Here is a 57,188-nt window from a genome sequence, read left to right on the forward strand (position 1 = left end):
GTACCCGGTACCGATTACTTGATCATGTAGATCGTGGCGAAGAGGCCGATCCAGACGACATCGACGAAGTGCCAGTAGTAGGACACGACGATGGCGGCGGTCGCCTGCTCGTGGGTGAACCTCCTGGCCGCGTAGGTGCGGCCGAGGACCAGCAGGAAGGCGATCAGGCCGCCTGTCACATGCAGTCCGTGGAAGCCGGTGGTCAGGTAGAACACCGAGCCGTACGGGTCCGACGAGAGCGAGAGGCCCTCGTGCTTGACCAGCTCCGTGTACTCGAAGACCTGACCGCCGATGAAGATCGCACCCATGATGAAGGTGACGATGAACCACATCCGGAGCTTCTTCACATCACCGCGCTCGGCGGCGAAAACGCCGAGCTGGCAGGTGAGGGAGGAGAGCACCAGGATCGTGGTGTTCGTCGCCGAGAACGGGAAGTTCAGGCTCGACGCCATTTCCTTCCAGTGATCGGGACCCGTAACCGATCGCAGGGTGAAGTACATCGCGAAGAGGGCCGCGAAGAACATCAGCTCGGAACTCAGCCAGATGATGGTTCCGACGCTGGTGAGGTTCGGTCGATTGACCGGCGGGTGCGCGTGCCCGGTATCTACTGTCGTTGCTGTCGCCACGACCGACATTATGTCGGTCGCTTATCCCGCCCTCACCCCGGGGGGTGCCGTTCGGAGTGTCTGTGGGGTGTGTCCTGCCCGGATGGCCCATCGCGGGGGCGTCCGAAGCGGTGTTGACGGGGTGTCGGGAGGAGTAGCATCCGCGCGAGATGCCACTCGACCAAGCGGAGGAACCATGCAGCCGACCGCCACGGTGCTGGTCTACAGCGACAACGCGAACACCCGTGAGCAGGTCCGCCTGGCCACCGGCCGTCGGCCGGCCGGCGACGTCCCAGAAGTCCGCTTCATCGAGTGCGCGACGCTGCCCGCGGTCCTCGCCGAGCTCGAACGGGGCGGGATCGACGTCTGCGTCCTGGACGGCGAGGCCGTCCCGGCGGGCGGCATGGGCGTGTGCAGGCAGATCAAGGACGAGATCTTCCAGGCCCCGCCGGTGCTGCTGCTCATCGGGCGCCCCCAGGACGCCTGGCTGGCCACCTGGAGCCGCGCGGAGGCCGCGGTGACCTTGCCGGTCGACCCGGTGGAGTTCGCGGCCTCACTGGCCGCCCTGCTCCGCGACAAGGCGGCCCTGAGCGCCTGAGGGGGCGCAGCCGGACCAGACCGGGCCAGACTGACTCAGCCGGGCCCAGACCGGCCTAGGCGGACCCGGACCGGCTCAGACGGACTGGGGGCGCAGTCGCGCCACGTCCGCGGGCTTGTGGCCCTCCTTGGTGCCGCCGAGGAGGGCACTGCCCTCGACCCACTTCTTCCAGCTCACGTTCCAGTCGCCGAATCCGTTCCCGAACGGGTCCATGTCGGCGCCGTAACTGTTGACGACCTTCACGATGTCACCCTGACGGACGGTCTCGTAGAACCACGCGGCGTTGCCGGTGCTCATCCCGGTGCAGCCGTGGCTGGTGTTGGCGTAGCCCTGGGAGCCCACCGACCAGGGGGCGGCGTGCACGTATTCGCCGCTGTCGGTGACCCTCGTGGCGTAGTAGACCATCTTGTCGTAGAAGTCCGAGGCGCCGATGCTGGCGCTGGTCATGCGGACCGCGTACTCCTTGCCCAGGACGACCTTGATGCCGTTGCGGGTCGAGTAGCCGGGCTTGCCGGTGGTGACCGGCATGGAGTTGATCTCCTCGCCGTTGCGGTAGACGGTCATCCAGTGCGAGCCGGCGTCCGTCACGGCCACGATCTTGTCGCCGGTGGTGAACCGCAGGGGCTTGGTGTCGGTGCCCCAGAGCTTCTCGGTGACCTTGATGCCGTCGAGGTTGCTGTGGACGTCGACGGTGGCGTGGGTGGGCCAGTAGTCCTTGGGGCGGTAGTGCAGCGTCCGGCTGTCCACCCAGTGCCAGGCGCCCTCCGTGGCGGGCTGCGAGCGGACCTTCAGGGCGCGTTCGACGACGGCCCTGGCCTGCTCGCCCTTGACCTTGGCGCTGAGCTTGGCCGTGACGGGCTGGCCGACGCCGTACTTGCCCGCCTCGGGGCCGAAGGTGACCTTCAGCTGCTTCTTCTTGGCGGCCGTGTCCGTGCCGAAGCTGAGGACCTTGCGGCCGGGTGAGCCCTCGTCGTCCTCGGTGCTGACCCGCACCGTGTACTGGGCGCCCGCGGCGAGGGGCGCCGTGCTGTGCCACCGGGAGCCGTCGGCGGTGAGTTCGCCCGCCACGTAGCGGCCCATGGCGTCGGTGGCCGTCACGTCGGTGATGCGTCCGTCGTCGCCCTCGGCGGTGATTTCGAGCGGCTTGTCGGGGTCGGCCTTCTGGCTGCCCGCGGGGCCGTTGAACGCGATCTGACTCGCCGCGTCGTACGGCTTGGCCGAGAGCGGATGGCCGTCGCTGCCGCAGGCCGTGGCCCCCGCACCGAGGGCGACCACCAGCATCGTGCAGCTCAGTACCGTGCGGATTCGCGGTGAGTGTCTCATGAGCACACGTTATGAAGATTCGTCAGGACCGGCGCGCGGAGTGACCCGTACGAGTTCCCCCGAAAGGCCGAGTGGGCGCACGGCCGAGGGGCCCGGACGCTCCTGACGGAGTGTCCGGGCCCCTCGGGCCCTGCTGGTGCGGGAGAACTACTGGTTCTGGTTCTCGCCGCGGTAGTACTCGAAGACCCAGCCCCACAGTCCGATGAGGAGCATCGGGGCGGAGAAGTACAGCAGCCACCAGCCGAAGACGACGCCCATGAAGGCGAGCGCGCCACCGATGGCCAGGGAGAGCGGCTGCCAGCTGTGCGGGCTGAAGAAGCCCACCTCGCCGGCCTCGTCCGCGACGTCGGCCTCGGTGTTGTCCTGTGCGGAGGCGTCGACACGCCGGGCCGTGAAGGCCAGGTAGTAGCCGATCATGATGCACAGGCCGAAGGCCAGGAAGAGCGCGGTGGTACCGGCGGGCTCCTTCGACCACCAGCCATAGACGATCGCCATGGCCAGTACGAAGACGCTCAGCCAGATGAACATCTTGCCCTGGATCTTCACTTGCCGGCCTCCTTGCCGCCAGCGAGAGCCTTCTCGCCGTGACCGGCGTTCTCGAGCTGGTCGAGTGCGGCGATCTCCGGGTGGTGCAGGTCGAACGCCGGGGATTCACTACGAATACGCGGCAGCGTGAGGAAGTTGTGCCGCGGCGGCGGGCAGGACGTCGCCCACTCCAGCGAGCGGCCGTAGCCCCACGGGTCGTCGACCTCGATCTTCTTGCCGTACTTGGCCGTCTTCCAGATGTTGTAGAAGAACGGCAGGATCGACAGGCCGAGCAGGAACGAGGCGATCGTCGAGATCGTGTTCAAGGCGGTGAAGCCGTCCGCGTCCAGGTAGTCCGCGTACCGGCGCGGCATGCCCTCCGCGCCCAGCCAGTGCTGGACGAGGAACGTGCCGTGGAAGCCGATGAACAGCGTCCAGAACGTGATCTTGCCGAGCCGCTCGTCGAGCATCTTGCCGGTGAACTTCGGCCACCAGAAGTGGAATCCGGCGAACATCGCGAACACCACGGTGCCGAAGACGACGTAGTGGAAGTGCGCGACCACGAAGTACGAGTCCGACACATGGAAGTCCATCGGCGGCGAGGCCAGGATGACGCCCGTCAGACCACCGAAGGTGAAGGTGATCAGGAAGCCGATCGCCCAGAGCATCGGGGTCTCGAAGGACAAGGACCCCTTCCACATCGTTCCGATCCAGTTGAAGAACTTCACGCCTGTTGGCACGGCGATCAGGAACGTCATGAAGGAGAAGAACGGTAGGAGTACGCCGCCTGTGACGTACATGTGGTGCGCCCACACCGTCACCGAAAGACCGGCGATGGCGATGGTCGCGCCGATGAGACCCATGTAGCCGAACATCGGCTTGCGGGAGAAGACCGGGATGACTTCGGAAATGATTCCGAAGAATGGTAGAGCGATGATGTACACCTCTGGATGGCCGAAGAACCAGAAGAGGTGTTGCCATAGCAAGGCCCCGCCATTGGCCGCGTCAAAGATGTGGGCACCGAATTTGCGGTCCGCCTCCAGGGCGAACAGCGCGGCGGCCAGGACCGGGAAGGCGAGCAGCACGAGCACCGCGGTCAGCAGCACGTTCCACACGAAGATCGGCATGCGGAACATCGTCATGCCGGGGGCGCGCATGCAGATGATGGTGGTGATGAAGTTGACCGAGCCGAGGATCGTGCCGAAGCCGGAGAAGGCCAGACCCATGATCCACATGTCGGCGCCGATGCCCGGCGAGCGGACCGCGTCCGACAGCGGGCTGTAGGCGAACCAGCCGAAGTCGGCGGCGCCGTTCGGGGTGAGGAAGCCACCGACCGCGATCAGCGAGCCGAACAGGTACAGCCAGTAGGCGAACATGTTCAGACGCGGGAAGGCCACGTCGGGGGCGCCGATCTGGAGCGGCATGATCCAGTTCGCGAAGCCCGCGAACAGCGGCGTCGCGAACATCAGCAGCATGATCGTGCCGTGCATCGTGAACGCCTGGTTGAACTGCTCGTTCGACATGATCTGCGTACCCGGGCGGGCGAGCTCGGCGCGCATGAAGAGCGCCATCACTCCGCCGATGCAGAAGAACGCGAACGACGTGACCAGATAGAGCGTGCCGATCGTCTTGTGGTCAGTGGTGGTCAACCACTTGATGACGACGTTTCCCGGCTGCTTGCGCCTGACCGGCAGCTCGTCCTCGTACGAGTCGGCTGCTGCCGCGGCACCCTGGGGTTCGTTGAGGATGCTCACAGGTTGTTCGTCTCCCGGTTCTTCTCGTGGCCCGTCTGCTCGATGCCGGCCGGGATGTAACCGGTCTGGTTCTTCTTCGCGAGGTCTTCCAGGTGCTTCTGGTAGCGCTCGGGAGAGACGACCTTGACGTTGAAGAGCATCCGGGAGTGGTCGACGCCGCAGAGCTCGGCGCACTTGCCCATGAAGGTGCCCTCCTTGTTGGGAGTCACCTCGAAGGCGTTGGTGTGGCCCGGGATGACGTCCTGCTTCATGAGGAACGGAACCACCCAGAAGGAGTGGATGACGTCACGCGAAGTCAGCACGAAGCGGACCTTCTCGCCCTTGGGGAGCCAGAGGGTCGGGCCGGGGTTGCCGTTCTGCGGGTTCCGCTCGCCGGGCGTACCGACCTGGTAGACGCCGCCGGCGTTGGCCGGGAAGTCCTTGCGGAACCGGTCCGGAATGGCGTCCAGTTCCTTGGCGGTCCTGGCGTTGTCCTTGTTGGAGCCCTTCACGTTCTCGACGTAGTTGAAGCCCCAGCTCCACTGGAAGCCGACCACGTTGATGGTGTGGGCGGGCTTGTCGTCGAGCTTGAGGAGCTTGGACTCGTCGCGTGCCGTGAAGTAGAAGAGCACCGAGACGATGATGAGCGGGACCACCGTGTACAGCGCCTCGATGGGCATGTTGTAACGCGTCTGCGGAGGAACCTCCACCTTGGTGCGGCTGCGCCGGTGGAAGATGATGCTCCACACGATCAGGCCCCAGACCAGCACGCCCGTGGCGAGCGCAGCCGCCCACGAGCCCTGCCAGAGGGAGAGGATCCGCGGAGCCTCCTCCGTGACCGGGGTCGGCATACCAAGGCGGGGAAAGTCCTTGTATGTGCAACCGGTGGCGGTTACCAGGACCAGGCCCGCAGTCAATGCCTGCAGCAGCTTCCGCCGCATCGGGCGCCGCGGCGAGCGGTCGGAGCCGTTGGGACTCACGTAGCGCCTTCCCGAGAGTCTCGCCCGCGCTGTTGGCTGCGGCCTTCTCGGTGGTCGGTCGCCGCCCTGCGTCGGGCAGGGGTTTGGATGTTTATGCGGACCAAACCCTACTGGACGCTATTTGGGGTCGCGCGGGGAGGGTGCCTAACGCGCCGCGGGTCACTCTGAAGAGGTGGGATGCCCCTCCGTCGGCCGGTATCTGACGGAGGGTTGGGGCGCCCTCCGGCCCTTGGGGATCGTATGTTCGGCGGGTGCGGGTCCGCTCCCCATTGCTCGCGCCCGCGCGGCGGAGCCGCACCAGGTGACAGTCCCGCGCCCCTTGACCACGCCTCCCCTGGGCCGAACGTTAGTTTTGCCGTGTGTCCTACTTCGACGTTGCCTCCGCTGCTCCTCTTCATCCCGTTGCCCGGCAGGCGCTGACGGCCTCGCTGGATGAGGGGTGGGCCGATCCGGCGCGGCTGTACCGGGAGGGGCGGCGGGCCCGGATGCTGCTCGACGCGGCGCGGGAGGCCGCCGCCGAGGCCGTGGGGTGCCGGGCGGACGAGCTGGTGTTCACGCCTTCGGGGACGCGTGCGCTGTACGACGGCGTCGCGGGTGCCCTCGCCGGGCGGCGGCGGGTGGGGCGGCAGCTGGTGGTGTCCGCCGTCGAACATTCGGCCGTACTCCATTCGGCCGCGGCGCACGAGCAGGCCGGCGGGGCGGTGACCGAGGTCGGCGTGGACCGGGCGGGTGCGGTGACGGCGGGCGGGTACGAGGACGCGCTGCGCGCGGACACGGCCCTTGCGTGTCTGCAGTCCGCCAACCACGAGGTGGGGACCGAGCAGCCGGTGGCCGAGGTCGCCGAGGTCTGCCGGGCGGCCGGGGTGCCGCTGCTCGTGGACGCGGCGCAGTCGCTGCCGTGGGGCGCGGTGGACGGCGACTGGTCGCTGCTCGCCGCCAGCGCCCACAAGTGGGGCGGGCCCGCCGGGGTCGGGCTGCTCGTGGTGCGCAAGGGGGTGCGGTTCGCGCCGCGGGGACCGGTGGACGAGCGGGAGTCGGGGCGCTCCCCCGGCTTCGAGAACATCCCGGCGATCGTGGCGGCCGCGGCGGCGCTGCGGGCGGTGCGGGCCGAGGCGGCGGCGGAGGCGGTGCGGCTGCGGGAGTTGACGGAGCGGATCCGGGCGCGGGTGCCCGCTCTGGTGCCGGATGTGGAGGTCGTCGGTGATCCGGTGCGGCGGCTGCCCCACCTCGTCACCTTCTCCTGTCTCTATGTCGACGGGGAGACGCTGCTGCACGAGCTGGACCGGGCGGGGTTCTCGGTGTCGTCCGGCTCGTCCTGCACCAGCAGCACGCTGACGCCGAGCCATGTGCTCAAGGCGATGGGTGTGGTCAGCGAGGGCAACGTACGGGTGTCGCTGCCGCCCGGCACCGCGGCCGCCGAGGTCGAGCGGTTCCTGGAGGTGCTGCCCGGCGCCGTGGCCGGGGTGCGGGAGAAGCTGGGCGCGCCGGTCGCCGTCACCGCGACGGGCACGCTGGACGAGGTCACCGTCGACGCGCTGGGCGAGCGGTGCCCGCTGCCCGTGATCGAGCTGGCGAAGGCGCTCCCCCGGGTCCGGGTCGGCGGCACGGTCACCGTCCTGTCGGACGACGAGGTCGCGGCCGTGGACATTCCGGCGTGGTGCTGGACGCAGCGGCAGGAGTACGTGGGGGCGCGGGAGCGGCCCGACGGGGCGGCCGGGGTGGCGTACGAGGTGCGGCGGCTGGTGTAGCCGGGGCGGCGGGCCACGGGGCGCGGCCCGGGAGGGGGCCGCGGTGCGGCCGGGTGCGGGGCCGGTCGGCGCCCGCACCCGGCGGCACGGTTACGGCAGGTGGACCTTGACCTCGGCCGCGGCCTCGTCGCCGTACTGCTTGGTGAAGCGCTCCATGAACTGGACGCGGTGCAGCTCGTACTCCTGGGTGCCGGTCGTCTCGATCACCAGGGTGGCGAGCATGCAGCCGACCTGGGCGGCGCGCTCGTGCGAGACGCCCCAGGCCAGGCCGGAGAGGAACCCGGCGCGGAAGGCGTCGCCGACGCCCGTCGGGTCGGCCTTGGCCTTCTCCTCGGGCACGCCGACCTCGACCGGGTCCTTGCCGACGGCCTCGATGCGCACGCCGTTCGCGCCGAGGGTGGTCACGCGGTGGCCGACCTTGCCGAGGATCTCGGCGTCGGTCCAGCCGGTCTTGGACTCGATGAGCCCCTTCTCGTACTCGTTGGAGAAGAGGTAGGTCGCGCCCTCCAGGAGGGTGCGGATGTCGTCGCCGCTCATGCGGGCGATCTGCTGGGAGAAGTCCGCGGCGAAGGGGATGTCGCGGGTGCGGCACTCCTCCGTGTGGCGGAGCATCGCCTCCGGGTCGTCGGCGCCGATCAGGACCAGGTCCAGGCCGCCGACGCGGTCGGCGACCGTCTTGAGCTCGATGAGGCGGGCCTCGCTCATCGCGCCGGTGTAGAAGGAGCCGATCTGGTTGTGGTCGGCGTCCGTGGTGCACACGAAGCGGGCGGTGTGCAGGGTCTCGGAGATACGGACCGAGGCGGTGTCCACCCCGTGCCGGTCGAGCCAGGCGCGGTACTCGTCGAAGTCGGCGCCGGCGGCGCCGACGATGACGGGGCCGGTGCCGAGCTGGCCCATACCGAAGCAGATGTTCGCGGCGACGCCGCCGCGGCGGACGTCTAGGGCATCGACCAGGAAGGAGAGGGAGACCGTGTGCAGCTGATCCGCGACCAGCTGGTCGGCGAAGCGGCCGGGGAAGGTCATGAGGTGGTCGGTGGCGATGGAGCCGGTGACTGCGATTCGCACGGCTGAAAGCTCCTGCGGCGAGGCGAGGGGTTGACGGTTAACGCTATCCGGTCGAACACCCATCATTGAACTGGCCAAAAATACCCAATAGTAGGTCTTTCTTCTTCGACGTAGCGGTGCATACGGTTCCGGTATGGCCGTCATCGCGAAGAACAGCGCCCCGCAGCACTCCGCCGAAGCCCCGGAGGCGCCGCGCGCCGAGACCCTGGAAACGCTGCGTGGCGACTGTGCCCGCATGGCCCCGCATTGGGTGGTGCCCGCCGTGGCGGCCGCGCCGGTACCGCCGTCGCTGATCCACGGGGTCACGGTCCCGGCCGCGTCCGCCCGCGTCATCGACGGCATGTCGGAGTACGGGAACTGACACCGGAGCACGGGAGCTGACACCGGCCGCGCCGCCCGGCGCACGCTGAGGGAACCGCACGCTCCCCCGCCGCGTCCCACCGCTGTCCCCCTCGGAGGGGATGCGATGTACGCCGAAACCTCATGGGTGGGGTTTCTGCGACCAGGGACGGCTTGGCGTTCGAAGGAGCGATGCGGTGAGCAGCGAGCAGACGCAGGACGGACAACGGCGGCGGTCACCGCTGCTGGTCGCCTCGGTCGCGGCCGCGGTGCTGCTCGCGGGCGGCGGCGGGGCGTATCTGGCGACGGTGTCGTCCGACGACGGGGGCCGCGACGCGGCGACGGACGACGGCGGCGCGCCGCCCCCGCTCACCCTCGACGCGTACACGGGCGACCGCGACGGCCGGTCCAGCCAGGGCCCGGACGGGAGCACCGAAGGCATCGCGCCCGGCGAGCCCGACCCGAACGGCGCGACGTACCGGGCCGTGGGCGAGCTGCCCGACGGGCCGGACTCGGCGGCCGTGCGCCACGTGCGCGACGACGTCCCCCGGGACCGGGTGACTCGTCTCGCGAAGGCCCTGGGCGTCTCCGGCACCCCGGTGCTCCGCGACAGCGCCTGGTGGATCGGGCCGACGAACGACGGCGCGGGCCCCTCGCTGCGGGTGAGCAAGGCGGCGCCGGGCACCTGGACGTACACCCGGCACGCGACGCCGGGCGGCGACAACTGCCTGAAGGGCAAGCGGTGTCCGGGCACGGGGACGGGCCCCGATGCGGGTACGGGCACCGGTGCCGCCGAGCGCCGTCCGGCCGACGACTCCGGTGGCGCCGTCAGCGAGGCCGCCGCGAAGAAGGCCGCCACCCCCGTCCTGAAGGCCGTCGGCCTGGACGACGCCAAGCTCGACGCGCGCCAACTCATGGGCGCGGTACGGGTGGTGAACGCCGACCCCGAGGTGGGCGGCCTGCCGACGTACGGCTGGTCGACGGGTGTCCAGGTCGGCGCGGACGGCCAAGTGGTCGGCGGCAGCGGGCACTTGACCGAGCCGGAGCAGGGGGCGACATACCCCGTCGTGGGTGCGGGCAAGACGCTCGACCTGCTGAACAAGTCCGGTCGGGGCGACGGGCGCGGGGGCATCGGCGGCTGCGCGCGGCCGGTGCCGCACGGGGACGAGGGCAAGGCGCCGCAGGGGCGGGGTGCGGACGGCGTGGCGCCGGGCGAACCGGCCCCGGGCAAGGTGGCCCCGGGCAAGGTGGCCCCGGGTGAGCCCGCCCCCGGCAAGAACGTCCCGTGTCCGCCCGCCTCCAAGCCGCCGACGCCGCAGCCGATCGCGGTCGAGGACGCCGAGTTCGGGCTCGCGGCGCAGTTCGTGGACGGACGGACCGCGCTGGTGCCGTCGTGGCTGTTCCAGGTGAAGCCCGCGGGCGCGCCGGAGGCCTACACGGTGACGCACCCCGCGGTGGACCCGAAGTATCTGCGGGCGCCGGGTGAGTCCGGCACCGTCGGCCCGTCGCAGGGGCCGACCGTCCGGCCCGGCGATCCGGACACCCGTACCGAGGACGTGAAGGTCGAGGGCTACAGCACGGCGGGGCGGACCCTGACCCTGCACTTCACGGACGGCGTGTGCAGCACGTTCGCGGCCTCGGCGGACGAGCGCGACGGGCAGGTGGCCGTGAAGGTGACCTCGACCACGAAGAAGGGCACGGTGTGCGTCGCCATGGCGCAGTCCTACGTCCTGTCGGTGAAGCTGGACGCGCCGCTCGGCGACCGGAAGGTCGTGTCCGAGGGCGGCCGGGCGGTGCCGCGCGACGACGGCACGCGCGAGGGGACTCCGGCGCCCCGGACGTAGCGCCCGCGCCGGGCACGACGAAGGCGGCGGCTCCCGTTGGGGGGAGCCGCCGCCTTCGTACGCGTCGCCTGGTCGCCGCTCGCGCGGAGCGGGCGCGGACCGGCTTAGCTGAACGAGTCGCCGCAGGCGCAGGAGCCGGTGGCGTTCGGGTTGTCGATCGTGAAGCCCTGCTTCTCGATGGTGTCGACGAAGTCGATCGAGGCACCGCCCAGGTACGGCGCGCTCATGCGGTCGGTGACGACCTTCACGGTGCCGAACTCCTTGACGACGTCGCCGTCGAGCGAGCGCTCGTCGAAGAAGAGCTGGTACCGCAGGCCCGAGCAGCCACCGGGCTGAACGGCCACGCGCAGCGCCAGATCGTCCCGGCCTTCCTGGTCAAGGAGGGCCTTGACCTTGTCCGCGGCGGCGTCGGACAGGAGGATGCCGTCGCTCACGGTGGTGGTCTCGTCCGATACGGACATCTGCTTCTCTCCCGGGTTGTACGGAGACTGCTTGCCGACGGTTGCAACCGGCGGAGCCGCGTGTTCATTCCCATGCTCGCACACGGGCCTCCACGGGGGATGCGTCACATCGACACTATGGCCATCGTCAAACTGACGTGAAGCAGTTATGATAGATAGCGTCAATTCGACGAAAAGGATTCGTGGCGCCGGCCTCCGGCCCACTCCGAACGCGGCCCCGGCCGCGTTCGTCACAGAAGAAAGGGTGTGTGTCGTGACCACCGCCCAGCCCACCGTGGACCGCGCCGAGCTCGACGTACAGCCGACCCCGCTCGCCCTGCTGCTGCTCGGCCGCGAGGCCGACCCGCGCAGCGAGCGCGGCGTGGAGTGCCCCGGCGACCTGCCCTCGCCCTCGGACCCCGGCCTGGTGGAGCGCGCCCGCGCCGCCAAGGAGCGGCTCGGCGACAAGGTCTTCGTGCTCGGCCACCACTACCAGCGCGACGAGGTCATCCAGTTCGCCGACGTCACCGGCGACTCCTTCAAGCTGGCCCGGGACGCGGCCGCCCGCCCGGAGGCCGAGTACATCGTCTTCTGCGGTGTGCACTTCATGGCCGAGTCCGCGGACATCCTGACCGGCGACGACCAGAAGGTCGTGCTCCCGGACCTGGCCGCGGGCTGCTCGATGGCCGACATGGCGACGGCCGAGCAGGTCGCCGAGTGCTGGGACGTGCTGACCGAGGCCGGCATCGCCGAGCAGGTGATCCCCGTCTCCTACATGAACTCCTCCGCCGACATCAAGGCGTTCACGGGCAAGCACGGCGGCACGATCTGTACGTCGTCGAACGCGAAGCGGGCCCTGGAGTGGGCCTTCGAGCAGGTCGACGCCAGCACCGGCAAGGTCCTGTTCCTGCCCGACCAGCACCTCGGCCGCAACACCGCCGTGCGCGACATGGGCATGTCCCTGGAGGACTGCGTCGTCTACAACCCGCACAAGCCGAACGGCGGGCTGACCGCCGAGCAGCTGCGGAACGCGAAGATGATCCTGTGGCGCGGGCACTGCTCGGTGCACGGGCGCTTCTCGCTGGAGTCGGTCGAGGACGTACGGGCCCGCATCCCCGGCGTGAACGTGCTCGTCCACCCCGAGTGCAAGCACGAGGTCGTGGCCGCGGCGGACTACGTGGGCTCGACCGAGCACATCATCCAGACCCTGGAGGCGGCCCCGGCCGGCTCGAAGTGGGCGATAGGCACCGAGCTGAACCTCGTCCGGCGCCTGGCGAACCGCTTCGCCGCCGAGGAGGCCGGGGGCAAGGAGATCGTGTTCCTCGACAAGACGGTCTGCTTCTGCTCGACCATGAACCGCATCGACCTGCCGCACCTGGTGTGGACCCTGGAGTCCCTCGCCGACGGCAAGCTCGTCAACCGCATCGAAGTCGACCGCGAGACCGAGCAGTTCGCGAAGCTCGCCCTGGAGCGGATGCTGGCGCTGCCGTAGCCCGCAGCCAGGGGCCGCGTCCGTTCCACGGCCCCTTTCAGCTCCGCCCAGAAGAAGCTGTCTAGTTCCACCCGGTAAGGGGCGTCCGCAATTGCGGACGCCCCTTACCGCGTTCTATCGTTCACCGCGTCCAGCGGCCGCTCCAGCGCCTCCCGCGCTCGGTGAGCGCCCCGCCCGGCGTGCGGCGTTCCCGATCAGGGCCCCTGCCCGATCCGCCCGCGAAGCCGGACTCACCCTCGTGGCACCCGGCCGTCGTCCGGGCCCTTCCCGCGCTCCAGCAGCCCGCCACCGGCGCGGCCGTAGCGCACCCTCTCCCCTCCCTTCGCACGACGGCGACCGCCACGGCCGCCGCGCCCCTGCCCCTACCTGCCGAAGGGTTCCTTCGCCATGCCCTCGCTCACCGCGGCGCTCGCGCTGCTGTCCTTCGTCGGTCCGCTGTCGACCGACATGTATCTGCCCGCCTTTCCGCGCATGGCCGAGGAGTTCGGCACGGACGCGTCCGGGGTGCAGCTCACGCTCACCGCGTTCCTGGTCGGGATGACGGTCGGGCATCTGGTGTTCGGGGCGCTCTCCGACCGGTACGGGCGGCGCGGGCCGCTGCTCGTGGGGGCCTTCGGGTGCGCGCTGGGCACCGCCCTGTGCGCGGTGGCGCCGTCCCTGGGGTGTCTGGTGGCGCTGCGGTTCGTGACCGGGTTCAGCGGGGCCGCCGGGGTCGTGATCAGCCGGGCCGTGGTGACCGATGTGGTCCAAGGGGCCGCGGCGGCGCGGATGTTCGGGATCCTGATGACCCTCGCCGGCATGGCTCCGGTCCTCGCGCCGCTCGCGGGCGGCGCCGTGATCGGGGTCGGCGGCTGGCGCGGGGTGTTCTGGGTGCTCGCCGGGGTCGCCCTGGTGGTGGCGCTCGGCGTGCTGGTGGCGGTGCCGGAGAGCCTGCCCGGGGAGCGACGCCGGGCGGGCGGCGCGGGGCGGCTCGCCGCCTCGGTGCGCGCGGTCGTGGGCGACCGGGCGTACGTCGGGTACACCCTCGCCTTCACCTTCGGCTTCGGGATGCTCTTCTGCTACGTCGCCGGGTCGCCGTTCCTGCTCCAGAACGCCCTCGGGCTGAGCGTCGGCGTCTCATCGGTGGCGTTCTCCGGCGGGGCCGTGGTGGCGACGCTGTCCAGCGCGGTGGGGGCCCGTCTGGTCGGGCGGGTCACCCCCGAAGTCCTGCTGCGCACCGGGCTTCTGGCCATGCTCGCCGGTACGGGCACGCTGCTCACCGTGAGCGTGGCCGGGGTGCTCGGCACGGGGGTCTGCCTGGCGCTGATGGCGGTGGTGTGCGGCGGGTTCGGGCTCGTGGTCGCGAACGCGGCGGCGCTGGCGATCGCCCGGGTGCCGGGGGCGTCCGGCACCGGTTCCGCGCTCCTCGGCACGGCCCAGAGCGCGCTCGGCGCGGTGGTGGCGCCGCTGGTCGGCCTCGGCGGCGAGCACACGGCGGTGCCGCTGTTCGTGGGGATGACGGTGTGCAGCGGGCTTGCGGTGGCGGCGCTGCGGCTGACCCGGGGGGCGGCGGTGGCGCGGGCGCGCGAGGGCGCGGAAGCGGGCGGGTGACGTGCCTGGCCGCGGCACGCACCCCGAGGTCGCACCGGCCCCGGTCAGTCGCCCCGCGGCCGCACGAGCCCCGACTCATAGGCGATGACGACGAGTTGGGCGCGGTCGCGGGCGCCGAGCTTGGCCATCGCACGGTTCACATGGGTCTTCACCGTGAGCGGACTGACCTCCAGGCGTTCGGCGATCTCGTCGTTCGAGTGGCCGCCCGCTACCTGCACCAGGACCTCCCGCTCCCGTCCGGTGAGCGCGTCCAGGCGCTCGCTGCGGGCGGGCGCGTCGCCGTCGGGACCGTCGCCCTGCGCGAGGAACCGAGCGATGAGGCCCTTCGTCGCCGCGGGCGAGAGCAGCGCCTCGCCCGCCGCCGCGATCCGGATGGCGCCGAGCAGTTCGTCCGGCTCCGCGCCCTTGCCCAGGAAGCCCGAGGCCCCCGCCCGCAGCGACTGCACGACGTACTCGTCGACCTCGAAGGTGGTCAGCATCACCACACGTACGTGGGACATCGCCGGGTCGTCGCTGATCATCCGGGTCGCGGCCAGGCCGTCGGTGCCGGGCATCCGGATGTCCATCAGGACGACGTCGGCCGACTGGGCCTTCGCGAGCCGCACCGCCTGCGCGCCGTCGGAGGCCTCGCCGACGACCTCCATGTCGGGCTCGGAGTCGACGAGGACCTTGAACGCGCTGCGCAACAGCGCCTGGTCATCGGCGAGCAGCACCCGGATCGTCACGCGGTAGTCCCTCCCTTGACCGGGGTCTGACCCCGGTCGCCCTGTTTCGCGGTCGTGACCGGAAGGATCGCATGTACCCGGAAACCACCTCCGTAGCGGGGCCCCGCGCTGCACCTCCCGCCGAGGGCACTGACGCGCTCGCGCATGCCGAGCAGCCCGTGCCCGCCGCCGCGGTCCGGGTCGTCGGGGGCCTGGGCGTCCTCACCGGCGCCGTCGTCCAGGACGGTGACCTCCAGGTTCGGCCCCACGCGCACGACGCTGACCTCCGCCTTGGCGTGCTCCCCCGCGTGCTTCTGCACATTGGTGAGGGCTTCCTGGATGATGCGGTACGCGGCCAGGTCGACGGCGGCCGGGGGCGTCAGGCCGGCGTCGCCGCGGGCCACGTCCACGGGCAGGCCCGCGTTGCGGAAGGTGTCGACAAGGTCGTCGAGACGGCCGAGGCCCGGCGCCGGTTCGGTGGGGGCCTCCGGGTCGCCGGTCTGGCGCAACAGGCCGACGGTGGCGCGCAGTTCGCCGAGCGCGGAGCGGCTGGCGTCGCGGACGTGGGCGAGGGCCTCCTTGGCCTGGTCGGGTCGCTTGTCCATGACGTGGGCGGCGACCCCGGCCTGCACGTTGACCAGGGCGATGTGGTGGGCGACCACGTCGTGCAGATCGCGGGCGATGCGCAGCCGCTCCTCGGCCACCCGGCGCCGGGCCTCCTCCTCGCGGGTGCGTTCCGCGCGCTCGGCCCGCTCCCTGATGGCGTCGACGAAGGCGCGGCGGCTGCGGACGGCGTCACCGGCGGCCGCGGCCATGCCGGTCCAGGCGAAGATGCCGAGGTTCTCCTGCGCGTACCAGGGCAGCGGGCCCGCCAGCATGGCGACGGCGGTCAGGCCCGTCATGGTGACCAGGCCGATGCGCCAGGTGGTGGGGCGGTTGGTGGTGGCGGCGACGGTGTACATGGCGATGACGGCGCACATCACGACCGGGGCGCGGGGGCCGCTGGTCACCAGTTCCACGATGGAGAAGCCGCAGCTGGCCGCGAGCACGGTCCAGGGGGCGCGGCGGCGGAAGACCAGGGTGGCGGCGCCGAGGCCCATGAGGGTCAGGCTCAGATCGCCCGGGGCGTGGACGTTCCAGGTGGAGCCGCCTTCCCCGTACGGCTCCGCGAAGGAGCCGATGACCATGCAGACGAGGGCGACGGCGGCGAGGAGCGCATCGACGGCCAACGGGTGCGTTCTGGCCCAGCCGCGGCACCGTTCAAAGTTGGTCACGTACTAAACGGTACGGGCCCGCTCAGACGGAGGGAACGGAAAGGGGGTTCCCTGGACCGGCGTTGACGCGGGCCCTTGACGCGCCTGGGCCGGACGCGGCGGGGCACGACACACAAGCCCCCAGACCAGCACTCGCCCAGCACTCGCCCGGCCGTCGACGAGCACTCGCCCAGCGCTGCGTCCGGGGTCGCCCACCCCGGGGCTAGCCCGGGATGAGCCCGTCGTCGGACAGCATCTGGCGGACCTCGTCCAAGGTCGCGTCGGGCGCCGGGAGGATCAGCTCCGAGGGCTCGAGCGCGTCGTCGGGCAGCGGCTCGCCCAGCTCGCGCACCTTGTCCAGGAGCGCGTGCAGTGTCCTGCGGAAGCCCGACTCGTCGCCGCTCTCCATCTCCTCGAGCAGCTCGTCGTCCAGCTTGTTCAACTCGGCGAAGTGGCTGTCCGCCAGCTTCACCTGCCCCTCCCCCATGATCCGTACGATCATGACGTCCTCCTCGGACGTGAGCGGTGGGTTACGGCCCGAGCCGTTACTGCTTGTCGAAGCGCGGGGTGTCCCGCTGCTGCTGGCTCTGGCCGCCCTGACCGCCCTCGATGGCCTGCTGCGACGTGCTGGAGCCGCCGGCCAACTCGGCCTTCATGCGCTGCAGCTCCAGCTCTACATCCGTACCACCGGAGAGGCGGTCCAGCTCGGACTGGATGTCGTCCTTGGCGAGGCCGGAGGAGTCGTCGAGGGCACCGGAAGCGAGAAGTTCGTCGATCGCGCCGGCCCGCGCCTGGAGCGTCGCGGTCTTGTCCTCGGCGCGCTGGATCGCCATGCCGACGTCGCCCATCTCCTCGGAGATGCCGGAGAAGGCCTCGCCGATCCGGGTCTGGGCCTCGGCGGCGGTGTACGTCGCCTTGATGGTCTCCTTCTTCGTACGGAAGGCGTCCACCTTGGCCTGCAGGCGCTGGGCCGCGAGAGTGAGCTTCTCCTCCTCGCCCTGCAGCGTCTGGTGCTGCACCTCCAGGTCGCTGACCTGCTGCTGGAGGGCGGCGCGGCGGGACAGGGCCTCGCGGGCCAGGTCCTCCCGGCCGAGCGCGAGGGCCTTGCGGCCCTGGTCCTCCAGGGTGGAGGACTGCTTCTGGAGCTGGTTGAGCTGCAGCTCGAGGCGCTTGCGGGAGGTCGCCACGTCGGCGACGCCGCGGCGCACCTTCTGCAGCAGCTCCAACTGCTTCTGGTAGGAGTAATCGAGGGTTTCGCGCGGGTCCTCGGCCCGGTCAAGGGCCTTGTTCGCCTTCGCGCGGAAGATCATCCCCATACGCTTCATGACACCGCTCATGGGCTTCGCGCGCCCCCTTCTGACGGACTTCCAGCTCCAGCTACTGCAACAGAACCCACGGTACGGGGTCTGTATCCATTACCGCACTGTTCGCGAGCGGATGCGCTCATCCCCAAGGACGACTGCACTGCCCGACTCTCCGGCGCAAGGAGTAGGTGCGCCCCCGGGAAACCGCCCCGCAAGGCCCCTTAGCCACATAATCAAGACGTCCGGTGTTGCGGGATCGTTCCCCATGCGACTGCGGTCCATGCCCACCCGTCTCCCGCCACCACCCTTGCAAAGAGGGGCCTTCGGCCCCGCACCTCTTGACTACCCCGTACCCTTGGGCTTTGTGTTCCGTAGCCGATCCAAGGACGAGAAGGCCCCGGCAGCCAAGGCCCCGGTGACCGACTCTTCGTCCGAGCCCCGAGACCCGCAGGCCCCCAAGGGCCGCCCCACCCCCAAGCGTGCCCTGGCCCAGTCCCAGCGCCGCAGCGTGATGAACACGCCGACGACGCGCAAGGAGGCAGCCAAGCGGCAGCGCGACGAGCGCCGCACCCAGATGGCCAAGCAGCGCGAGGCCATGGCCAGCGGTGACGAGCGGTATCTGCCCGCGCGGGACAAGGGTCCGGTGCGCAAGTTCGCCCGCGACTTCGTGGACTCGCGGTTCTGCGTCGCCGAGTTCTTCCTGCCGATGGCGGTGATCATCCTCGTCCTGAGCATGGTCCGCATCCCGCAGCTCCAGAACATCGCGCTGCTCCTGTGGCTCTTCGTGATCGTCCTGATCGTGGTCGACTCGGTCGCCACGGTGATCCGGCTGAAGAAGCGCCTGAACGAGCGCTTCCCGGACGAGAACAAGAAGGGCGCCGTCGCGTACGCCCTGATGCGCAGCCTCCAGATGCGCCGACTGCGGCTGCCGAAGCCGCAGGGCAAGCGCGGGGGCCGGTCCTGAGCGAGGACCGGGGCGCGAGTCCTGGCGCACGTGAGGCCGTCCGGCACGAACTGGTCGGCCGACAGCTCGACGAACGGATAGTGGCCCGGTTCCCGCTGGGGCGGCGGCTGCGCGTGCTCGACGTCGGCATGGGCCGCGGGGCGCAGGCGCTGCGGCTGGCCCGCGGCGGGCACGAGGTGACGGGCGTCGAGCAGGACGCGGAGGCGCTCGCCGCCGTGCGGGCCGTGGTGGCCGCGGAGCCGGAGGGCATCCGGTCGCGGATGCGGGTCGTCGAGGGCGACGCGCGGGACACCGGCGTCCACTTCCTGCCCGGAAGCTTCGACGTCGTGCTGTGCCACGGCGGCCTGATGCACGTCGACGAGCCCGACGCGCTGCTCGCCGGGCTCGGCCGGGTGCTCGCGCCCGGCGGCCTGCTGTCCCTGGTGGTGCGCAACGCCGACGCCCTGGCCATGCGCCCCGGCCTGCGGGCGGACTGGGCCGGTGCGCTCGCCGCCTTCGGGTCGGACACCTACCGCGACGAGAGCGGCGCCGAGGTCCGCGCGCACCGCCTGGACGCCGTCGGGCAGTCCCTCGCGGGCATCGCGGCGCCCCTGGTCGCCTGGTACGGCGTCCGGGTCTTCTCCGAGGCCACCGACATACCGGCCGCCGGTCCCGACCTGGAGGCCCTGCTCACGGCCGAGACCCGGGCCGGGCGCACGGATCCCTACCGGCGGGTGGCGACGATGCTGCACCTGTGCGGCGGGCGGGACTGACACCGCGTACCCGGGGACGTCTCACCCGGGACTGACGTCTCGTACAGCGTTACGAGGCCGTGGCGCGCCGCCGTCCGCGCGGCACCCGGCACCGGCCCCCTGTTCGGACGCTCACCGCAGGACGGCGCCGGGGACGCGGCCGAGACTCGGCGTATGAGACTGCCGCGCACCCGCGTCCCGCTGCTGCCCGCCCTGCCGGTCACCGCCGTCCTGGTCGTCCTCGTCGCCGGGTGTTCCGGCGGCGGTGGGGGCGGGGGTGGCGACAGCGGGCAGCCGGACCGGGCGGACCGCGCGACGACGCAGGCCGCGCCCGCCGCCGCGAGCGACCTTCAGGACGGCTACCGGAAGGTGATCAAGGACGTGCTGCCGTCGGTCGTCCAGATCGACGCGTCCGACAGCCTCGGCTCCGGGGTGGTCTACGACGACCAGGGGCACATCGTCACCAACGCCCATGTGGTGGGCGAGGAGAAGACGTTCCGGGTGACCACGGCCACCGGTGAGCAGCCGCTCGCGGCGAAGCTGGTGTCGGCGTACCCGGAGCAGGACCTCGCCGTGATCAAGCTGGACAAGGTGCCGAGCGGGCTGAAGGCCGCCACGTTCGGGGACTCCACGAAGGTCGACGTCGGCACGATCGTGCTCGCGATGGGCTCGCCGCTCGGCCTGTCGTCGAGCGTCACCCAGGGCATCGTCTCGGCGACCGGACGTACGGTCAGCGAGGGCAGCGACGACGGCGGCACCGGCGCGACCATCGCCAACATGGTGCAGACGTCCGCCGCGATCAACCCGGGCAACAGCGGCGGCGCCCTCGTCGACCTCGACGGCCAGGTCGTCGGCATCCCGACGCTCGCCGCGACCGACCCGGACATGGGCGACGGCGCGGCCCCCGGCATCGGCTTCGCGATCCCCTCGTCCATGGTCAAGACGGTGGCCGACCAGATCGTGCGGAACGGCCGGGTCACCGACTCGGGCCGGGCCGCCCTCGGCGTCACCGCCCGCACCGTGCTCGGCGACGACTACCGTCCGGCGGGCGTCGCGATCGTCGAGGTGCAGGACGGCGGCGCCGCGGCCGAGGCGGGCCTGGCGGCCGGGGACATCCTCACCGACCTCGGCGGCACCCCCATCACCACCATCACCTCACTGTCCGAGGCGCTGGCGGCGGTCGAGCCGGGCGCCAAGGAACGGGCGACGTACCTGCGCGACGGCAAGGAGCGCACGACCGAGGTCACGCTCGGCGAGATGTGAGCCGTACGCCGCACCGAACGACACCGGGGGCGACGCACGCGCGCCGCCCCCGACAGAGCCCGGAGTCCGATGCCCGGGGCCCGGGGCGCAAGCGCCCCAAGCGCTACGCCGCGTCCTGCGCGTGCAGGCTCATCGGGCCGTAGATCTCCGAGGTGTCCTCGAAGAGGGTCACCTGGTCCGCGCCGCCCTCGCTCAGTTCCTTCCAGTACTCACCCAGCCAGGTCTCCGCGTCTCCCTGGGTGGTGAACTCCTCGGGCTGCACGGCAGGCTGGACCTCCGTTCCGTCCGCCTTCTCGAACCGCCACGTCCATGCCGCCATGTCAGCCTCCCGAGGTCCATTGGGTGTCCCGGCAGCCGCCCGGAGCGGGAGCCGGAGCCGCTTGAAGCCTAGCCGGGCGCGCGGCGCCGGGGGTGACGCGGGAGGATCTTCCTGTGGAACTGACTCTGCTCGGCACCGGAGCCCCCGAAGGGCTGCCGTACCCCGGCTGCCCCTGCGCCGTGTGCGCGACCGCCCTGGGCGACGCGGCGCGGGCCGCCACGGCGCTGCTCGTCGACGGCGTGCTGCTGCTCGACCTCACGCCCGGCGCCGCCTTCGCCGCCGCCCGCGCCGGGCACTCCCTCGGCGGGGTGCGCCAGGTGCTGCTCTCGCACCCGCACGACGGGCCCGCCGTGGAGGTGCCCGCGGGCCTGCCGCAGCCGGGGCGGGTGCCGGACGGGCGGGAGCTGGCGCTGCTCACCGGGCACCGGGTGCGCGCGGTGGCGACGGACGCCCCCGGCACCGGCTACGAGGTGACCGGGCCCGACGGCGACCGGCTGCTGTACCTGCCGCCGGGCGCCGCGCCCGCCGGTTTCCCCGCGGAGCAGCCCCCGTACGAGATGGTCGTCGCGGACCTCGTCGGCCGACCGGACGGCCTCGCCCGGCTGCGGGCGGCCGGGGGCGTGACCCCGACGACGGACGTCGTGGCCGTCCACATCGGGCACGGGGCGCCCGCCGGGGCGGAGCTGACGCGGCGGCTCGCGGCGGCCGGGGCGCGGGCCGTGCCGGACGGCACGACGCTGGCCGTCGGCGCCTACGAGGACGTACCGGACCTGCCGCGCCGCACCCTGATCCTGGGCGGGGCCCGTTCGGGGAAGTCCGTCGAGGCGGAGCGGCGCCTGGAGGCGTTTCCCGATGTGCTGTACGTCGCCACCGGCGGCACCCGGGGCGGGGACGGCGAGTGGGCGGAGCGGGTGCGCGCGCACCGCGAGCGGCGTCCCGGTTCCTGGCGGACCACGGAGACCTGCGACCTCGTACCGCTGCTCACGGAGCCGGGGCCGCCGCTGCTCGTGGACTGTCTGTCGCTGTGGCTGACGCACGCGATGGACGAGGTGAACGCCTGGGACGACGCCGAGTGGGCGAGCGGCGGGGAGCGGTCGCTGCGCAAGCGGATCACCGAGCTGACGGACGCGGTGCGCGGCACCCGTCGTGTCGTCGTCGCCGTGTCCAACGAGGTCGGCTCGGGCATCGTGCCCGCGACCGCGTCGGGCCGCCGCTACCGCGACGAACTCGGCCGTCTCAACGCCGCGTTCGCCGCCGAGTGCGAGCACGTGCTGCTCGTGGTGGCGGGGCAGGCGCTGGCGCTGCGGGGCTGAGCGGGGCGCGGGCGGCGGGAGTCGGGCGTACGACGGGAGTCACGCGCCGGGCCCGCCGCGGCTCCGGACGGCGGCCTCACGCCTCGGCCTCCCGGCGCGCGATCACCCGGTACGCGTTCCCGCACCCCGTGCGCGTCAGCACCGGCGCGAGCAGCAGGTCGGCCGCGTACGCGAGGGCGAGGAGCGGGGTGGCCGCCCGCCAGGCCGTCCGGCGCAGCCCGAGCCGCAGGGCGCTCGGCGTCTGGGCCCGCCACGGCACGTCCGCCACGGGCAGCAGCCGGTTGAGGACGAGCGCGCACGCCGTGGTCAGGTCGGACGGCACGTGCGGGGCGCGGCGGTCGACGTCGACGACGGTGAAGCCGAGCTCGTCCAGCTCCCGGCAGAGGTTGGCGAGCGGCACGAAGTGCGGGTGGCGGGGCTGGCGGTAGGAGGCCCACCACTTGCCGAGGAGCCGGGCCGAGCGGCACTCGGGGTCCGGGGCCTCGATCAGCAGGTGCCCGCCGGGGCGCAGCACGGTGCGGGCGGCCGCGAGCTCGGCGCGCGGGTCGGGGCGGCGTTGCAGGTAGTGGACCATGCTGAGGACGTCGTAGCGCCCGGCGAGGTCCTCGGCGAGGTCGGTGAGGCGGCCGCGGTGGGCCTCCTCGATGCGGCCGCGCCGCACCGCCTCCGCGAGGCCCGGGTCGGTGTCGAGGCCGTCGAAGGCCGTGTACGGCAGCACGTCCTTGGCGGCGCCCGGGAAGCGGGCACGTCCGGTGCCCACGTCGAGCCAGCTCTCGGGCTCGTCGATGCGGCCGAGCGTGCGGACCCCGGCGAGGCGGCGGGCGCGGCCCGACCCGGCCCGGGCGAGCAGCGCCGCGGCCCCGCCGCCGGGCCCCGGGCGCAGGTCCTGGCGCCAGAAGTCCCGGTGGCCGAGGTCCTGGCGGGCCGAGCCGAGGCGGTAGAAGTCCAGGCCCTCGGGGGTGAGGCGGGGGTTCTGGAAGGTGTGGGCGCAGTCCTCGCAGCGCTCCAGGGTGAAGCCGCCGGGCTTGCGCTGGATCAGGTCGGCGGTGCGCAGCCGCACCCGCAGGCGGGTCGAGCCGCACCAGGGGCAGTCGTCGCGGCGGGGTTCGTGGAACCGGGCGGTGCCCTCGGCGAGCCGGGCGAGGCAGGCGGCGCGGCGTTCGTCGGTCTGCTGGGCGAGGTCCATGGCGTACTCCCGGATGCTTCCGGCCCGCGGGACAGTCGCGCGGAGCGGCAGCGCGCCGACAGGGACGGTCGGCGGTACGACCATGCGATACATGCGGGACATGCGGAACGTAAGGGACGCACTGCGGGGATTCAACGACGCTGGGGCGCGCCTGCGTCGCATGGCGTAACCGCCTGCCGGGGGCGAGCGCGCGCGACCGGCTGACGGATCGTCACCCGGGCCCCGCCGGTGGCCCGCGCGGCCGGGCCCGTTCGCGCGCACGTCCCGCCCCGCCGGTACTGTTCGCCGAATGAGCTCGCTGATTCTCGACGACTTCACCGACCTGATCGAGCGGCCCGACGGCGGGGTGCGCCGTGACGCCGAAGAGCGCAGGGAGCGCCAGGCCGTACCGCCCGGCGCCCTGGGCCGCCTGGACGACCTCGCCGAGTGGCTGTCGGCAGCGCAGGCCGCGGTGCCGGTCAAGCCGATCGAGCGGCCCCGCGCGGTGCTGTTCGCGGGCGATCACGGGGTGGCCGGACTCGGCGTCTCCGCGCGGGCGGCGGGCGGCGCGGCCGGCCTCGTGCGCGGCGTCCTCGACGGCACGAGCCCCGCGGCCGTGCTCGCGCGCAGGCTCGAAGTACCCGTGCGGGTCGTCGACATGGCCCTGGACTGCGACCCGGCGGAGCTGCCCGCCGAGGTCGCCGGGCACCGGGTGCGGCGCGGCTCCGGGCGCATCGACACCGAGGACGCCCTCACGCAGGAGGAGGCCGAGCGTGCCGTCGCGGCGGGCATCGCGCTGGCCGACGAGGAGGCCGACTCCGGCACCGACCTGATCGTCCTCGGCGACATCAGCGTCGGCGGTACGACACCCGCGGCCACCCTGATCGCCGCGCTCTGCGGGACGGACGCCTCCGTCGTCACCGGGCGGGGCGGGGCGCCGATCGACGACCTGGCGTGGATGCGCAAGTGCGCGGCCGTGCGGGACGCGCTGCGGCGGGCCCGGCCGGTCCTCGGCGACCAGCTCGAACTGCTCGCGACGGTGGGCGGGGCCGATGTGGCGGCCATGACGGGGTTCCTGCTGCAGTGCGCGGTGCGGCGCACGCCGGTGATCCTCGACGGGGTGGTGTCGGCGGCGGCGGCGCTGGTGGCCCAGCGGGTGGCGTTCCGGGCGCCGGACTGGTGGCTCGCGGCGCACGACAGCGGGGAGCCCGCGCAGGCCAAGGCCCTCGACCGGATGGCGCTCGAACCGCTGCTCACGCACGGGGTGAAGGTCGGCGAGGGCGTGGGCGCGCTGCTCGCGGTGCCGGTGGTGCGGGCCGCGGCGGCGCTGTCCGCGGAACTGCCTGCGGCGGCTGCCGGGTCCGAGGAAGCCGCGGAGCCTGGCGAACCCGCCGAACCCGCCGAACCCACCGAGACCGCCGACGTCGCGGAGCCGTCCGCCAAGTCGTCGGAGGCGCCCGCCGAGTAGCCCTCCCGCACAGCGCGCCGCGGTCAGAGCGAGCCGCGCTGAGCGCATATCACACCACAACGCCCCATAAGATCCCGTTTCATGGGAGATGAGCGGGCAGAGGAAGAGCGGCTGCGGACGTCCACGGTGGCCTCGCGGCGGGGTGCCGCCGTGGCCGTCTGGTATCTGCGGGCCGTGACGTTCGTGAACTTCCTCAGCGCCGTGTGGGTCTCGCTCGGCCAGGACCTGCGGCGCCACAACACGGAGAACTACTTCACCCCGTACCTGCTCACCGCGGGCTTCGCCTCCGGCGTCTTCACGATGTTCCTGGCGATCACCATGCGGCGCAGGAAACGCGCCGCCTGGATCCTCAACCTCGTCCTGAGCGGCCTCTTCCTGCTCCTGTTCGCCCTCGCGATGTGCTTCCCGGAGATCAGGCAGTACGCGCAGAACTGGATCTCGCTCGGCCTCACCGCGCTGTTCGTCGGCGCGCTCCTCGTCGGCCGCCGCGAGTTCTACGCGGTCGGCGACCGCTCGAACCCCAAGCTCGCGGCGGCCGTGGCCGTCGGCGGCCTCCTGGTGACGTCCCTGCTCGCCGCGTTCCTGGTGACCGTCACCAACCGCGCCCACGACGAGTACCGCTCGACGTTCGTCGACCGCTGGCGCTACGGCACGATGCGCCTGGTGTCGCTGGCCGCCGACGACACCCGCTTCGCCGGGATCACCACGCCGGGCTGGGTCAACGTCACCATCAACGTCCTGAGCACGGTGCTCCTGTGCGCCGTCCTGTACGCCGCGTTCCGCTCGCGCCGGGCCGTCGACCCGCTGTCGGAGGACGACGAGGAGCGGCTGCGGGCCCTGCTCGACCGGCACGGCGAGCGCGACTCGCTCGGCTACTTCGCGCTGCGCCGCGAGAAGAGCGTGGTGTGGTCGCCGACGGGTAAGGCGGCGGTCGCGTACCGGGTCGTCAGCGGCGTCTCGCTGGCCTCCGGCGACCCCATCGGCGACCCCGAGGCCTGGCCCGGCGCCATCGAGCCCTGGCTCGCCGAGGCCCGCGAGCACGGCTGGACCCCGGCGGTGATGGGCGCGAGCGAGGAGGCCGGGACCATCTACGCCCGGCACGGCCTGGACGCCCTGGAACTCGGCGACGAGGCGATCGTGGAGATCGCCGCCCGAGGCGGAGCCTCCAAAGAGCACTTCACCTTGGAGGGCCGGGCCATGCGCACGGTCCGGCAGGCGTACAACCGCGTCAAGCGCGCCGGGTACGAGGTCCGCATCCGCCGCCACCACGACATCCCCGCCGACGAGATGGCGTACCTCCTCGAGCGTGCCGACGACTGGCGCGACGGCGCCACCGAGCGGGGCTTCTCGATGGCGCTCGGGCGGCTCGGCGACCCGGCGGACGGCGAGTGCGTGATGCTGGAGTGCCGTGACGGCGACGGTGAACTACGAGCCGTGCTGTCCTTCGTGCCGTGGGGGCCGCAGGGCCTCTCGCTCGACCTGATGCGGCGCGACCGGGACTCCGAGAACGGCCTGATGGAGTTCATGGTGATCGAGCTGCTCCAGCGCGCGGCGGAGATCAAGATCACGCAGGTGTCACTGAACTTCGCGATGTTCAGGTCCGTCTTCGAGCGTGGCTCACGGCTCGGCGCGGGCCCGGTGCTCCGGCTGTGGCGCTCGCTGCTCAGCTTCTTCTCCCGGTGGTGGCAGATCGAGTCGCTGTATCGCGCCAACGCCAAGTACCGGCCCATCTGGGAACCTCGTTTCCTTCTCTTCGAGAAGAGCGGCGACCTGCTGCGCATCGGCGTCGCCGCCGCTCGCGCCGAAGGGTTCCTCGAAGCGCCGGGACTGCCGAAATGGCTGCACCGCAAACATCTGGAGTCCCGACGATGAGCACCCTGTCCCGGCTGGCCCGCGCCGAGTGGGGCCCGCTGTACAGCACGGTCCGGGACCGGCTCGTCGCCCGCCGCTGGCGCGCGATCCCCGTGACGCTGGCCGCCGTCTGCCTGACGGCCGCGTTCCAGTACGTGCAGAACCAGTCCTGGGGCTACCAGTTCGTGCAGAACATCGGCTGCGTACGGGCCGAGGACCCGCTGGGGCTGTCCCTCCTGCGCACCCCGCTCTCCCTCTTCGTGCCCGCCCTCGACCTGCCGGTGTGGGGCGCGCTCGCGCAGATCCTGCTGGTCTTCGGCATCGCGGAGATCTGCCTCGGCCCGTGGCGCATGCTGCTCATCGGGTACGCGGCGACGCTGGGCGGCACCCTGTACGCGCGCCTCGGCATCGAGCTGGGGCCCGACAACTGGATCGGCCTGCCCGCCTCCGACGCCCAGGTGGTCGACACCGGTCCTTCGGCGGCCGTCGTGGGGCTCGCGGTGTACGTGTGCTGGCGCTACCGGGCGTACGCCACCGGGGCGTTCGTGATCGTCCTGATGGTCGTCGAGGTGCTCGTCAAGAACAACCTCGCGGGCAAGGAGCATCTGGCGGCGATCGCCGGGGTGGTCGTGGTGACCGTGGCCCTCGACGCGGCGGTGTGGGCGCGTCAGCGGGTGCGCGGCGGGACCTCGGGCCCGCGCGGGCCGGGATCCGGGGGCGCGGGGCGCGGCTCGGGGTCCGGTTTGCCGCCGATGAGGTCCTGAAAGCGGCGGCGCGGGCCCGTCCAGCGGCGGTCGTGGCGGAAGGCGCGCAGGCGGGCGCGGGCCCGGGCGCGCGGCCGGTTGCGGTAGCACCTCCGCGCCCACGCCGAGCCGGGGCGGGCGAGCCGGATCGCGCCGACCAGCGCGACGAACGGCACCACCATGCCGATCAGGGCCAGGCGCAGCTTGCCCTTGGCCAGCGCGATTACGGCGAAGCCGCAGTTCAGGGTGATGTTCAGGGCGAACGCGACCCGGTCGTGGCGCTCGTCGGCGGTGAGCTCGTTCACGCCGAAGGGGCTGAAGCCGGTGAGGATCAGCACGACCAGGGCCGTCGTGAGGACCACGACCTCCACGCTCTGGCGGCCCTGCTCGCTCCAGTACACGTCGTCCAGGTGCAGGATCAGCGCGAACTCGTCCAGGACCAGGCCCGCGCCCACCCCGAAGATGACGGCGGCGCACATCGACCCGAAGCTGTGCCGCCCGGCGGCGACCGCCCAGAAGCCGCCCACCAGCATCAGGAAGATGCCCGGCACGACGTGGTGGATGTGGACGTCGCCCGTCTTGATGTTGCGGAACGGTCCCTTCCCCGCGCGGATGAGGCGCGTGATGGTCCGGGTGACCAGGAACGAGCCCACGAAGGAGACCAGCGCGAGCAGCAGGGGCAACTTCCCCGGCTCCACGATGTTCCGGTACCACCAGCCGTCCATGGGCCCATCTTCCGGTTCGCCCCCGGCTTTCGCAGGTGGGAGCGGCAGCCGGTGGTGTCGGCGGGCGTCCCGTCCCGCCCCGGCCGGGCCCGGCCGCCCCGGGTAACCTCGCCGAATGCCCAGACCCACCCCCGCCGACGGCCTCCGGTTCGCCTTCGGGACGCTCACCGTGATCCCCGTCCACGTCCGCAGGTGGGACCGGGAGGCCGCCCGCGCGGGCATGCTGTGCGCCCCGCTCGCGGGCCTGGTCGTGGGGCTCGGCGCCGCCGCGGCGGGGTCGGCGCTCCTTGCCCTCGGCGCCGGACCGCTGCTCGCTTCCGTCGCCGCCGTCGCCGTGCCCGCGGCGGCCACCCGGGGGCTGCACCTGGACGGGCTCGCCGACACGGCCGACGGGCTCGGCAGCGGCAAGGCGGCCGACGACGCGCTGCGCATCATGAAGCAGTCCGACATCGGCCCGTTCGGCGTCATCACCCTCGTCCTGACGCTGCTCGCGCAGGTCGCGGCCCTCACCGGGCTGTACGACGAGAGCTGGACGCACGGCGCCACCGCCACCGTCATCGCCGCCACCACGGCCCGCCTCGCCCTCACCCTGGCCGCCCGCGCCGGCGTCCCCGCGGCCCGCCCCGAAGGCCTGGGCGCCGCCGTCGCCGAGACCGTCCCCACGCCCGCGGCGGTGGCCGTCCTCGCCGCCACCACGGCCGCGGCGGCAGCGGCGGGGCTGCCCGGCGGAACAGCCATGGCGGCGCAGAACGCGGCCGCCGTGGTGCTCGGCTGCGCCGCCGCCGGACTGCTCCTGCGGCACTGCGTGCGGCGCTTCGGCGGCGTCACCGGCGACGTCTTCGGAGGACTCGCCGAGACCACCGCCACCACCGTCCTCCTTGTGCTCGCCCTCGGCCAGCACGCACAGTGAGGCGCACCGCAACAATTACGGGCGTAGGCTCGCGACGGGCTTACCACCCAAAAGCCCGCAAGACTTCAGTGAAACCTCCTATGAAAGAGGGACTTCAGCACCGTGACTGCTCTGACTCTCAGCACCGCCGCCGCGTCCGGCCTGCGTGCCGACGCGATCGTCGTCGGTGTCGCGAAGGGCGCCAAGGGGCCGGTCGTGGCTCTTGGCGCCGAGTCCGTGGACAAGGCGTACGACGGCAAGCTCGCGTCCGTCCTGGAGACCCTCGGCGCCTCGGGCGGCGAGGGCGAGGTGACGAAGCTGCCCGCGCCGTCCGGCTTCAAGGCGCCGGTCGTCCTGGCAGTCGGCCTCGGCACGGTCCCCGAGAAGGACTCGGCGTACGACGCGGAGACCCTGCGCCGCGCGGCCGGTGCCGCCGCCCGGGCCCTCGCGGGCACCAAGAAGGCGGGCTTCGCCCTGCCGGTCGCCGACGCCGCCGACGCCGGTGCGATCGCGGAGGGCGCCCTGCTCGGCGCGTACTCCTTCGACGCCTACAAGGGCAACGGCAAGGACACCAAGCCCGCCAAGGGCAAGGGCAAGGCCGAGTCCTCCGACAAGGCCGACAAGGGCGGCAAGGCGCCGCTCGCCGAGGTCGCCCTGCTCGGCGCCAAGCCGCGCGACAAGGCCCACAAGGCCGCCGTCGAGCGCGCGACCGCCGTCACCGAAGAGCTCAACCGCGCCCGCGACCTGATCAACACCCCGCCGAACGACCTCGACCCCGAGGCCTTCGCGGCGGTCGCCACCGCCGCCGCCAAGGAGCACGGCGTCAAGATCCAGGTCCTGGACGAGAAGGCGCTCGCCAAGGGCGGCTTCGGCGGCATCCTCGGCGTCGGTGTGGGCTCGGACGCCCCGCCGCGCCTGGTCAAGCTGTCGTACACCTCGGCCAAGGCCAAGAAGCACCTCGCCTTCGTCGGCAAGGGCATCACGTACGACTCGGGCGGCATCTCGCTGAAGCCCGCCGGGCACAACGAGACCATGAAGTGCGACATGAGCGGCGCGGCCGCCGTGTTCGCCGCCGTGATCGCGGCCGCCCGCCTCGGCCTGGAGGTCAACGTCACCGGCTGGCTCGCGCTCGCCGAGAACATGCCGTCCGGCTCCGCCACCCGCCCCGGCGACGTCCTGCGGATGTACAGCGGCAAGACGGTGGAGGTGCTCAACACCGACGCCGAGGGCCGCCTCGTCCTGGCCGACGCCATCGCCAAGGCCTCCGAGGACAAGCCCGACGCGATCGTCGACGTGGCCACCCTCACCGGCGCCATGATGATGGCCCTGGGCGGCCGCACCTTCGGCATCCTGGCCAACGACGACGCCTTCCGCACCTCGGTGCACGAGATCGCGGAGGAGGTCGGCGAGCCGTCCTGGCCGATGCCGATGCCGGAGCACCTGCTCAAGGGCATGGACTCCCCCACCGCCGACATCGCCAACATGGGCGAGCGCATGGGCGGCGGCCTGGTCGCCGGACTCTTCCTGCGGGAGTTCGTCGGCGAGGGCATCACCTGGGCCCACCTGGACATCGCGGGCCCCGCCTACAACGAGTCCGCCCCCTTCGGCTACACCCCGAAGGGCGGCACCGGCTCCGCGGTCCGCACCCTGGTGCGCCTCGCCGAGCGCACCGCCGCGGGCGACCTCGGCTGATTCGTTTCGCTGGGTACGGCCCCGGACGCCCTCGGGCCCGGGGCCGTACCCATGGGCGTACCGCCGTGCGCGTACGCAAGCACGTGCGGATTTCGCTGTGAATGAAATCCGCACGCGCACCCGTGGTTCTGACCCTGCCGACGGGCGATCAGCCGCCCCATCGCCCGGCCCGGCGTCCCGCCTGTCGCCGACAAGTGCGAAGATGGGTTCTCGGCAGGACAGGGCCCCCACCACAGGGCCGAAGAAGAGCGGCCGTATACCAGCCGACCGACCGGTCGTCCCCGGTAAGAGGGGTCCGGCGCACGGCGCACATGCATGGAGGACGTGACGTGGCGAACGACGCCAGCACCGTTTTCGACCTAGTGATCCTCGGCGGTGGAAGTGGCGGTTACGCCGCGGCCCTGCGCGCCTCGCAGCTGGGTCTCGACGTCGCACTGATCGAGAAGAACAAGCTCGGCGGCACCTGCCTGCACAACGGCTGCATCCCCACGAAGGCGCTGCTGCACGCCGGCGAGATCGCCGACCAGGCGCGCGAGGCCGACCAGTTCGGCGTCAAGGCGACCTTCGAGGGCATCGACATCAAGGGCGTCCACAAGTACAAGGACGACGTGATCGCCGGCCTGTACAAGGGCCTGCAGGGCCTGGTCGCCTCCCGCAAGGTCACCTACATCGAGGGCGAGGGCCGCCTGTCGTCCCCGACCTCCGTGGACGTGAACGGCCAGCGCGTCCAGGGCCGCCACGTCCTGCTCGCGACCGGCTCCGTGCCGAAGTCGCTGCCCGGCCTGGAGATCGACGGCAACCGCATCATCTCCTCCGACCACGCGCTGGTCCTGGACCGGGTGCCGGAGTCGGCGATCATCCTCGGCGGCGGCGTCATCGGCGTCGAGTTCGCCTCCGCCTGGAAGTCCTTCGGCACCGACGTGACCGTCGTCGAGGGCCTCAAGCACCTGGTGCCCGTCGAGGACGAGAACAGCTCCAAGCTTCTTGAGCGCGCCTTCCGCAAGCGCGGCATCAAGTTCAACCTCGGCACCTTCTTCGACAAGGCCGAGTACACCGAGAACGGCGTGCGCGTCACCCTCGCCGACGGCAAGACCTTCGACGCCGAGGTGCTGCTCGTCGCCATCGGCCGCGGCCCGGTCTCGCAGGGCCTCGGGTACGAGGAGCAGGGCGTCGCCATGGACCGCGGCTACGTCCTCGTCGACGAGTACATGCAGACCAACGTGCCCACGATCTCGGCCGTCGGTGACCTGGTCCCGACGCTCCAGCTCGCGCACGTCGGCTTCGCCGAGGGCATCCTGGTGGCGGAGCGCCTGGCCGGTCTCAAGACCGTCCCGATCGACTACGACGGCGTGCCCCGGGTGACGTACTGCCACCCCGAGGTCGCCTCCGTGGGCATCACCGAGGCCAAGGCCAAGGAGGTCTACGGCGCGGACAAGGTCGTCGCTCTGAAGTACAACCTCGCGGGCAACGGCAAGAGCAAGATCCTCAAGACCGCGGGCGAGATCAAGCTCGTCCAGGTCAAGGACGGTGCCGTGGTCGGCGTCCACATGGTCGGCGACCGCATGGGTGAGCAGGTGGGCGAGGCCCAGCTGGTCTACAACTGGGAAGCGCTGCCCGCCGAGGTCGCCCAGCTCATCCACGCCCACCCGACGCAGAACGAGGCGCTCGGCGAGGCCCACCTCGCCCTCGCCGGCAAGCCGCTGCACTCCCACGACTGAGCCTTCAGTCACACGGGCGCGACGACCACATACGTACGTAGTTAAGGAGCAACAGAAACCATGTCGGTTTCCGTAACCCTTCCGGCGCTCGGTGAGAGCGTCACTGAAGGCACTGTCACCCGCTGGCTGAAGGCCGAGGGCGAGCGTGTCGAGGCCGACGAGCCGCTGCTCGAGGTCTCGACCGACAAGGTCGACACCGAGATCCCCTCCCCCGCCGCCGGCATCCTGGCCTCCATCAAGGTCGCCGAGGACGAGACCGTCGAGGTCGGCGCCGAGCTGGCCGTCATCGACGACGGCTCGGGCGCTCCGGCCGCGGCTCCGGCCCCGGCCGCCGAGCCTGCCCCGGCCGCCGAGCCCGCCCCGGCCCCCGTGGCCGAGGCCCCGGCCGCCCCCGCCGCTCCGGCTGAGGCGCCCGCTGCCCCCGCCGGTGGCGCCGCCGAGGGTACCGAGGTCACCCTGCCCGCGCTCGGCGAGTCCGTCACCGAGGGCACCGTCACCCGCTGGCTGAAGGAGGTCGGCGAGGAGGTCTCGGCCGACGAGCCCCTCCTCGAGGTCTCCACGGACAAGGTCGACACCGAGATCCCGTCGCCGGTCTCGGGCGTGCTGCTCGAGATCAGCGTCGCCGAGGACGAGACCGCCGAGGTCGGCGCCAAGCTCGCCGTCATCGGTGCCGCTGGTGCCGCGCCTGCCGCCGCTCCGGCTGCCGCCCCGGCGGCTCCGGCCGCCGCTCCGGCTCCGGCCGCTCCGGCTCCGGCCGCCCCCGCCGCTCCGGCCGCTCCGGTGGCCCCGGCCGCGCCTGTGGCTCCGGCCGCTCCGGCCCAGCCCGCCGCTGCCGCCCCGGCGCCGGTCCAGGCCGCGGCCCCGGTGGCTCCGGCCGCCCCGGCCCCGGTCACCCCGGCGGACGACGGCGCGTACGTCACCCCGCTGGTGCGCAAGCTCGCCTCGGAGAACGGCGTCGACCTGGGCTCGGTCAAGGGCACCGGGGTCGGCGGTCGCATCCGCAAGCAGGACGTGCTCGCCGCCGCCGAGGCCGCGAAGGCCGCGGCTCCGGCCGCTGCCGCCGCCCCGGCCGCCGCGGCTCCCGCGGCCGCGGCCGCGTCTAAGGGCCCGGTCATCGAGGCGTCCCCGCTGCGCGGTCAGACGGTCAAGATGACCCGCATGCGCAAGGTCATCGGCGACAACATGATGAAGGCGCTGCACGGCCAGGCCCAGCTCTCCAGCGTGGTCGAGGTCGACATCACGAAGCTGATGAAGCTCCGTGCCGCGGCCAAGGACTCCTTCGCCGCCCGCGAGGGCGTCAAGCTGTCCCCGATGCCGTTCTTCGTCAAGGCTGCGGCGCAGGCGCTGAAGGCCCACCCGGTCGTCAACGCCCGCATCAACGAGGACGAGGGCACCATCACGTACTTCGACTCGGAGAACATCGGCATCGCCGTGGACTCCGAGAAGGGCCTGATGACCCCGGTCATCAAGGGCGCCGGTGACCTCAACCTGGCCGGTATCGCCAAGGCGACCGCCGACCTGGCCAACAAGGTCCGGGCGAGCAAGATCACGCCGGACGAGCTGTCCGGTGCGACGTTCACCATCTCCAACACCGGCTCGCGCGGCGCCCTGTTCGACACGATCATCGTGCCCCCGAACCAGGTGGGCATCCTGGGCATCGGTGCCACCGTCAAGCGCCCGGTCGTCATCAACCACCCCGACCTCGGCGAGACCATCGCGGTGCGGGACATGACGTACGTGACGCTCTCCTACGACCACCGTCTGGTGGACGGCGCCGACGCCGCCCGCTACCTGACGACGGTCAAGGCCATCCTGGAGGCGGGCGAGTTCGAGGTCGAGCTCGGCCTGTAATCGCCCGCATACGGCTGTAACACTCGTCTCATCAGCGGCTGTGCCCCTGTCCGGAGGTTTCCGGACAGGGGCACAGCCGTATTGTCTAGAGGTCGCTGTCCTGACCTAGGAGCCCACATGACCGCCCCCGTCGTTCACTCGCTGCGCGAACAGATTCGCGAGCACATCGTGGAAGGCATCGTGAGCGGGCGCTGGAAGCCGGGTGAGCGGATCGTGGAGCGGCGGATCGCCGTGGAGCTCGAGGTGAGTCAGACGCCGGTGCGGGAGGCGTTGCGGGAGCTGGAGTCGCTGCGGCTGATCGAGTCCGCGCCCAACAAGGGCGTGCGGGTACGGAACTTGACCGCCGCCGACCTGGAGGAGAGCTACCCCGTCCGGGCCGGTCTCGAGGCCATCGCCGCCGAGCTGGCCGCCGAGCGGCTCGCCGAGGACTGCTCGGCGCTGGAACCCCACGTGGCGGCCCTGTACGAGGCCGACCGGGACGCGGACGGGACCGGGCAGGTGCGGCACACCGTCGGGTTCCACCGGGAGCTGGTGCGGGCCGCGCACAACTCCGTGCTCCTGCACACCTGGGAGGGGCTCGGCATCGAGGTCTTCACCGCGCTGTCCATCCGGTGGCTGGGCACGGTCCAGCAGTCGTACGCGGAGGAGCACGAGGCCCTGGTCTCGGCGTTCCGCCGGCGCGACCCCGCGATCGCGGAGCTGGTGAAGGCGCATGTGCTGGGGTGCGCGCCGCGCGCCTGAGGGTTCGGGGCCGGGCGCCGCCGGGGGCGCGCTCATTTTTGGGCGAGGCTGCTCATACGTCGCCCCACCTGCGTAAATCCTTCGATTTGAAGGCACTCCGTGCCCTCCGGTGCGGCACCCTGTGCCCACTTTTGTCGATCTGAGGAAGTTTTCCCTTCAAGACTTTGATCGATCATCGATCGCGGGCTTACAGTCGACGACGGGCCCTCACCAGGGCCCTCGCCCTGTCCTGCCAAAGACCAAGGGCACCCCCGACCCTTTCCGTTTAGGGACCCGGCCCGCACTCGGGCCCGGGCACCCCGTCCGACTCAGGAAGGCGGCGTCATGACCGACCCCCGCATCCAGCCGAGCGAGCTCGACCAGCTCCCGGACCGCGACCCGGAGGAGACCGCCGAATGGCAGGCCTCCCTGGACGCCGTGACCAAGGCGGCCGGGCCGCACCGTGCCGCGTACCTGATGCGCCGCACGCTGGAGCGCGCCGAGGGCGCGGGCCTGGCCCTGCCGAAGCTTCTTGAGACGGACTACGTCAACAGCATCCCGACCGCCGCCGAGCCCGTCATCGACGGCGACGAGGCGATGGAGTCCCGGATCACCGCGTGGAACCGCTGGAACGCGGCCGCGATGGTCACCCGCGGCGCCAAGCACGGCGTCGGCGGCCACATCGCCACCTTCGCGTCGGCGGCCTGGCTGTACGAGACGGGCTTCAACCACTTCTTCCACGGGAAGGAATCCCAGGATTCCCCCGGCTCCGGCGACCAGCTGTACATCCAGGGCCACGCATCGCCCGGCATCTACGCCCGCGCCTTCCTCGACGGACGCCTCGGCGAGCAGCAGCTCGACAACTTCCGCCAGGAGGCCGGCGGCGACGGCCTGCCGTCCTACCCGCACCCGCGCCGCCTGCCCTGGCTGTGGGAGTTCCCGACCGTGTCGATGGGCCTCGGCCCGCTCTCCGCGATCTACCAGGCCCGCTTCAACCGGTACCTCACCAACCGCGGCATCAAGGACGTCTCGTCCTCGCACGTGTGGGCGTTCCTCGGCGACGGCGAGATGGACGAGCCGGAGTCGACGGCGGCCCTCGCCCTGGCCGCGCGTGAGGAGCTGGACAACCTCACCTTCGTCATCAACTGCAACCTGCAGCGCCTCGACGGCCCGGTCCGCGCCAACTTCAAGATCGTGCAGGAGCTGGAGGCCCAGTTCCGCGGCGCCGGCTGGAACGTCGTGAAGTCGCTGTGGGGCAACGCCTGGGACGAGCTGTTCGCGCTCGACACCACGGGCGCCCTGGTCCGCCGACTGCGCGAGGTCCCGGACGCGCAGGTGCAGACGTACCAGACGCGTGACGCCGCCTACATCCGGCAGGACTTCTTCGGGTCGGACCCGGCGCTCGTCGAGCTGGCGAAGCTGATCTCCGACGACAAGATCCTCGAGTGTTTCCACCTGTCGCGCGGTGGCCACGAGCCGCGCAAGGTCTACGCCGCGTACAAGGCCGCGCTGTCCCACAAGGGCGCGCCGACCGTCATCCTGGCGCAGACCGTCAAGGGCTTCACCCTCGGTGACGGCTTCGCGTCCAAGAACGCGAACCACCAGATGAAGAAGCTCACGACCGACGAGTTCAAGAACATGCGTGACCTTCTTGAGCTCCCGATCAGCGACAGCGACTTCGTCGACGGCGTCGTGCCCTACGGCCACCCCGGCGCCGACTCCCCCGAGGTGCGCTACCTCCAGGAGCGCCGTGCCGCCCTCGGCGGCCCGGCCCCGGCCCGCCGCACGCACGCCCTCGCGCCGCTGCCCGCCGCCGCCGACAAGGTCTTCGCCGCCTTCGACAAGGGCTCCGGCTCGCAGAACGTGGCGTCGACCATGGCGCTCGTACGGCTGCTGAAGGATCTCGTACGCGACAAGGAGACCGGCAAGCGCTGGGTCCCCATCGTCCCGGACGAGGCCCGCACCTTCGGCATGGAGTCGCTGTTCCCCTCGCTCGGCATCTACTCGCCCAAGGGGCAGACGTACGACCCGGTCGACCGCGACCAGCTCATGTACTACAAGGAAGCCAAGAACGGCCAGATCCTCAACGAGGGCATCACCGAGGCCGGTTCGATGGCGGACTTCATCGCCGCTTCGTCGTCGTACGCGACGCACGGCGAGGCGATGATCCCCTTCTACATCTTCTACTCGATGTTCGGCTGGCAGCGGACCGCCGACCAGATGTGGCAGCTCGGCGACCAGCTCGGCCGCGGTTTCCTCATCGGCGCCACCGCCGGGCGCACCACCCTCACCGGCGAGGGTCTGCAGCACGCCGACGGGCACTCGCCGGTGATCGCCGCGACGAACCCGGCCGCGCTCTCGTACGACCCCGCGTTCGCCTACGAGATCGGCGCCATCGTCAAGGAAGGCCTGCGCCGCATGTACGGCGAGGGGGCGCCCGGCGAGGACAAGAACGTCTTCTACTACCTGACCGTCTACAACGAGCCCATGCCGCAGCCCGCGAAGCCCGCAGGTGTCGACGAGGGCATCGTGAAGGGTCTGTACCGCTTCAACACGGCGGAGACGGCCGGGCTTTCACCCGCCGCCAACGCCGCGCGGATCCAGCTCCTCGGTTCGGGTACCGCCATCCACTGGGTCCTCAAGGCCCAGAAGATGCTCGCCGAGGAGTGGGGCGTGGCCGCCGACGTGTGGTCCGCGACCTCCTGGACCGAGCTGCGGCGCGACGCCCTGGAGGCCGACGCGGCGCTGCTGCGCGGCGAGGAGCGGGTGCCGTACGTCCGGCAGGCGCTGCAGGGTGCCGAGGGGCCCGTCCTCGCGGTCTCCGACTACATGCGTCAGGTCCCGGACCAGATCGCCCAGTGGGTCGAGCAGGACTACTCCTCGCTCGGCGCCGACGGGTTCGGCCTGTCCGACACCCGTGACGCGGCCCGCCGCCACTTCGGCGTCGACGCCGAATCGATCGTCGTCGCCGCGTTGGCCCGGCTCGCCGCGCAAGGCGTCGTGCCTGCTGCCTCTGTGAAGGAGGCCCGGGCCAAGTACGGCCTGTAAGCCTCCGGCTCAGTACGGGGGCAAGCCTCCGGCTCGGTACGCAGGGTGGGGTCCCGTCTTCGTGACGGGGCCCCACTCTTGCGTTGCCGTCGCGGCAACTGTCCCCCGCCGCTCCGCGGCGGGTTTCACCCACCCACCCGCCCATGACCGTCGGACCCGGGGCCGCCCCTCTGGGCTGCGCCCTTGCCCCACCCCGGCCGGTGGGCGGCTGGGCCGCCCAGAGGGCGACAGGGGCATCCCCTGCTCGAGCGAAACCGAGAGCTGGGGGAAGGGTGGGCGCAGGCGGACCCCGCGGCGCCGGGCACCCCCTTCGCCCCGGCCCAGCCCCGGTGCCGGGCACCCGGCATCATGGGGGCATGCGCGCTGCCCGGCTCATCAAGATGGTGCTACTGCTTCAGGCGCGGGCCTCCATGACCGCCGCCGAGCTCGCGGAGGAGCTCGAGGTCTCGGAGCGCACCATCACGCGGGACGCGCAGGCGCTGTCGGAGGCGGGCGTGCCGGTGTACGCGGACCGGGGGCGGACCGGGGGCTACCGCCTCATCGGGGGATATCGGACCCGGCTGACGGGTCTGGCCCGCAGCGAGGCGGAGGCGCTGTTCCTGTCCGGAGTCCCGGGCGCGCTGCGCGAGATGGGCCTGGAGGACGCCGCGTCCGCCGCCCGTCTGAAGGTCTCCGCCGCCCTGCTCCCCTCCTTGCGCGACGCTTCCCAGAGCGCCAGCCAGCGCTTCCACCTGGACGCCCCCGGCTGGTTCCAGGAGACCCCGGCCCCGGACCTGCTGCCCGCCGTCGCGGACGCCGTGTGGGACGACCGCCGCCTGATCGCCCGCTACCGCCGCCAGGACTCCGAGGTCGGCCGCGAGCTGGAGCCCTACGGCCTCGTCCTGAAGGCCGGCGTCTGGTACCTGTGCGCCCGCGTCCCGGACTCCGGCTCCTACCGCGTCTACCGCATCGACCGCTTCACCTCCGTCGAACCCTCCGGCGACGACCGCTTCGCGCGCGACGAGGACTTCGACCTCCCCGGCTTCTGGGAGGAGCGCGCCGCCCAGTTCGCCCGCGCCATCCTGCGCGACAACGCCGTCCTGCGCCTGTCCCCCGACGGCGCCCGCCAACTCCCCTACGTCACCGACCGCGCCGCCGCCCACGAGGCCCTGACGGACGCCGAACCCGACGAGCGGGGCTGGGTCACCATCACCCTGCCCGTCGAGTCCGCCGTGGTCGCCTACTCCCAACTCCTCACGCTGGGCCCGGAGGTGGAGGTCCTGGGACCGCCGGAGCTGCGGGACCGCCTCGCGGCGACGGCCACCCGCATGGCCGCGCTCTACCGATAGCCGTGCTCTACCGGTATCCCGCGCTCTACCAGTGGCCCGTGCTCACCAGTGGCCCGCGCTCTACCGGTAGCCCGTCACGTCCGCCTCCTTGCTCTCCTGGTCCACCTCCGTGATGTACCGCCACGCGTCCGGCGCCGAGCCGTCCACGTCCGTGAAGCCGTACTCCTTGGCGAGGCCGCCGCTGGACAGGGACGCGCCGTTCCACCGCGCCACCTCGGGGTCGGTGGCGAGCGCGACCAGGGCCCGGCCCACGAACGTCGGCGTCTCGGAGATCGCGAAGTGCGGGTCCTGCTTGCAGCCCGCCATCCAGTCGTCCTCGGTGACCTTGAAGTAGGTGTCGAGCATCGCCTCCGAGCGCAGCCAGCCCGGCGTCAGGCACAGCGCCGTGCAGTCGTACTCCTTCACTTCCTCCGCGAGCGCCCGGGCCATCCGCAGCGGGGCCGCCTTCGCCAGGTCGTAGTAGAACGGCTTGCGGTAGCGCTCGTTGTACTCGGCGGTGCCGTCGGTCACCTCGACGACGAGCCCGCCGGGGTTGCGGACAAGGAGCGGCAGCGCGAAGCGGCTGGTGACGATGTGCGTCTCCATGCCCAGGCGGATGATCCGCAGGCCCTTGTCCAGGTCGTGCTCCCACATCTTCTTGTCCCACTCGACATGCACGTCACCTCCCCAGATGTCGTTGACCAGGATGTCGAGGCGGCCCTGCTCCCGCTCGATCCGCTCGACCAGCGCCCGCACCTGCTCCGGGTCGAGGTGGTCCGTCGGCACCGCGATCCCCGTACCGCCCGTCCCCGCCGCTGCGCCCGCCGCGCTGACGAGCTCCGCCGTGCCCTCGATGGTCTCCGCGGTCCGGCCGACCTCGCTGGTGTGCTGCCGCGTCGTCCGCCCCGTCACGTACACGGTCGCCCCGGCACGGCCCAGCTCCACCGCCATGGCCCGCCCGGCCCCGCGCGTGGCCCCCGCCACCAGCGCGACCTTCCCTGCCAGGCCGTCCCCCGACCCCGCTGCCCGGGGCGCCCCGGCCACCTCGGCCACCTCGGTCGACTCAGCCACCTCGGTCGCCCTGACCGGCCCAGCTGCCCCCGCCGTCTCGGCTGCCCCTGCCGCCCCCGTCGCCCCGCTCTCCCTGGATTCCGGCTTCCTCGTCACTGCGCTCTCCGCTCCGCTCGCCAGGCCTGCCGACTGCTGTGTCTTCTCCATACGCGGAGCCTCGCAGCGAATGCCGACACCTCCTGTCGGTCTTTCCACGGGCATGTGCACGCATAACGACACAGCAGCATTCCGGCGCACTCCGCGTGCGCCCCCACCCCCCAGGACCGATGCTTGACCCGTGATGGACGAGACGGAGTTCTGGGAGATCGTGGACAGCACCCGCGAGGCCGCCGAGGGCGACCCCGAGGACCAGGCCGAGCTGGTGATCGACAAGCTCCTCGAGTACGACCCGGACGCCGTCCTGGACTTCGCGCGGCACTTCGAGGCCCGCTACAACCGCGCCTATCGCTGGGATCTGTGGGGCGCCGCCTGGATCGTGCTCGACGGGGCGAGCGACGACGCCTTCGACTACTTCCGGTGCTGGCTGATCGGGCAGGGCCGGGAGGTCTTCGAGGGCGCCGTGCACGACCCGGACTCGCTGGCGGAACTCCTCGACGAGTTCGACGACGAGATCGACGGCGACGGCGAGGAACTCGGCTACGCCGCCGACGAGGCCTACGAGCGGATGACCGGCGTCGTCGCCCCCGACCTCGGTATCGCGCCCGCCCCGCCGGAGCCGGAGGGCACCCCGATCGACTTCGAGGACGACCGCACCCTCGCGGAGCGCTACCCGAAGCTGTGGGAGCGGTTCGCGGCACGCTGACGTTCCCCCGCCTTCGCCCGGGGCACCTCCCGCGCCCGGCGCGTCCTCGGCGATCACCACGTCGAGGTGTCGCCCCGCGCCGTCCCGTGCATCAGACGCCCGCGCCTCAGAAGTGCGTGCCCCCGTCCACCCGTATCTCCGTGCCCGTGATGAAGCCGCCGTCCTCGGACGCGAGCATCGCGACGACGGACGCCACCGTCTCCGGGCCCGCGAAGCCCTGGCCGATCGCCGGGGCCAGCTTCGTGAACAGGCTCATGTCGGCGTCCTCGGGCAGGCCCGGCCCGCTGCTCCGCCCGCTGGCGCCGCTGCCGTCGGTCATGCCGCTGGAGATGGAGCCGGGCTGGATCGCGGTGAAGCGGATGCCCCGCTTCGCGTACTCGCTCGCGAGGGCGTGGGTCATGGACTGGATTCCGCCCTTGCTGGCCGCGTACGCGGCCATGTACGGATGGGCGAACGCCGCCGAGGTGGAGCTGAAGTTGACCACGGCCGCGTCCTTGCCCTGCAGCAGGGCCGGGATGGCTTCGCGGATCATCAGGAACGTGCCGGTCAGGTTGATCCGGAGCACCTGCTCGAAGGAGTCGAGGCTGGTCTCGTGCGTGTGCGAGGAGCGCAGCACTCCCGCCGCGTTGACCAGCACGTCCAGGCCGCCCAGCGCGGCGACGGCGGCGGCCACGCCCGCGCACACCGACGACTCGTCCGCCACGTCGACCACGAGCGTCGTCAGCCGGCCGGCGTCGGCGCCCGCCTTCTGCTCTGTGTCCTTCAGGCCCGCCTCGCTGACGTCGGCGGCCACGACCGTGCCGCCCTCCGCGAGCAGGCGCAGCACGGTGGCCTGGCCGATGCCCGAGCCGCCGCCGGTGACGAGGGCGCGGCGGTCCGCGTAACGCGTGAGGTTCATGGGTCTCTCCGATCAGCCGCAGGGCGGGGGGCCGGGCCCAGCGCGGGCCCGGCACGGTCCATCTGATTTCAATGTACGCCCTCATGGCACGTTTTGCCATAGCGTCATTTCGTGAATTCCGACGCGGCCCCGCGTAGGCTTCGAACGTGAGCACCCAACCGCCGCACCCCGCGCGAGCGCCGCAGCCGACCCGCCCCTCGCTGACCGAGCGCCGCAAGGCGGCCACGCAGCTCGACATCGCCCGCGCCGCCGCCGAACTCTTCGCCGAGCAGGGCCCGGACGGCACCACGGCCGAGGAGATCGCGCACCGTGCGGGCGTGGCGCTGCGCACCTTCTACCGCTACTTCCGCAACAAGCAGGACGCGGTCGCGCCGCTCCTCGCCGTGGGCGCCGCCGAGTGGCGGGCCCGCCTCGCGGACCTGGACGCCGGGGTGCCGACCGCCCTCGAACGCTCCATCGCCGAGGCCCTCACGCCGGTCGACACGCGGGCCGACGAGGCCCTGGAGTGGACCCGCGGCCTGCTGCGCGCCGCTCAGGACGACCCGGCCCTGCGCGCGGTCTGGTACCGGGTCAACCAGGAGTCCGAGGAGCAGCTGGTTCCGGTGCTCGCCCGGCTCGTGGGCGAGGGCGCCGACGAGCTGGAGGTGCGGCTCGCCGCCGCGGCCGCCACCGACGCCATCCGGATCGCCCTGGAGACCTGGGCCACCACGGACGAGCCGCCGCACGGCCCCCGCTCCCCCGCGGAACTGGCGGTCCGCTGCCTGCGCGAGCTGACGGGCGGCCTCCGGCTCCTGGAGAGGTAGGACCGACGGCCGCACACCCTGGCCGCCGGTGACTGCCCCGTGCCCCGCGCCGAGGTGGCCGCCGGGAAGGCCGCCCGCGGCGAACGCCGACCCGCAGCCCCCTACACCCCCGCCACGCTCCCCGCTCCCTCCTCCACCACGAACACCAACAGCGCCACGTCGTCCCGCACCCCGCCGGAGAACCGGACCAGATCGCTCCAGATCGCGTCCGTGAAGGCGGCCGGATCGTGCCGCTCCGCCGCGAAGAACGCGGGCAGCCGCTCCACCAGTGGATAGAAGGTCCCGGACGCGTCCCGCGCCTCGGTCACGCCGTCCGTCACGGTCAGCAGCCAGTCACCGGGCTTGAGGCCGACGACGACCGGCTCGGGCGGTGCCACCCCCGCGATGCCGAGCCCCAGGGGCGGGCCGGGGGTGACGTCGAGTTCGGTGACCGCGCCGTCGCGAAGGAGCAGGGGCGGCGGGTGGCCGCAGGAGACGAGGCGCAGTTCGCCGGCCGCAGGGCCGAACTCCAGGAGGACGGCGGTGGCGAAGAGTTCGCCGGGCGCACCGTGTTCGGCGTCTTCGGAGTCGATGACCAGGCGCCGGTCGAGCCGCGCGGCGACCCCCTCCAGGTCGCCCTGGTCGAGGACCGCCTCCCGGAAGGCGCCGAGCAGCGCCGCGACGGTCCCGACGGCCGCGAGCCCGTGCCCCTGCACATCGCCGACCAGGGCCCGCACCCCGCAGGGCCCCCTGCGGACGTCGAAGAGGTCGCCGCCGACCAGGGTGCCGCGCTGCGCCGCCCGGTACAGGCCCGCGCAGCGCACCGGACCCACACGTTCCGGCAGTGGCGGCAGGACCGCGAACTGGGCCGCCTCCGCGACCGTGCGGACCGTGACGAGCTGGGCGTCGCGGCGGCTGCGCACCCAGGCGAAGAGCACGCTGAGCACCGCCACGAAGGCGACGGTCGCGGTGTCGCTCTGGCCCGGGTGCCCCAGGTCGTAGTTCGGCAGGGAGAGCAGCAGCAGGACGGTGCCGCCCAGGAGCGCGGTGGCCGCGGGCCCATAGGCGAGGGCGGCGAGCGGCGGCACGGCGGCGAGCAGGAAGCTCAGGTCGAGCGTCTTGGGCGTCACGTACTGGATCACGCAGGTCACGACCAGCAGCACCGGCGCGGGCCAGCGCGCCCAGGAAGGCGTCGGCGCGCCACGGGGCCAGCCCGCCTCCCGGGCGCTGCGCCGCCGCCTGGCCGCGGCCCTGATCATCGGTGCTCCTTCCCGGCGGACCGGAGGACGTGCCCACGCTCGCGGCAGCCGTGTGCGCCCTCAGCACAAGCCCCACGCTCGGCACGAGCCGTGGCCACGCTCGGCACAAGCCCCACGCTCGGCGGAGGACGTGTCCACGCTCCTACGCGCGCGTGGCGGGCGCACGCCGGGCCGGTCCGTCAGGTGTGCTGGTCCCGCCGCCCCGGAGAGCGGTCCCCGGGGCCCCGGCGGCCCGGGGTCAGAGCGGGCGGCCCATCAGCACGTCGTCCACGTACTGGCCGTCCAGGAGGAACTCGCCGGGCAGCACGCCCTCGGTCACGAACCCCTCCGACTCGTAGAGCGTGCGCGCCGGGGTGTTGTGCCCGAGGACCCGCAGGGTGATGCGGCGCGCGCCCTGGCGGCGGGCCTCCGCGACCACGGCCTGGAGCAGCCCGCGCCCCACGCCCTTGCCGCGCACCTCGTCGGCGACGACGAACCCGAGGATCTGGCGCACGTGCGCGTGCACGGCCAGCGGCGTCGGGAACCCGAGCCTGATGTAGCCGACGACGCGCCCGTCCAGCTCGGCGACCAAGTGGTCGCGGGGGCCGAAGCGGTCGGTGAAGAACGGCTCGTAGGGCGGCTGCGGACGTGGCTGCACGGAGTGCACAGTGGACCAGTTGGCGCGGTCCATGCGGGCCAGGGCGTCATCGTCGTCGGCCCGCGCGGTGCGTATGTACGTCTGCTGCATGAGCGCCACTGTACGGCGGGCGTACGACGGCACAACCGTCCCTTTCACGGCAGGATGGCCCCATGGAGCAGCACTCGTCGTCCCCGGAGCCGGCCAGTCCGGCGGAGCCCCCGAAGAAGCCGGTCCGCGTCGCCGTGTCCGGCGCCTCCGGCCTCATCGGCTCCGCACTCACGCGCTCACTGTCCGACGAGGGCCACGAGGTGGTACGTCTCGTGCGCCGCGCCCCGCGCACGCCGGACGAGGTGCGCTGGGACCCCGAGCAGGGGTACGTGGACGCCGCGGGGCTCGCGGGCTGCGACGCCGTCGTGAACCTGGCGGGCGCCGGGATCGGTGACCGGCGCTGGAACGACGCGTACAAGCGCGAGCTCCACGACAGCAGGGTGCTCGGCACCCGGACACTCGCGACCGCCGTGGCCGCCCTCGACGAGCCGCCCCGGGTGTTCCTGAACGGCAGCGCGATCGGCTACTACGGAGACACCGGTCAGCGCCCGGTGGACGAGACCGCGCCTCCCGGAGAGGGGTTCCTGCCGTCGATGTGCGTGGACTGGGAGCGGGCGGCCGCCCCGGCCCAGGACGCGGGCGTGCGCACGGTGTTCACGCGCACCGGTCTGGTCGTCGCGCGCGGGGGCGGTGCCTGGGGGCGGATGTTCCCGCTCTTCAAGGCGGGTCTCGGCGGGCGGCTCGGCAACGGCCGGCAGTACTGGAGCTTCATCGCGCTGTACGACGAGGTGGCGGCGCTGCGGCATCTGCTCGCGCGGGACGACCTGTCGGGGCCGTTCAACCTGACGGCACCGGAGCCGGTCACCAACCGCGAGGTGACGGCCACCATGGGGCGCGTGCTGCACCGCCCGACGGTGTTCACCGCGCCCGCGCCCGCGCTGCGCGTCGTCCTCGGCGAGATGGCGGGGGACGTCCTCGGCAGCCAGCGGGTCCTTCCGGCACGTCTGACGGAGTCCGGGTTCGCGTTCACCCACCCCGGCATCGAGGACGCGGTCAGGGCGGCGCTGGCCTGACGGCGGGGAGCACGCCCGCCCGAGGGCCGCACCCCGCCCGCCGGACCAAAGCACGCCCGCCCGAGACCGCACCCCACCCGCCGAACCGAAGCACGCCCGCCCGAGGGGCCGCACCCCACCCGCCGGACCAAAGCACGCCCGCCCGAAGGGCGCGGCCCACCCACCCGGCCCTCGCCCCCGATCACCCCCGCCCCACCGTGCGACCACCGTGCGTCCATGCCCGGTCCATGCGCGTCTCCCAACGGCCGTCCAGGCTCCTACCCTCAACCGGAACTCGGGGATTCCGCCACCCTCTTGAGGGCATAAGGCTCCCCAGCAGTCGAGCGAGCCGCGCAACCTCCGGGAGGAGCACGTGCCAGAGCCTGCGCACCATGTGGATGTCGTCATCGTGGGAGCCGGGGTCGCGGGACTGTCGGCCGCCCACCGGCTGACCAGCGCCGGTGTAACGACCGTTGTCCTGGAGGCCGCCCCTTACGTCGGCGGCCGGATGTCCACCGAGAAGGTGGACGGCTTCCGGCTCGACAGAATCGGGCAGCTCCTGACGACGTCGTATCCGGAACTGCGCCACACGCCCGGTCTGGACGCACTCGTTCTGCGCCCCTTCGCCCCCGGACTGCTGGTGCACAGCGCCGGCAGGCATCACCGCGTGGCGGAGCCGAGCGCTGGACGGAGCGCAAGGGGCGCACTCACGGCGGCACGCGCCCTCGCGAGCGCCCCGCGGGTGCCGCGGCCCCCGCGCACGGGCCCGGGTTCCCCGCCCCGCCCCCCGTTCAGGACCGCCCCCCGCCCCTCCCGGCCCCTGTCCCGCACCGCGCCCCTGGGCGGCGCACTCGACCAGGCCCGCCTCGGCGCGGCGCTCGCCCGGATCGCGGCGACCCCCGTGCGGCGGCTGCTCGCGCGCCCCGAACTACCGGCCGCCCAGGGCCTGTCCGCGCGCGGGCTGCCCGCGCGCACGATCGAGGGGTTCCTGCGCCCGCTGCTCTCGGCGCTGCTGTGCGACCCGGACCTGACGACGTCGAGCCGGTGCGCCGACCTCGCCCTGCACGCCTTCGCGCGTGGCCGCCTGTGCCTGCCCGAGGGCGGCGCGGACGCCCTGCCGGAGCTGCTCACGGCCGCGCTGCCGCCCGGGACCGTACGCACCGGCGTACGCGTCACCTCGGTGTCCGCGAACCGCGTGACCACCGCCGAGCACGGCGAGCTGTCCTGCGCCGGGGTCCTGCTGGCCACCGACGCACGCGCCGCCGCCGAACTCCTTCCCGGCCTGCGCGTACCGCCGTTCCACCCGGTCACCGTGGTCCACCACGCGGCCCCGGAGCCGCCGCTCGCCGAGCCCGCGCTCCTCCTGGACGCCGACCGCCGGGGCCCGGTCGCCCACACGGCCGTCGTCAGCCACGTCGACCCCACCCGCGCCCCCGCGGGCCGGACCCTGGTGTCCTCGACCGTCCTCGGCACGCCCCCGGACGACCTGGACCGGTCCGTGCCGCGCCACCTCGCGGAGCTGTACGGCACGCCGACCGACCGCTGGGAGCTGCTTGCCGTGCACCACACGCGCGAGGCGGTGCCCGCGATGCCGCCGCCGCACGATCTGCGCCGCCCCGTGCGGCTGCTGGCGGGGCTCTACGTGTGCGGCGACCACCGCGACACCAGCACGGTGCAGGGCGCGCTGCACTCCGGGCGCAGGGCGGCGCACGCCGCGCTGGCCGACCTCGGCATCCAGCCTGCCGCCACGGAGGAGTCACTGCCCGCAGCCGCCTGAGGCCCCGCCCCCAGGGCCTCACTCATCGGACCTGTCCGACTCGTCGGGCCGGCTCCCCCTAAGCCCCCGCGCCCCCCACGCGGGGGCTTCAACCATCCCGCGGTCTTGTCACCGACCCCCTACGCCACTACCGTCCCAGCGGATCCGGGCACCGGACCACCGAGCCGCGGGAGGACAGACGTGCGTCGCACCTTGCCGGTGATCACTCTCATCCTGGGCCTATTCATGGGATCTCTGGCGGCGCCGACCGCCCACGCCGACGGCCAGGCCCCACCCCGTCCGGACGACGGCCAGGGCGCACCGCAGCCGGACGCCGGGCACGACGCACCACCGCCGGACGACACCCTCCCGTCCCTCGTCCCCCGCCCCACCCACTGGACCCCGCTCCCCGGCCGCACCGAACTCACCCCCCGCACCCGCATCCTGATCGACCCGCGGCAGGCGTCGGCCACCGCGCTGCCGTCCGGCCGGGCCGAATTCCCGGGCCCCGCACGCCAGTCGGTCCACGCGCTCGCGACCCGGCTGCGTACGGAGATCAAGCAGGTCACCGGCCTGACCCCGCGCATCGTCGCGGGCGGGCGACCGGACCGGGACGACATCAGCCTCGCCCTCGGCGCCGCGCGGAGCCGCACCGCCGCCGACGACCTGGGCGCCGAGGGCTACCGCTTCGACAGCGCGGGCCCCGTCCGCGTCACCGCCGCCTCCACCCACGGCCTGTACTACGGCACCCGCACGCTCCTCCAGCTCCTGCGCACCACCGCCCCCGACCACCGCGCCGTCCCGCGCGCCCGCTCGGTCGACCGGCCCACGCAGGCGATCCGCATGACCCACCTGGACGCGGGCCGCAAGTACTGGCGGATCCCGTATCTGAAGAACCTGATCCGCAGGATGGGCGACCAGAAGCTCAACACCCTGTTCCTGCACCTCTCGGAGTCCGAGGGCTTCCGGCTGTACAGCCCGCGGTTCCCCGGCCTCGCCGACCCCGAGCACAGCTACAGCCGCGCCGACATCGAGGACCTGAAGGCCTTCGCCGCGCGCCATCACGTACAGCTGATGCCGGGCCTGGAGCTGCCCGGCCACGCCACGGTGATCAACGAGGCGTTCGGCATCGGCTTCGGTGCGGGGCCGGGCGCGTGCACGGGCGCCCATACGCACTCCCACCTCACGCCCGACTGGATCATCGACATGACCAGCGAGAAGGCGATTGCCAAGAGCAAGGAGATCGTCGACGAGTTCGCGGGCTGGTTCGACGCGCCGCTGTTCTCGATCGGCGCGGAGGAGGTGCCGGGTCAGCTCGCCGAGTGCCCGCGGGTCAAGGAGCACCTGGCCGCCGCGCCGGACGTCGCCACCCTGGGTGACCTGCTCAACCGGTACATCAACACCCTGGACGACGTGGTCACTTCGCACGGCAGGCGCACGGCCGTCTACAACGGCTCCGAGCATCTGCCCGCGCCGCAGCAGCGCGTGCACGCCCCCGTCGTCTTCCTCACCTGGGAGGGCACCGGAGCGGAGCCCGCCATTCCGGGCCATGACGAGATCGCCATCGGCCCCTTCTACAACACGCCGAACAACTACCACCACAAGTACCCCGACGAGCCCTGGATGTACGACTCCTGGACGCCCAGCAGCGCCCCCGACATGCTCGGCTCCGGCGTCGTGAACTGGGCGGACTACAACTTCTGGGCCGACGACGGATACTTCGAGCAGCACCTGGCGGGCCCCCGCGCGATCCTGGCCGACCGCACCTGGAACGGCTCCCCGACGCCGGACACCGTGACCGCCTTCCACGCGCGCGTGGAGCGCGTCGGCGATCCCCCGGACACCACGCCCGCGTGGACGCGGCCCCGGGTGACGGACCGCCCGAGCCACCACTGGACCTTCGACGACGCCGCGTACCCGAAGGGCTGGACGTACGCCGGGAGTCCCGGCAACACGATCTTCGCCGCGGACGTCGCGGGCGACCTGCCCGGCACCTCGTACATCATCGACAACCCCACGCCCGTGCCCGGCGAGCACGGGCAGGCCTGGCGCTTCGACTCGGACCGGGACGGGGTCGGCTTCGGCGGTGGGGACGTGGCCGCGCCCTGGACGGTGTCGGTCCTGGTCCGGCCGTCGGCCAGGACCGGCGACCAGGTGCTGCTCAGCTCCAGGGCCGGAGCGCTGAAGCTGATGCAGCACGGCACCGGACGCGTGGGCCTCACGCGCTACGGAGAGGCCGATTTCAGTTTCCCGTACACGCTGCCACTGGACCGGTGGACCCGGTTGACCTGGGTGGCCACGGAGAACAGCACGGTCCTGTACGCGGACGGGGTGCGGGTCGGCGCGGTGCCCGCGTCGATCCCGCTGCCGATGCGGTCCATCGGCAGCGAGGGCGCCGCCCTGCGCGGGGACCTGGACGACCTCGCCACGTGGGACGTGGCGTTGGGGCCCCCGGCGGTCGCCCGTTTGCGGTGAGCCCGGCGCCGTCGGAACGGCTCGCCGCGCGGGCGCCGCCGTGGGTGCACGCGAGGGGGCGGACCGGGCGGGCCCGCCCCCGTCCCCACTAGCCCAGCGCCGCGACCCGGTCGCGGTACCCGCGCACGGGCGCCGCGTCCCGGTACGGCTCCAGGCGGCGCTCGAAGTCGCGTACGTACTCCACCGCCCGCACCGACCGCATCTCGCCCGCCGCCTGGGCCGCCTCCGCACCCAGTTGGCAGGCCTGTTCCAGCTCGCCGAGGCCGAGGCGCGCGGAGGCCAGGACGACGCGGCAGAAGAGCCTGCTGCGGGCGTAGCCGGGGGCGCGCAGCTGCAGGGAGCGCTCGGCGTGCTGGGCGGCCGCGCGGTACTGCTGGAGGTCGCGGTTGCAGTGCGCGAACTCGTCGGCGAGCTGTGCGTCGTCGAAGAAGCGCGCCCAGTACGGGACCTCGTCGCCGGGCCGGGCGGTCTCCAGGGCACGCTCGGCGCGCACCATCGACGCCGAGCAGGCCCGCACCTCGCCGAGCACCCCGTGCCCGCGCGCCTCGACGGCGTGCAGCAGGGCCTGCACAACGGGCGGCGCCGAGGAGCCGACACCCTGCTGGGCGACGCGGGCGAGCTGCACGGCCTCCCGGCCGTGGCCGAGGTAGACGGCCTGGCGGCTCATCGTGACCAGGACATAACTGCCGTACGCCCGGTCGCCCGCGGCCTGCGACAGGCGCAGCGCCTGGACGAAGTACCGCTGGGCGAGCCCGTGTGCGGCGATGTCGTACGACGTCCAGCCCGCGAGCCGGGTCAGGTCGGCGGCGGCCGCGAACAGGCGGCGCCCGGCCTGCTCGCCGTAGGTGCCGCGGAGCATCGGCTCGGCCTCGTGCTCCAGATAGCGCACCAGGGCCTGGCGGGCGTGCCCGCCGCCGTAGGCGTGGTCGAGGGCGCGGAACAGCTCGCCGACGGAGCGCAGGGCCGCGATGTCGCCGCCGGTGACCCGGTGGCCGGGCCCCCGGTCGGTGTCGCGGCGCTGCCGGGGGACGATCGGGCGGCCCTGTGGGGGCACCCGGGGGGTCTGCGGCGGCTCGCCGCGGGCGACGCGTTCGTCGGCGCGGCCGATCAGCCAGTCCCGGCTCGGCACCACGAGCCCGGCCGGGGTGAAGGCGATCTTGCGCAGCTCGGCGTGGCTGCCGGAGTCCTTGCGCCACAGGCCGCCGACGATGTCGACGGCCTCCTCGGGCGAGGACGCGAACTCCAGGCCCGCGTAGACGGGCGCACACGCGTCGAGCCCGAGGTCCTGCGCGGACAGGCGGCGGCCGAGGCGCCGGGTGAAGACCTCCGCGATCAGTGCGGGGGTCGTGCCGCGGGGCTGCTGGCCTCTGAGCCAGCGTGTCACCGATGTCTTGTCGTACCTGAGATCGAGACCGTGCTCGAGCCCTAGCTGATCGACGCGGCGCGCGAGGCCCGCATTGGAGAACCCGGCTTCCGCGATGAGCGCGGCTAGCTGGCGGTTGGGGGTGCGCTGCGGGGGTCGTTCCGTCATCAGCTGTGCGGTCTCCTGCCTTCCGGGCCTGCCTTGAGCAGCCCTTATGGCCTCGTGAACGGCGCGAATGTAACGGCGCTGAGGGCCCTCATCGCGACCTTCAAGCTCCATTCATCCGATCGTGTGAGTATTGGCCGGAGAGCTGACGGGCTTCCGCCGGACGTACAGTGACAGGGGCGCGATCCGTGCACGGTGAAGGTTTCCGTGGGCGGCGCGGGTCCGGTGCACGCGGATGGTTCTAGGGAGGCACGTGCCGTGGGCGAGATTCGATTCATCCGGCTGGGATTCGGTCCGGAGTCCGTCGAGTACCAGGAGGCCTGGGACGAGCAGCGACGGGTGCACGCCGCCCGCTTCGTGGACGAGGTCCCGGACACCTGCCTGCTCCTGGAGCACCCGCCGGTGTACACGGCGGGCCGCAGGACCGCCGACAACGAGCGCCCGCTGGACGGCACCCCGGTCGTGGACGTGGACCGCGGCGGCAAGATCACCTGGCACGGTCCGGGCCAGCTCGTGGGCTACCCGATCCAGAAGCTGCCGCGTCCGGTGGACGTCGTAGCACATGTACGCCGTCTGGAAGACGCACTTATCCGAACGTGTGCCGAGTTCGGCCTCGAAACCACGCGCGTCGAGGGGCGCAGCGGCGTATGGGTCCTCGGCGATCCGGTGGAGTCGCGCCCGGCCCTCGGCGGACTCAGTCTCGACTTCGACCCGCGGCTGACGGACGACGAGTTCGACCCCCGTCTCAACGGCCCGGAATATGCCCCCTCCAACGCCGGCCAGCGCCGCGAGGACCGCAAGGTGGCCGCGATCGGCATCCGCGTCGCCAAGGGCGTGACCATGCACGGCTTCGCGCTGAACGTGAACCCGGACAACACCTGGTTCGACCGGATCGTGCCGTGCGGCATCCGCGACGCGGGTGTGACCTCGATCGCGCACGAGGTCGGCCGCGACATCACGATCGCGGACGTGCTGCCGGTGGCCGAGAGGCACCTGCGGGACGTACTGGAGAACGCGGATCTCAAGCCGCGGGTGGTGGAGAAGCCCGCGCAGGAGGCGGCCGGGGCCCCCGCCGGGACCCCCGAGACGGCGCTCGCCTAGCGTCGGACCCCGGCCCGAGGCGGCGTCAGGCCCCGGCCCGAGGCCGAGCCTCAGCACCCGAACGGGAATGCACCCCTCGGGCCAGAGGTTGGCCAGAAGTAAGTCCAATGACATCGCGGGCGTACCCTGGGGTGCGCCGACGAATCGAAGTTACGCCAGCTATTCAGGGAGCCGATGTGTCCGCAGTCGCACCCGACGGACGCAAGATGCTGCGCCTGGAGGTCCGGAACGCCCAGACCCCCATCGAGCGCAAGCCCGAGTGGATCAAGACCCGGGCGAAAATGGGCCCCGAGTACACGAAGATGCAGCAGCTCGTGAAGAGCGAGGGCCTGCACACGGTGTGCCAGGAGGCGGGCTGTCCGAACATCTACGAGTGCTGGGAAGACCGCGAGGCCACGTTCCTCATCGGCGGCGACCAGTGCACGCGGCGCTGTGACTTCTGCCAGATCGACACCGGCAAGCCGCAGGCCCTCGACCGCGACGAGCCCCGCCGCGTCGGCGAGTCCGTCGTCACGATGGACCTGAACTACGCCACCATCACCGGCGTCGCCCGCGACGACCTGGAGGACGGCGGCGCCTGGCTGTACGCGGAGACGGTGCGCCAGATCCACGCGATGACCGCCGAGCGCGAGGGCGGCCACACCAAGGTCGAGCTGCTGATCCCCGACTTCAACGCGGAGCCGGACCAGCTCGCCGAGGTCTTCTCCTCCCGCCCCGAGGTGCTCGCGCACAACGTGGAGACGGTGCCGCGCATCTTCAAGCGCATCCGCCCGGGCTTCCGCTTCGAGCGCTCCCTGAAGGTCATCACCGAGGCCCGCGAGGCCGGTCTGGTGACCAAGTCGAACTTGATCCTCGGCATGGGCGAGGAGCGCGCGGAGGTCAGCGAGGCGCTGCGCCAGCTGCACGACGCGGGCTGCGAGCTGATCACCATCACGCAGTACCTGCGCCCGTCGGTGCGCCACCACCCCGTGGAGCGCTGGGTCAAGCCGCACGAGTTCGTCGAGCTCAAGGAGGAGGCCGAGCAGATCGGCTTCTCCGGTGTCATGTCCGGCCCGCTGGTCCGCTCCTCGTACCGCGCGGGGCGGCTGTTCCAGATGGCGATCGAGCGGCGCGGCGCGTACGTGGCCTCGCAGGCAGTGTGACGCGGGCACATGCCGGGCGCGCAGACACTGTGTGAATCGGCGCACAAGTGACTACCGACCAGTAGTGACCGTAATGACGCGGCCCCTACGATCCCTGCAGGTGAAAGGGATCGTAGGGGCCGCGTCAACGTTTCAGGGGCCCGCGTCAAGGTTTCATCGGTGTTTGACCGGTCGGTCACGCCCTGGTAACACCAATCAGTGACCCTGGAATTACCGCACGTACAGCCATACCCAGAGCACATAGATCGTTTCCGTACGCAGGGCCCTCCCCGGATCCCGGAGGGCTTCCCCCCCCAGAACCAGGCACCCCCCTCACAGCGCTCCCCCGTCAACTGTCGCTCCCCCGGAGGGCATCACCATGCAGGCCGCGCCCGTTCGCGCCACCGCCATCCCGTCCGTCACCGACGCGCTGCGCGCCGTCGAGTCGCTGCTCATGAGCAGCGGCCAGCGCACCGCGCGCCGCAACGCCTGGACATCCGTCCTCGACGACCGGCGCCGCGCCAAGGACCGCGTCGAGGCACAGCGCGTGCTGGAAGAGGCCGGGGCAACCCGCACGTCGTAGCCGCCTCCGGGGCCACGTAGACTTCACGGCATGGCGAGGAAGGAAACCACCGCGGCGGATGCGGCCGCGGAACCGGGGCGACTCAAGCAGATCGCTCTGACCTACAAGATGACCCGGCGGGCCGACTCCAAGATCGGTCTCATCATCGCGGCTGTGGGAATCGTCACCTTCGGTGTCTTCCTCGCGATCGGCCTCTGGCTCGACCACCCCATCTACCTGGGCATTCTCGGCTTCATCCTCGCCTTCCTGGCGATGGCGATCGTCTTCGGACGCAGGGCCGAGCGTGCCGCCTTCGGGCAGATGGAGGGCCAGCCCGGTGCGGCGGCCGCGGTGCTCGACAAGATCGGCCGGGGCTGGACGACCACCCCCGCGATCGCGATGAACCGCAGCCAGGACGTAGTGCACCGCACCGTCGGCAAGGCCGGCATCGTCCTGGTCGCCGAGGGCAACCCGAACCGGCTGAAGCCGCTGCTGGCCGCCGAGAAGAAGAAGATGGCCCGCATCGTCGCGGACGTCCCCGTCCACGACGTGATCGTGGGCAACGGCGAGGGCCAGGTCGAGCTGAAGAAGCTCCGCACCACGCTCCTGAAGCTGCCGCGGGTCCTCCAGGGCCCGCAGGTCACGGCGACCAACGACCGGCTGAAGGCGATGGGGGACCTGATGAGCAACATGCCGTTGCCCAAGGGACCCATGCCCAAGGGCGCGCGCATCCCGCGCGGCGGCCCGAAGATGCGCTGACCCTGCCGCTGCTCCTTGAGAGCGGCGTCCGACCTTGGACACATACGTCGATGGGGCGTCCGGAACCGATTCGGTTCCGGACGCCCCATCGACGTATACCGCGAGGAATCGACGCCCACCGCGAAGGATCAGCGTCTACCGCCACCGCTAAGGACCAGCGTCTACCGCGAGGGACCGGCGTACACCGCGAGGGCTAGATCCGGACCTGCACCGCGCGGGCGAGGCGGTCGTGGAGGCCGCGGCCGTCGCGGTCCCAGATCAGCGCCGGAATGCCGATGCACAGCAGCGCGCTGCGGACGAGGACACGGACGAGGCCGAGGCGGCCGCCCTCCTCGCTGACGACACGCAGGCCGAGGAGTCGCTTGCCGGGCGTGCTGCCGACCGTGCCGACGGTCAGCAGGCTCATGACGAAGAGGAGCCCGAGCGCCCAGTTGCCCATCGCCTGCGGGTTGCCGCGCGCGAGCAGGCCGTACGCGATGACCATGCACAGCGCCCAGTCGATGGCGATGGCGCCGATCCGGCGGCCGGGCCGGGCGATGGAGCCGGGCCCCTCCTCGGGCAGACCGAGCTGCTCTCCCCGGTATCCGAAGTCGACGCCCGCGTCCTCCGCAGCCGCGCGGGGGCCGGAGAGCCACGATCCGATTGCTTGCCTGTTGTCCACCCGTCCACGGTACTGCGCCCCTTTTCGTACGCGGAGAGGTGGGTGTCGTCCGGACCTGGAGGCGGGGGTCTCCGGGCGCGGAGGCAGGGCGTCCCCGGGTCCGGAGCGGGGGTCCGGCACCAGTCCCGCACCCGGGCCGGTTAACTTCGGCGAAACAAATGGGTCACGCTTGAGAAATCCCCCGTCCCTATGGTCGGGTCCCAGCGTGTGCCACCGCACTGGCCGCACCACGAGCTTGCAACCCCGCCCCTCCCGGGTCGGGAGTAGGAGGAGTTGGATGTTCCAGAACGCCGACGACGCAAAGAAGTTCATCGCGGACGAGGACGTCAAGTTCGTTGACGTCAGGTTCTGCGACCTTCCGGGTGTGATGCAGCACTTCACGATCCCGGCGGCGGCGTTCGACCCCGCCGAGGAGCTGGCCTTCGACGGTTCGTCGATCCGCGGCTTCCAGGCGATCCACGAGTCCGACATGGCGCTGCGCGCGGACCTGTCGACGGCCCGGGTGGACCCGTTCCGCAAGGACAAGACGGTCAACGTCAACTTCTTCATCCACGACCCGATCACCGGCGAGCAGTACTCCCGTGACCCGCGCAACGTGGCGAAGAAGGCCGAGGCCTACCTCGCCTCCACCGGCATCGCCGACACCGCGTACTTCGGCCCCGAGGCCGAGTTCTACGTCTTCGACTCGGTCCGCTTCGAGACCTCCGCCAACCGCTCGATCTACGAGATCGACTCCGAGGCGGGCGCCTGGAACACCGGCGCCATCGAGAACAACCGCGGCTACAAGGTCCGCTACAAGGGCGGCTACTTCCCGGCCCCGCCGGTCGACCACTTCGCCGACCTGCGCGCCGAGATCTCCCTGGAGCTGGAGGCCTCCGGCCTGCAGGTCGAGCGCCAGCACCACGAGGTCGGCACGGCCGGCCAGGCGGAGATCAACTACAAGTTCAACACGCTGCTCGCCGCGGCCGACGACCTGATGCTCTTCAAGTACATCGTGAAGAACGTCGCCTGGCGCAACGGCAAGACCGCGACCTTCATGCCGAAGCCGATCTTCGGTGACAACGGCTCGGGCATGCACGTCCACCAGTCCCTGTGGACCGGCGGCGAGCCCCTCTTCTACGACGAGCAGGGCTACGCGGGCCTCTCGGACACCGCCCGCTACTACATCGGCGGCATCCTCAAGCACGCCCCCTCGCTCCTCGCCTTCACCAACCCGACGGTGAACTCCTACCACCGCCTGGTCCCCGGCTTCGAGGCCCCGGTCAACCTGGTCTACTCGCAGCGCAACCGCTCCGCCGCGATGCGCATCCCGATCACGGGCTCCAACCCGAAGGCCAAGCGCGTCGAGTTCCGCGCGCCGGACCCGTCCTCGAACCCGTACCTC

General features: G+C 72.2%; 50 protein-coding genes (1 of these 50 cut by a window edge). 30 read left to right on the top strand and 20 right to left on the bottom strand.

The window, feature by feature from the left end:
- Positions 1-14: 14 nt before the first annotated feature.
- Positions 15-635 carry an aa3-type cytochrome oxidase subunit III gene (gene ctaE / locus IE274_RS18515; RefSeq protein ID WP_030360900.1) on the bottom strand — a complete coding sequence of 207 codons (621 nt, stop codon included), beginning with the start codon at positions 633-635 and terminating at the stop codon, positions 15-17.
- 166 nt (positions 636-801) lie between these two features.
- Here ctaE and IE274_RS18520 point away from each other — a divergent pair, with 166 nt between their 5' ends.
- Complete coding sequence (locus IE274_RS18520) at positions 802-1,203, top strand: DNA-binding transcriptional response regulator (RefSeq protein WP_190116889.1); 402 nt, start codon at positions 802-804, stop codon at positions 1,201-1,203.
- A 75-nt stretch (positions 1,204-1,278) separates the two neighbouring features.
- On the opposite strand, the gene IE274_RS18525 is transcribed toward IE274_RS18520, so the two are convergent.
- The 4 genes from IE274_RS18525 to ctaC form a co-directional block, all read right to left on the bottom strand.
- On the bottom strand, positions 1,279-2,526 hold the full coding sequence (locus tag IE274_RS18525; protein WP_190116890.1) for a L,D-transpeptidase: 1,248 nt from the start codon (positions 2,524-2,526) through the stop codon (positions 1,279-1,281).
- Positions 2,527-2,673: 147 nt separating this feature from the next.
- Positions 2,674-3,072, bottom strand: coding sequence for a cytochrome c oxidase subunit 4 (locus IE274_RS18530; protein WP_190116891.1), 399 nt, complete (start codon positions 3,070-3,072; stop codon positions 2,674-2,676).
- The gene (gene ctaD / locus IE274_RS18535; RefSeq protein WP_087883761.1) at positions 3,069-4,805 is read right to left on the bottom strand and encodes an aa3-type cytochrome oxidase subunit I; all 1,737 of its coding nucleotides are present in this window, start codon (positions 4,803-4,805) and stop codon (positions 3,069-3,071) included. Before ctaD ends, IE274_RS18530 begins: the two co-directional genes overlap by 4 nt.
- A complete protein-coding gene (gene ctaC, locus IE274_RS18540) occupies positions 4,802-5,764 on the bottom strand; it encodes an aa3-type cytochrome oxidase subunit II (protein WP_190116892.1) in 963 nt (320 codons plus the stop codon). The genes ctaD and ctaC overlap by 4 nt, the downstream gene beginning before the upstream one ends.
- Positions 5,765-6,123: 359 nt before the next feature.
- On the opposite strand from ctaC, the gene IE274_RS18545 reads away from it, so the two are divergent.
- Complete coding sequence (locus IE274_RS18545; protein WP_190116893.1) at positions 6,124-7,512, top strand: cysteine desulfurase/sulfurtransferase TusA family protein; 1,389 nt, start codon at positions 6,124-6,126, stop codon at positions 7,510-7,512.
- Positions 7,513-7,602: 90 nt separating this feature from the next.
- On the opposite strand, the gene IE274_RS18550 is transcribed toward IE274_RS18545, so the two are convergent.
- Positions 7,603-8,577 carry a carbohydrate kinase family protein gene (locus IE274_RS18550; protein ID WP_190116894.1) on the bottom strand — a complete coding sequence of 325 codons (975 nt, stop codon included), beginning with the start codon at positions 8,575-8,577 and terminating at the stop codon, positions 7,603-7,605.
- A gap of 133 nt (positions 8,578-8,710) precedes the next feature.
- Here IE274_RS18550 and IE274_RS18555 point away from each other — a divergent pair, with 133 nt between their 5' ends.
- Positions 8,711-8,938 (top strand): hypothetical protein, encoded by a 228-nt coding sequence (locus IE274_RS18555; RefSeq protein WP_190117081.1) that lies wholly within the window; start codon positions 8,711-8,713, stop codon positions 8,936-8,938.
- A 175-nt stretch (positions 8,939-9,113) separates the two neighbouring features.
- A complete protein-coding gene (locus IE274_RS18560; protein WP_190116895.1) occupies positions 9,114-10,760 on the top strand; it encodes a hypothetical protein in 1,647 nt (548 codons plus the stop codon).
- A gap of 104 nt (positions 10,761-10,864) precedes the next feature.
- On the opposite strand, the gene IE274_RS18565 is transcribed toward IE274_RS18560, so the two are convergent.
- Positions 10,865-11,221, bottom strand: a complete 357-nt coding sequence (locus tag IE274_RS18565) for a HesB/IscA family protein (RefSeq protein ID WP_190116896.1) — start codon at positions 11,219-11,221, stop codon at positions 10,865-10,867.
- A 253-nt stretch (positions 11,222-11,474) separates the two neighbouring features.
- Here IE274_RS18565 and nadA point away from each other — a divergent pair, with 253 nt between their 5' ends.
- The gene (gene nadA / locus IE274_RS18570) at positions 11,475-12,692 is read left to right on the top strand and encodes a quinolinate synthase NadA (RefSeq protein WP_190116897.1); all 1,218 of its coding nucleotides are present in this window, start codon (positions 11,475-11,477) and stop codon (positions 12,690-12,692) included.
- Between the two features lie 387 nt (positions 12,693-13,079).
- Positions 13,080-14,282: a multidrug effflux MFS transporter gene (locus IE274_RS18575; protein WP_190116898.1), complete on the top strand. Its 1,203-nt coding sequence runs from the start codon at positions 13,080-13,082 to the stop codon at positions 14,280-14,282.
- Between the two features lie 44 nt (positions 14,283-14,326).
- Here the strand turns inward: IE274_RS18575 and IE274_RS18580 are convergent, their stop codons facing one another.
- The 4 genes from IE274_RS18580 to IE274_RS18595 all read right to left on the bottom strand — a co-directional run bounded on the left by IE274_RS18580 (position 14,327) and on the right by IE274_RS18595 (position 17,576).
- Complete coding sequence (locus IE274_RS18580; RefSeq protein ID WP_190116899.1) at positions 14,327-15,007, bottom strand: response regulator; 681 nt, start codon at positions 15,005-15,007, stop codon at positions 14,327-14,329.
- Positions 15,004-16,260: a sensor histidine kinase gene (locus IE274_RS18585; protein WP_229909630.1), complete on the bottom strand. Its 1,257-nt coding sequence runs from the start codon at positions 16,258-16,260 to the stop codon at positions 15,004-15,006. The genes IE274_RS18580 and IE274_RS18585 overlap by 4 nt, the downstream gene beginning before the upstream one ends.
- A gap of 202 nt (positions 16,261-16,462) precedes the next feature.
- Positions 16,463-16,741, bottom strand: a complete 279-nt coding sequence (gene pspAA, locus IE274_RS18590; protein WP_190116900.1) for a PspA-associated protein PspAA — start codon at positions 16,739-16,741, stop codon at positions 16,463-16,465.
- A gap of 43 nt (positions 16,742-16,784) precedes the next feature.
- The gene (locus tag IE274_RS18595; protein WP_190116901.1) at positions 16,785-17,576 is read right to left on the bottom strand and encodes a PspA/IM30 family protein; all 792 of its coding nucleotides are present in this window, start codon (positions 17,574-17,576) and stop codon (positions 16,785-16,787) included.
- Between the two features lie 331 nt (positions 17,577-17,907).
- On the opposite strand from IE274_RS18595, the gene IE274_RS18600 reads away from it, so the two are divergent.
- From IE274_RS18600 to IE274_RS18610, 3 genes are all read left to right on the top strand, one after another.
- Positions 17,908-18,507 carry a DUF3043 domain-containing protein gene (locus IE274_RS18600; RefSeq protein WP_372447011.1) on the top strand — a complete coding sequence of 200 codons (600 nt, stop codon included), beginning with the start codon at positions 17,908-17,910 and terminating at the stop codon, positions 18,505-18,507.
- A 50-nt stretch (positions 18,508-18,557) separates the two neighbouring features.
- A complete protein-coding gene (locus tag IE274_RS18605) occupies positions 18,558-19,259 on the top strand; it encodes a class I SAM-dependent methyltransferase (RefSeq protein ID WP_190117060.1) in 702 nt (233 codons plus the stop codon).
- A gap of 153 nt (positions 19,260-19,412) precedes the next feature.
- Positions 19,413-20,501: a S1C family serine protease gene (locus IE274_RS18610; protein WP_190116902.1), complete on the top strand. Its 1,089-nt coding sequence runs from the start codon at positions 19,413-19,415 to the stop codon at positions 20,499-20,501.
- Between the two features lie 103 nt (positions 20,502-20,604).
- On the opposite strand, the gene IE274_RS18615 is transcribed toward IE274_RS18610, so the two are convergent.
- Positions 20,605-20,820, bottom strand: a complete 216-nt coding sequence (locus IE274_RS18615) for a hypothetical protein (RefSeq protein ID WP_190116903.1) — start codon at positions 20,818-20,820, stop codon at positions 20,605-20,607.
- Positions 20,821-20,933: 113 nt separating this feature from the next.
- Here IE274_RS18615 and IE274_RS18620 point away from each other — a divergent pair, with 113 nt between their 5' ends.
- Positions 20,934-22,133 carry a bifunctional adenosylcobinamide kinase/adenosylcobinamide-phosphate guanylyltransferase gene (locus IE274_RS18620; RefSeq protein WP_190116904.1) on the top strand — a complete coding sequence of 400 codons (1,200 nt, stop codon included), beginning with the start codon at positions 20,934-20,936 and terminating at the stop codon, positions 22,131-22,133.
- 76 nt (positions 22,134-22,209) lie between these two features.
- Here IE274_RS18620 and IE274_RS18625 read toward each other — a convergent pair whose 3' ends face one another.
- Positions 22,210-23,319 carry a class I SAM-dependent methyltransferase gene (locus IE274_RS18625; protein WP_190117062.1) on the bottom strand — a complete coding sequence of 370 codons (1,110 nt, stop codon included), beginning with the start codon at positions 23,317-23,319 and terminating at the stop codon, positions 22,210-22,212.
- A gap of 289 nt (positions 23,320-23,608) precedes the next feature.
- Between IE274_RS18625 and cobT the strand changes: the two genes are divergently transcribed.
- The 3 genes from cobT (at position 23,609) to IE274_RS18640 (ending at position 27,381) form a co-directional block, all read left to right on the top strand.
- A complete protein-coding gene (gene cobT / locus IE274_RS18630) occupies positions 23,609-24,766 on the top strand; it encodes a nicotinate-nucleotide--dimethylbenzimidazole phosphoribosyltransferase (RefSeq protein ID WP_190116905.1) in 1,158 nt (385 codons plus the stop codon).
- A gap of 81 nt (positions 24,767-24,847) precedes the next feature.
- Positions 24,848-26,638 (top strand): phosphatidylglycerol lysyltransferase domain-containing protein, encoded by a 1,791-nt coding sequence (locus tag IE274_RS18635; RefSeq protein ID WP_190116906.1) that lies wholly within the window; start codon positions 24,848-24,850, stop codon positions 26,636-26,638.
- Positions 26,635-27,381, top strand: a complete 747-nt coding sequence (locus IE274_RS18640) for a hypothetical protein (RefSeq protein ID WP_190116907.1) — start codon at positions 26,635-26,637, stop codon at positions 27,379-27,381. The genes IE274_RS18635 and IE274_RS18640 overlap by 4 nt, the downstream gene beginning before the upstream one ends.
- Here IE274_RS18640 and IE274_RS18645 read toward each other — a convergent pair.
- On the bottom strand, positions 27,285-28,085 hold the full coding sequence (locus tag IE274_RS18645) for a hypothetical protein (RefSeq protein ID WP_190116908.1): 801 nt from the start codon (positions 28,083-28,085) through the stop codon (positions 27,285-27,287). The genes IE274_RS18640 and IE274_RS18645 overlap by 97 nt on opposite strands.
- Positions 28,086-28,200: 115 nt before the next feature.
- Between IE274_RS18645 and IE274_RS18650 the strand changes: the two genes are divergently transcribed.
- The 7 genes from IE274_RS18650 (at position 28,201) to IE274_RS18680 (ending at position 39,331) form a co-directional block, all read left to right on the top strand.
- Positions 28,201-28,995, top strand: a complete 795-nt coding sequence (locus IE274_RS18650) for an adenosylcobinamide-GDP ribazoletransferase (protein ID WP_190116909.1) — start codon at positions 28,201-28,203, stop codon at positions 28,993-28,995.
- A gap of 102 nt (positions 28,996-29,097) precedes the next feature.
- The gene (locus IE274_RS18655) at positions 29,098-30,666 is read left to right on the top strand and encodes a leucyl aminopeptidase (protein ID WP_190116910.1); all 1,569 of its coding nucleotides are present in this window, start codon (positions 29,098-29,100) and stop codon (positions 30,664-30,666) included.
- A gap of 329 nt (positions 30,667-30,995) precedes the next feature.
- Positions 30,996-32,384 carry a dihydrolipoyl dehydrogenase gene (gene lpdA, locus IE274_RS18660; RefSeq protein WP_190116911.1) on the top strand — a complete coding sequence of 463 codons (1,389 nt, stop codon included), beginning with the start codon at positions 30,996-30,998 and terminating at the stop codon, positions 32,382-32,384.
- 60 nt (positions 32,385-32,444) lie between these two features.
- Positions 32,445-34,235, top strand: a complete 1,791-nt coding sequence (sucB, locus tag IE274_RS18665; RefSeq protein WP_190116912.1) for a 2-oxoglutarate dehydrogenase, E2 component, dihydrolipoamide succinyltransferase — start codon at positions 32,445-32,447, stop codon at positions 34,233-34,235.
- Between the two features lie 117 nt (positions 34,236-34,352).
- On the top strand, positions 34,353-34,976 hold the full coding sequence (locus IE274_RS18670; RefSeq protein WP_190116913.1) for a GntR family transcriptional regulator: 624 nt from the start codon (positions 34,353-34,355) through the stop codon (positions 34,974-34,976).
- 324 nt (positions 34,977-35,300) lie between these two features.
- Complete coding sequence (gene aceE, locus IE274_RS18675) at positions 35,301-38,003, top strand: pyruvate dehydrogenase (acetyl-transferring), homodimeric type (RefSeq protein WP_190116914.1); 2,703 nt, start codon at positions 35,301-35,303, stop codon at positions 38,001-38,003.
- Positions 38,004-38,359: 356 nt separating this feature from the next.
- Positions 38,360-39,331 carry a helix-turn-helix transcriptional regulator gene (locus tag IE274_RS18680; RefSeq protein WP_190116915.1) on the top strand — a complete coding sequence of 324 codons (972 nt, stop codon included), beginning with the start codon at positions 38,360-38,362 and terminating at the stop codon, positions 39,329-39,331.
- A gap of 60 nt (positions 39,332-39,391) precedes the next feature.
- Here the strand turns inward: IE274_RS18680 and IE274_RS18685 are convergent, their stop codons facing one another.
- Positions 39,392-40,315 (bottom strand): SDR family oxidoreductase, encoded by a 924-nt coding sequence (locus tag IE274_RS18685; protein WP_233102885.1) that lies wholly within the window; start codon positions 40,313-40,315, stop codon positions 39,392-39,394.
- Between the two features lie 346 nt (positions 40,316-40,661).
- Between IE274_RS18685 and IE274_RS18690 the strand changes: the two genes are divergently transcribed.
- Positions 40,662-41,183: a DUF4240 domain-containing protein gene (locus tag IE274_RS18690; protein ID WP_190117064.1), complete on the top strand. Its 522-nt coding sequence runs from the start codon at positions 40,662-40,664 to the stop codon at positions 41,181-41,183.
- 106 nt (positions 41,184-41,289) lie between these two features.
- Here the strand turns inward: IE274_RS18690 and IE274_RS18695 are convergent, their stop codons facing one another.
- Entirely contained in the window at positions 41,290-42,081 is a 792-nt protein-coding gene (locus IE274_RS18695; protein WP_190116916.1) for an SDR family NAD(P)-dependent oxidoreductase, read from the bottom strand.
- A 146-nt stretch (positions 42,082-42,227) separates the two neighbouring features.
- Between IE274_RS18695 and IE274_RS18700 the strand changes: the two genes are divergently transcribed.
- Complete coding sequence (locus IE274_RS18700; protein WP_190116917.1) at positions 42,228-42,884, top strand: TetR/AcrR family transcriptional regulator; 657 nt, start codon at positions 42,228-42,230, stop codon at positions 42,882-42,884.
- Between the two features lie 101 nt (positions 42,885-42,985).
- On the opposite strand, the gene IE274_RS18705 is transcribed toward IE274_RS18700, so the two are convergent.
- Both IE274_RS18705 and IE274_RS18710 read right to left on the bottom strand, forming a co-directional pair.
- The gene (locus IE274_RS18705; protein ID WP_190116918.1) at positions 42,986-44,122 is read right to left on the bottom strand and encodes a PP2C family protein-serine/threonine phosphatase; all 1,137 of its coding nucleotides are present in this window, start codon (positions 44,120-44,122) and stop codon (positions 42,986-42,988) included.
- Between the two features lie 238 nt (positions 44,123-44,360).
- On the bottom strand, positions 44,361-44,849 hold the full coding sequence (locus IE274_RS18710; protein ID WP_190116919.1) for a GNAT family N-acetyltransferase: 489 nt from the start codon (positions 44,847-44,849) through the stop codon (positions 44,361-44,363).
- Positions 44,850-44,911: 62 nt separating this feature from the next.
- Between IE274_RS18710 and IE274_RS18715 the strand changes: the two genes are divergently transcribed.
- The 3 genes from IE274_RS18715 (at position 44,912) to IE274_RS18725 (ending at position 50,072) form a co-directional block, all read left to right on the top strand.
- Entirely contained in the window at positions 44,912-45,862 is a 951-nt protein-coding gene (locus IE274_RS18715; protein WP_190116920.1) for a TIGR01777 family oxidoreductase, read from the top strand.
- Positions 45,863-46,214: 352 nt separating this feature from the next.
- Positions 46,215-47,618, top strand: a complete 1,404-nt coding sequence (locus IE274_RS18720) for an NAD(P)/FAD-dependent oxidoreductase (RefSeq protein WP_190116921.1) — start codon at positions 46,215-46,217, stop codon at positions 47,616-47,618.
- A gap of 225 nt (positions 47,619-47,843) precedes the next feature.
- Positions 47,844-50,072: a family 20 glycosylhydrolase gene (locus tag IE274_RS18725; RefSeq protein WP_190116922.1), complete on the top strand. Its 2,229-nt coding sequence runs from the start codon at positions 47,844-47,846 to the stop codon at positions 50,070-50,072.
- Between the two features lie 88 nt (positions 50,073-50,160).
- Here IE274_RS18725 and IE274_RS18730 read toward each other — a convergent pair whose 3' ends face one another.
- The gene (locus tag IE274_RS18730) at positions 50,161-51,603 is read right to left on the bottom strand and encodes an NsdA family TPR-like regulatory protein (protein WP_190116923.1); all 1,443 of its coding nucleotides are present in this window, start codon (positions 51,601-51,603) and stop codon (positions 50,161-50,163) included.
- A 255-nt stretch (positions 51,604-51,858) separates the two neighbouring features.
- Between IE274_RS18730 and lipB the strand changes: the two genes are divergently transcribed.
- The 4 genes from lipB to IE274_RS18750 all read left to right on the top strand — a co-directional run bounded on the left by lipB (position 51,859) and on the right by IE274_RS18750 (position 55,143).
- Positions 51,859-52,701: a lipoyl(octanoyl) transferase LipB gene (lipB, locus tag IE274_RS18735; protein ID WP_190116924.1), complete on the top strand. Its 843-nt coding sequence runs from the start codon at positions 51,859-51,861 to the stop codon at positions 52,699-52,701.
- A gap of 176 nt (positions 52,702-52,877) precedes the next feature.
- A complete protein-coding gene (locus IE274_RS18740; RefSeq protein ID WP_190116925.1) occupies positions 52,878-53,843 on the top strand; it encodes a lipoyl synthase in 966 nt (321 codons plus the stop codon).
- Positions 53,844-54,201: 358 nt separating this feature from the next.
- Positions 54,202-54,405, top strand: a complete 204-nt coding sequence (locus IE274_RS18745) for an SCO2195 family GlnR-regulated protein (RefSeq protein WP_190116926.1) — start codon at positions 54,202-54,204, stop codon at positions 54,403-54,405.
- A 30-nt stretch (positions 54,406-54,435) separates the two neighbouring features.
- Complete coding sequence (locus IE274_RS18750; protein WP_190116927.1) at positions 54,436-55,143, top strand: DUF4191 domain-containing protein; 708 nt, start codon at positions 54,436-54,438, stop codon at positions 55,141-55,143.
- A gap of 193 nt (positions 55,144-55,336) precedes the next feature.
- Here the strand turns inward: IE274_RS18750 and IE274_RS18755 are convergent, their stop codons facing one another.
- On the bottom strand, positions 55,337-55,804 hold the full coding sequence (locus tag IE274_RS18755; protein ID WP_190116928.1) for an RDD family protein: 468 nt from the start codon (positions 55,802-55,804) through the stop codon (positions 55,337-55,339).
- Between the two features lie 277 nt (positions 55,805-56,081).
- Here IE274_RS18755 and glnA point away from each other — a divergent pair, with 277 nt between their 5' ends.
- Positions 56,082-57,188, top strand: the 5' portion of a protein-coding gene (glnA, locus tag IE274_RS18760) for a type I glutamate--ammonia ligase (protein WP_190116929.1). The gene runs 303 nt beyond the window's last position; only the first 1,107 of its 1,410 coding nucleotides appear in the window; its start codon is at positions 56,082-56,084; the stop codon falls past the right edge of the window.

Source organism: Streptomyces flavofungini (assembly GCF_014650815.1).
Classification (GTDB): Bacteria; Actinomycetota; Actinomycetes; order Streptomycetales; family Streptomycetaceae; genus Streptomyces; species Streptomyces flavofungini.

Coding starts and splice junctions, on each gene's coding strand:
- cobT (WP_190116905.1), top strand. CDS start 23,609: ATGAGCTCGCTGATTCTCGACGACTTCACCGACCTGATCGAGCGGCCC.
- IE274_RS18615 (WP_190116903.1), bottom strand. CDS start 20,820: ATGGCGGCATGGACGTGGCGGTTCGAGAAGGCGGACGGAACGGAGGTC.
- IE274_RS18555 (WP_190117081.1), top strand. CDS start 8,711: ATGGCCGTCATCGCGAAGAACAGCGCCCCGCAGCACTCCGCCGAAGCC.
- IE274_RS18650 (WP_190116909.1), top strand. CDS start 28,201: ATGCCCAGACCCACCCCCGCCGACGGCCTCCGGTTCGCCTTCGGGACG.
- pspAA (WP_190116900.1), bottom strand. CDS start 16,741: ATGATCGTACGGATCATGGGGGAGGGGCAGGTGAAGCTGGCGGACAGC.
- IE274_RS18625 (WP_190117062.1), bottom strand. CDS start 23,319: ATGGACCTCGCCCAGCAGACCGACGAACGCCGCGCCGCCTGCCTCGCC.
- IE274_RS18745 (WP_190116926.1), top strand. CDS start 54,202: ATGCAGGCCGCGCCCGTTCGCGCCACCGCCATCCCGTCCGTCACCGAC.
- IE274_RS18565 (WP_190116896.1), bottom strand. CDS start 11,221: ATGTCCGTATCGGACGAGACCACCACCGTGAGCGACGGCATCCTCCTG.
- ctaE (WP_030360900.1), bottom strand. CDS start 635: ATGTCGGTCGTGGCGACAGCAACGACAGTAGATACCGGGCACGCGCAC.
- IE274_RS18640 (WP_190116907.1), top strand. CDS start 26,635: ATGAGCACCCTGTCCCGGCTGGCCCGCGCCGAGTGGGGCCCGCTGTAC.
- IE274_RS18520 (WP_190116889.1), top strand. CDS start 802: ATGCAGCCGACCGCCACGGTGCTGGTCTACAGCGACAACGCGAACACC.
- IE274_RS18715 (WP_190116920.1), top strand. CDS start 44,912: ATGGAGCAGCACTCGTCGTCCCCGGAGCCGGCCAGTCCGGCGGAGCCC.
- IE274_RS18525 (WP_190116890.1), bottom strand. CDS start 2,526: ATGAGACACTCACCGCGAATCCGCACGGTACTGAGCTGCACGATGCTG.
- IE274_RS18695 (WP_190116916.1), bottom strand. CDS start 42,081: ATGAACCTCACGCGTTACGCGGACCGCCGCGCCCTCGTCACCGGCGGC.
- IE274_RS18750 (WP_190116927.1), top strand. CDS start 54,436: ATGGCGAGGAAGGAAACCACCGCGGCGGATGCGGCCGCGGAACCGGGG.
- sucB (WP_190116912.1), top strand. CDS start 32,445: ATGTCGGTTTCCGTAACCCTTCCGGCGCTCGGTGAGAGCGTCACTGAA.
- IE274_RS18690 (WP_190117064.1), top strand. CDS start 40,662: ATGGACGAGACGGAGTTCTGGGAGATCGTGGACAGCACCCGCGAGGCC.
- aceE (WP_190116914.1), top strand. CDS start 35,301: ATGACCGACCCCCGCATCCAGCCGAGCGAGCTCGACCAGCTCCCGGAC.
- IE274_RS18705 (WP_190116918.1), bottom strand. CDS start 44,122: ATGATCAGGGCCGCGGCCAGGCGGCGGCGCAGCGCCCGGGAGGCGGGC.
- IE274_RS18725 (WP_190116922.1), top strand. CDS start 47,844: ATGGGATCTCTGGCGGCGCCGACCGCCCACGCCGACGGCCAGGCCCCA.
- IE274_RS18635 (WP_190116906.1), top strand. CDS start 24,848: ATGGGAGATGAGCGGGCAGAGGAAGAGCGGCTGCGGACGTCCACGGTG.
- IE274_RS18575 (WP_190116898.1), top strand. CDS start 13,080: ATGCCCTCGCTCACCGCGGCGCTCGCGCTGCTGTCCTTCGTCGGTCCG.
- IE274_RS18595 (WP_190116901.1), bottom strand. CDS start 17,576: ATGAGCGGTGTCATGAAGCGTATGGGGATGATCTTCCGCGCGAAGGCG.
- IE274_RS18645 (WP_190116908.1), bottom strand. CDS start 28,085: ATGGACGGCTGGTGGTACCGGAACATCGTGGAGCCGGGGAAGTTGCCC.
- IE274_RS18610 (WP_190116902.1), top strand. CDS start 19,413: ATGAGACTGCCGCGCACCCGCGTCCCGCTGCTGCCCGCCCTGCCGGTC.
- IE274_RS18680 (WP_190116915.1), top strand. CDS start 38,360: ATGCGCGCTGCCCGGCTCATCAAGATGGTGCTACTGCTTCAGGCGCGG.
- IE274_RS18710 (WP_190116919.1), bottom strand. CDS start 44,849: ATGCAGCAGACGTACATACGCACCGCGCGGGCCGACGACGATGACGCC.
- IE274_RS18670 (WP_190116913.1), top strand. CDS start 34,353: ATGACCGCCCCCGTCGTTCACTCGCTGCGCGAACAGATTCGCGAGCAC.
- IE274_RS18730 (WP_190116923.1), bottom strand. CDS start 51,603: ATGACGGAACGACCCCCGCAGCGCACCCCCAACCGCCAGCTAGCCGCG.